51 protein-coding genes (2 of these 51 cut by a window edge) are annotated in these 57,671 nt (G+C 59.9%); 15 read left to right on the top strand and 36 right to left on the bottom strand.

The genetic code is table 11. The features are described 5' to 3' along the window. Nucleotides 1-1,065, top strand: the 3' portion of a protein-coding gene (gene lpdA, locus CAF73_RS06285) for a dihydrolipoyl dehydrogenase (RefSeq protein ID WP_085702260.1). Its footprint begins 336 nt before the window's first position; the window shows 1,065 of its 1,401 coding nt (coding positions 337-1,401); its start codon lies beyond the left edge, outside the window; its stop codon occupies nucleotides 1,063-1,065. Between the two features lie 37 nt (nucleotides 1,066-1,102). Here lpdA and CAF73_RS06280 read toward each other — a convergent pair whose 3' ends face one another. Continuing rightward, complete coding sequence (locus tag CAF73_RS06280; RefSeq protein WP_007954205.1) at nucleotides 1,103-1,576, bottom strand: Lrp/AsnC family transcriptional regulator; 474 nt, start codon at nucleotides 1,574-1,576, stop codon at nucleotides 1,103-1,105. A gap of 144 nt (nucleotides 1,577-1,720) precedes the next feature. Between CAF73_RS06280 and CAF73_RS06275 the strand changes: the two genes are divergently transcribed. Further along, nucleotides 1,721-2,350, top strand: coding sequence for a LysE family translocator (locus tag CAF73_RS06275; protein WP_085696670.1), 630 nt, complete (start codon nucleotides 1,721-1,723; stop codon nucleotides 2,348-2,350). On the opposite strand, the gene CAF73_RS06270 is transcribed toward CAF73_RS06275, so the two are convergent. The 7 genes from CAF73_RS06270 to CAF73_RS06240 are packed head-to-tail and all read right to left on the bottom strand — an operon-like array spanning nucleotide 2,347 to nucleotide 11,412. Next, nucleotides 2,347-4,485, bottom strand: coding sequence for a hypothetical protein (locus tag CAF73_RS06270; protein WP_085702259.1), 2,139 nt, complete (start codon nucleotides 4,483-4,485; stop codon nucleotides 2,347-2,349). The genes CAF73_RS06275 and CAF73_RS06270 overlap by 4 nt on opposite strands. Beyond that, nucleotides 4,472-5,662 (bottom strand): DUF3142 domain-containing protein, encoded by a 1,191-nt coding sequence (locus tag CAF73_RS06265; protein WP_085702258.1) that lies wholly within the window; start codon nucleotides 5,660-5,662, stop codon nucleotides 4,472-4,474. The genes CAF73_RS06270 and CAF73_RS06265 overlap by 14 nt, the downstream gene beginning before the upstream one ends. A gap of 48 nt (nucleotides 5,663-5,710) precedes the next feature. Continuing rightward, on the bottom strand, nucleotides 5,711-6,529 hold the full coding sequence (locus CAF73_RS06260; RefSeq protein ID WP_085696665.1) for a class I SAM-dependent methyltransferase: 819 nt from the start codon (nucleotides 6,527-6,529) through the stop codon (nucleotides 5,711-5,713). After that, nucleotides 6,523-7,677, bottom strand: coding sequence for an acyltransferase (locus CAF73_RS06255; protein WP_085696663.1), 1,155 nt, complete (start codon nucleotides 7,675-7,677; stop codon nucleotides 6,523-6,525). Before CAF73_RS06255 ends, CAF73_RS06260 begins: the two co-directional genes overlap by 7 nt. Next, the gene (locus CAF73_RS06250) at nucleotides 7,674-8,570 is read right to left on the bottom strand and encodes a bifunctional 2-polyprenyl-6-hydroxyphenol methylase/3-demethylubiquinol 3-O-methyltransferase UbiG (protein WP_085702257.1); all 897 of its coding nucleotides are present in this window, start codon (nucleotides 8,568-8,570) and stop codon (nucleotides 7,674-7,676) included. The genes CAF73_RS06255 and CAF73_RS06250 overlap by 4 nt, the downstream gene beginning before the upstream one ends. Beyond that, nucleotides 8,567-9,871 (bottom strand): glycosyltransferase, encoded by a 1,305-nt coding sequence (locus CAF73_RS06245; RefSeq protein WP_085702256.1) that lies wholly within the window; start codon nucleotides 9,869-9,871, stop codon nucleotides 8,567-8,569. Before CAF73_RS06245 ends, CAF73_RS06250 begins: the two co-directional genes overlap by 4 nt. Further along, on the bottom strand, nucleotides 9,865-11,412 hold the full coding sequence (locus tag CAF73_RS06240) for a glycosyltransferase (protein WP_234206175.1): 1,548 nt from the start codon (nucleotides 11,410-11,412) through the stop codon (nucleotides 9,865-9,867). Before CAF73_RS06240 ends, CAF73_RS06245 begins: the two co-directional genes overlap by 7 nt. A 426-nt stretch (nucleotides 11,413-11,838) precedes the next feature. Here CAF73_RS06240 and CAF73_RS06235 point away from each other — a divergent pair, with 426 nt between their 5' ends. From CAF73_RS06235 to CAF73_RS06200, 8 genes are read left to right on the top strand one after another with little or no spacing between them, the layout of a single operon-like run. Next, nucleotides 11,839-12,753, top strand: a complete 915-nt coding sequence (locus tag CAF73_RS06235) for a GDP-mannose 4,6-dehydratase (protein ID WP_085696656.1) — start codon at nucleotides 11,839-11,841, stop codon at nucleotides 12,751-12,753. Continuing rightward, a complete protein-coding gene (gene gmd / locus CAF73_RS06230; RefSeq protein WP_007954189.1) occupies nucleotides 12,750-13,721 on the top strand; it encodes a GDP-mannose 4,6-dehydratase in 972 nt (323 codons plus the stop codon). Before CAF73_RS06235 ends, gmd begins: the two co-directional genes overlap by 4 nt. Nucleotides 13,722-13,724: 3 nt before the next feature. Next, a complete protein-coding gene (locus tag CAF73_RS06225; RefSeq protein WP_085702254.1) occupies nucleotides 13,725-15,167 on the top strand; it encodes a mannose-1-phosphate guanylyltransferase/mannose-6-phosphate isomerase in 1,443 nt (480 codons plus the stop codon). Beyond that, complete coding sequence (locus CAF73_RS06220) at nucleotides 15,168-15,965, top strand: ABC transporter permease (RefSeq protein WP_011336675.1); 798 nt, start codon at nucleotides 15,168-15,170, stop codon at nucleotides 15,963-15,965. Continuing rightward, a complete protein-coding gene (locus CAF73_RS06215) occupies nucleotides 15,965-17,215 on the top strand; it encodes an ABC transporter ATP-binding protein (protein ID WP_085702253.1) in 1,251 nt (416 codons plus the stop codon). Before CAF73_RS06220 ends, CAF73_RS06215 begins: the two co-directional genes overlap by 1 nt. Beyond that, nucleotides 17,212-18,579, top strand: coding sequence for a glycosyltransferase family 1 protein (locus CAF73_RS06210; RefSeq protein WP_085702252.1), 1,368 nt, complete (start codon nucleotides 17,212-17,214; stop codon nucleotides 18,577-18,579). Before CAF73_RS06215 ends, CAF73_RS06210 begins: the two co-directional genes overlap by 4 nt. Then, entirely contained in the window at nucleotides 18,563-19,693 is a 1,131-nt protein-coding gene (locus CAF73_RS06205) for a glycosyltransferase family 1 protein (protein ID WP_085696648.1), read from the top strand. The genes CAF73_RS06210 and CAF73_RS06205 overlap by 17 nt, the downstream gene beginning before the upstream one ends. Beyond that, on the top strand, nucleotides 19,694-20,824 hold the full coding sequence (locus CAF73_RS06200; RefSeq protein WP_085702251.1) for a glycosyltransferase family 4 protein: 1,131 nt from the start codon (nucleotides 19,694-19,696) through the stop codon (nucleotides 20,822-20,824). It abuts the gene before it with no gap. A 4-nt stretch (nucleotides 20,825-20,828) separates the two neighbouring features. Here the strand turns inward: CAF73_RS06200 and CAF73_RS06195 are convergent, their stop codons facing one another. The 24 genes from CAF73_RS06195 to rpmH all read right to left on the bottom strand — a co-directional run bounded on the left by CAF73_RS06195 (nucleotide 20,829) and on the right by rpmH (nucleotide 44,850). After that, a complete protein-coding gene (locus CAF73_RS06195; RefSeq protein ID WP_085702250.1) occupies nucleotides 20,829-22,859 on the bottom strand; it encodes a pyridoxamine 5'-phosphate oxidase family protein in 2,031 nt (676 codons plus the stop codon). A gap of 45 nt (nucleotides 22,860-22,904) precedes the next feature. Next, nucleotides 22,905-23,531 (bottom strand): glutathione S-transferase family protein, encoded by a 627-nt coding sequence (locus tag CAF73_RS06190; protein ID WP_085696644.1) that lies wholly within the window; start codon nucleotides 23,529-23,531, stop codon nucleotides 22,905-22,907. 104 nt (nucleotides 23,532-23,635) lie between these two features. Then, nucleotides 23,636-24,562, bottom strand: a complete 927-nt coding sequence (locus CAF73_RS06185; protein ID WP_085702249.1) for a LysR family transcriptional regulator — start codon at nucleotides 24,560-24,562, stop codon at nucleotides 23,636-23,638. Between the two features lie 72 nt (nucleotides 24,563-24,634). Next, nucleotides 24,635-26,467: a glutamine--fructose-6-phosphate transaminase (isomerizing) gene (gene glmS / locus CAF73_RS06180; protein WP_085702248.1), complete on the bottom strand. Its 1,833-nt coding sequence runs from the start codon at nucleotides 26,465-26,467 to the stop codon at nucleotides 24,635-24,637. A 2-nt stretch (nucleotides 26,468-26,469) separates the two neighbouring features. Next, nucleotides 26,470-27,246 carry a DeoR/GlpR family DNA-binding transcription regulator gene (locus CAF73_RS06175; protein WP_085696639.1) on the bottom strand — a complete coding sequence of 259 codons (777 nt, stop codon included), beginning with the start codon at nucleotides 27,244-27,246 and terminating at the stop codon, nucleotides 26,470-26,472. Between the two features lie 129 nt (nucleotides 27,247-27,375). Next, entirely contained in the window at nucleotides 27,376-28,743 is a 1,368-nt protein-coding gene (glmU, locus tag CAF73_RS06170; protein WP_085702247.1) for a bifunctional UDP-N-acetylglucosamine diphosphorylase/glucosamine-1-phosphate N-acetyltransferase GlmU, read from the bottom strand. A gap of 118 nt (nucleotides 28,744-28,861) precedes the next feature. After that, nucleotides 28,862-29,287 carry a F0F1 ATP synthase subunit epsilon gene (locus tag CAF73_RS06165; RefSeq protein ID WP_007954164.1) on the bottom strand — a complete coding sequence of 142 codons (426 nt, stop codon included), beginning with the start codon at nucleotides 29,285-29,287 and terminating at the stop codon, nucleotides 28,862-28,864. 45 nt (nucleotides 29,288-29,332) lie between these two features. Continuing rightward, on the bottom strand, nucleotides 29,333-30,709 hold the full coding sequence (gene atpD / locus CAF73_RS06160; RefSeq protein WP_065260117.1) for a F0F1 ATP synthase subunit beta: 1,377 nt from the start codon (nucleotides 30,707-30,709) through the stop codon (nucleotides 29,333-29,335). 27 nt (nucleotides 30,710-30,736) lie between these two features. Continuing rightward, nucleotides 30,737-31,597: a F0F1 ATP synthase subunit gamma gene (atpG, locus tag CAF73_RS06155; RefSeq protein WP_040071850.1), complete on the bottom strand. Its 861-nt coding sequence runs from the start codon at nucleotides 31,595-31,597 to the stop codon at nucleotides 30,737-30,739. Between the two features lie 50 nt (nucleotides 31,598-31,647). After that, entirely contained in the window at nucleotides 31,648-33,192 is a 1,545-nt protein-coding gene (gene atpA, locus CAF73_RS06150) for a F0F1 ATP synthase subunit alpha (RefSeq protein WP_085696635.1), read from the bottom strand. 21 nt (nucleotides 33,193-33,213) lie between these two features. After that, nucleotides 33,214-33,750: a F0F1 ATP synthase subunit delta gene (locus CAF73_RS06145; RefSeq protein ID WP_085702246.1), complete on the bottom strand. Its 537-nt coding sequence runs from the start codon at nucleotides 33,748-33,750 to the stop codon at nucleotides 33,214-33,216. A 12-nt stretch (nucleotides 33,751-33,762) separates the two neighbouring features. After that, the gene (locus CAF73_RS06140; RefSeq protein ID WP_007954149.1) at nucleotides 33,763-34,233 is read right to left on the bottom strand and encodes a F0F1 ATP synthase subunit B; all 471 of its coding nucleotides are present in this window, start codon (nucleotides 34,231-34,233) and stop codon (nucleotides 33,763-33,765) included. Between the two features lie 58 nt (nucleotides 34,234-34,291). After that, the gene (gene atpE, locus CAF73_RS06135) at nucleotides 34,292-34,549 is read right to left on the bottom strand and encodes a F0F1 ATP synthase subunit C (protein ID WP_003097235.1); all 258 of its coding nucleotides are present in this window, start codon (nucleotides 34,547-34,549) and stop codon (nucleotides 34,292-34,294) included. Between the two features lie 134 nt (nucleotides 34,550-34,683). After that, entirely contained in the window at nucleotides 34,684-35,553 is an 870-nt protein-coding gene (atpB, locus tag CAF73_RS06130; protein ID WP_085696631.1) for a F0F1 ATP synthase subunit A, read from the bottom strand. A gap of 16 nt (nucleotides 35,554-35,569) precedes the next feature. Beyond that, a complete protein-coding gene (locus CAF73_RS06125) occupies nucleotides 35,570-35,977 on the bottom strand; it encodes a F0F1 ATP synthase subunit I (RefSeq protein WP_003229783.1) in 408 nt (135 codons plus the stop codon). A 148-nt stretch (nucleotides 35,978-36,125) separates the two neighbouring features. Beyond that, nucleotides 36,126-36,998 carry a ParB/RepB/Spo0J family partition protein gene (locus tag CAF73_RS06120; RefSeq protein WP_085686130.1) on the bottom strand — a complete coding sequence of 291 codons (873 nt, stop codon included), beginning with the start codon at nucleotides 36,996-36,998 and terminating at the stop codon, nucleotides 36,126-36,128. A 9-nt stretch (nucleotides 36,999-37,007) separates the two neighbouring features. Then, nucleotides 37,008-37,805 carry a ParA family protein gene (locus CAF73_RS06115; RefSeq protein WP_039764974.1) on the bottom strand — a complete coding sequence of 266 codons (798 nt, stop codon included), beginning with the start codon at nucleotides 37,803-37,805 and terminating at the stop codon, nucleotides 37,008-37,010. Between the two features lie 18 nt (nucleotides 37,806-37,823). Continuing rightward, nucleotides 37,824-38,474 (bottom strand): 16S rRNA (guanine(527)-N(7))-methyltransferase RsmG, encoded by a 651-nt coding sequence (gene rsmG, locus CAF73_RS06110; protein WP_085702245.1) that lies wholly within the window; start codon nucleotides 38,472-38,474, stop codon nucleotides 37,824-37,826. Next, nucleotides 38,471-40,369 (bottom strand): tRNA uridine-5-carboxymethylaminomethyl(34) synthesis enzyme MnmG, encoded by a 1,899-nt coding sequence (gene mnmG, locus CAF73_RS06105; protein WP_085702244.1) that lies wholly within the window; start codon nucleotides 40,367-40,369, stop codon nucleotides 38,471-38,473. The genes rsmG and mnmG overlap by 4 nt, the downstream gene beginning before the upstream one ends. A 553-nt stretch (nucleotides 40,370-40,922) precedes the next feature. Then, nucleotides 40,923-42,293 carry a tRNA uridine-5-carboxymethylaminomethyl(34) synthesis GTPase MnmE gene (gene mnmE, locus CAF73_RS06095; RefSeq protein ID WP_085702242.1) on the bottom strand — a complete coding sequence of 457 codons (1,371 nt, stop codon included), beginning with the start codon at nucleotides 42,291-42,293 and terminating at the stop codon, nucleotides 40,923-40,925. Between the two features lie 81 nt (nucleotides 42,294-42,374). Beyond that, complete coding sequence (yidC, locus tag CAF73_RS06090; protein WP_007954136.1) at nucleotides 42,375-44,057, bottom strand: membrane protein insertase YidC; 1,683 nt, start codon at nucleotides 44,055-44,057, stop codon at nucleotides 42,375-42,377. Between the two features lie 2 nt (nucleotides 44,058-44,059). Next, nucleotides 44,060-44,305 carry a membrane protein insertion efficiency factor YidD gene (yidD, locus tag CAF73_RS06085; RefSeq protein WP_010465488.1) on the bottom strand — a complete coding sequence of 82 codons (246 nt, stop codon included), beginning with the start codon at nucleotides 44,303-44,305 and terminating at the stop codon, nucleotides 44,060-44,062. Continuing rightward, nucleotides 44,298-44,699, bottom strand: coding sequence for a ribonuclease P protein component (rnpA, locus tag CAF73_RS06080; protein WP_011336726.1), 402 nt, complete (start codon nucleotides 44,697-44,699; stop codon nucleotides 44,298-44,300). The genes yidD and rnpA overlap by 8 nt, the downstream gene beginning before the upstream one ends. Before the next feature lie 16 nt (nucleotides 44,700-44,715). Further along, nucleotides 44,716-44,850, bottom strand: coding sequence for a 50S ribosomal protein L34 (gene rpmH / locus CAF73_RS06075; protein WP_003213577.1), 135 nt, complete (start codon nucleotides 44,848-44,850; stop codon nucleotides 44,716-44,718). Between the two features lie 567 nt (nucleotides 44,851-45,417). Between rpmH and dnaA the strand changes: the two genes are divergently transcribed. Genes dnaA through gyrB form a run of 4 tightly spaced genes read left to right on the top strand, consistent with a single transcriptional unit; the run spans nucleotide 45,418 to nucleotide 51,625 of the window. Beyond that, nucleotides 45,418-46,941, top strand: coding sequence for a chromosomal replication initiator protein DnaA (gene dnaA, locus CAF73_RS06070; protein ID WP_085696623.1), 1,524 nt, complete (start codon nucleotides 45,418-45,420; stop codon nucleotides 46,939-46,941). Between the two features lie 39 nt (nucleotides 46,942-46,980). Next, complete coding sequence (gene dnaN, locus CAF73_RS06065) at nucleotides 46,981-48,084, top strand: DNA polymerase III subunit beta (protein ID WP_007954131.1); 1,104 nt, start codon at nucleotides 46,981-46,983, stop codon at nucleotides 48,082-48,084. A gap of 14 nt (nucleotides 48,085-48,098) precedes the next feature. Beyond that, on the top strand, nucleotides 48,099-49,202 hold the full coding sequence (recF, locus tag CAF73_RS06060) for a DNA replication/repair protein RecF (RefSeq protein ID WP_003220208.1): 1,104 nt from the start codon (nucleotides 48,099-48,101) through the stop codon (nucleotides 49,200-49,202). Nucleotides 49,203-49,207: 5 nt separating this feature from the next. Beyond that, the gene (gene gyrB, locus CAF73_RS06055; protein ID WP_085686140.1) at nucleotides 49,208-51,625 is read left to right on the top strand and encodes a DNA topoisomerase (ATP-hydrolyzing) subunit B; all 2,418 of its coding nucleotides are present in this window, start codon (nucleotides 49,208-49,210) and stop codon (nucleotides 51,623-51,625) included. Nucleotides 51,626-51,696: 71 nt separating this feature from the next. Here gyrB and CAF73_RS06050 read toward each other — a convergent pair whose 3' ends face one another. Continuing rightward, the gene (locus CAF73_RS06050) at nucleotides 51,697-52,416 is read right to left on the bottom strand and encodes a response regulator transcription factor (RefSeq protein WP_085696622.1); all 720 of its coding nucleotides are present in this window, start codon (nucleotides 52,414-52,416) and stop codon (nucleotides 51,697-51,699) included. A gap of 166 nt (nucleotides 52,417-52,582) precedes the next feature. On the opposite strand from CAF73_RS06050, the gene CAF73_RS06045 reads away from it, so the two are divergent. Next, nucleotides 52,583-54,124 (top strand): HAMP domain-containing sensor histidine kinase, encoded by a 1,542-nt coding sequence (locus CAF73_RS06045; RefSeq protein ID WP_085696620.1) that lies wholly within the window; start codon nucleotides 52,583-52,585, stop codon nucleotides 54,122-54,124. A gap of 157 nt (nucleotides 54,125-54,281) precedes the next feature. On the opposite strand, the gene CAF73_RS06040 is transcribed toward CAF73_RS06045, so the two are convergent. The 3 genes from CAF73_RS06040 to glyS all read right to left on the bottom strand — a co-directional run. Beyond that, nucleotides 54,282-55,061 carry a 1-acyl-sn-glycerol-3-phosphate acyltransferase gene (locus CAF73_RS06040; protein ID WP_085696942.1) on the bottom strand — a complete coding sequence of 260 codons (780 nt, stop codon included), beginning with the start codon at nucleotides 55,059-55,061 and terminating at the stop codon, nucleotides 54,282-54,284. A gap of 82 nt (nucleotides 55,062-55,143) precedes the next feature. Next, nucleotides 55,144-55,683 (bottom strand): D-glycero-beta-D-manno-heptose 1,7-bisphosphate 7-phosphatase, encoded by a 540-nt coding sequence (gene gmhB, locus CAF73_RS06035; protein ID WP_164872121.1) that lies wholly within the window; start codon nucleotides 55,681-55,683, stop codon nucleotides 55,144-55,146. A 4-nt stretch (nucleotides 55,684-55,687) separates the two neighbouring features. Continuing rightward, nucleotides 55,688-57,671, bottom strand: the 3' portion of a protein-coding gene (gene glyS, locus CAF73_RS06030) for a glycine--tRNA ligase subunit beta (protein WP_085696617.1). The gene runs 71 nt beyond the window's last position; 1,984 of the gene's 2,055 nt are visible here — the last part of the coding sequence; the start codon falls outside the window, past its right edge — the gene reads right to left on this strand; it ends in the stop codon at nucleotides 55,688-55,690.

Below are 57,671 nucleotides of genomic sequence, written 5' to 3'. Positions count from 1 at the left end.
GGCTGGGGCCATATCGACGGCCCCGGAAAAGTCAGCGTGACCGGCGATCAGGGCAGCCGGATCGAGCTCACCGCCAAGGACATCGTCATCGCCACCGGCTCCGAGCCCACTCCCCTGCCCGGTGTGGAGATCGACAATAAGCGCATCCTCGACTCAACCGGCGCGCTGTCCCTGAATGAAGTACCCAAACATCTGGTAGTGATCGGCGCGGGCGTGATCGGCCTCGAACTTGGCTCGGTCTGGCGCCGGCTCGGCGCGCAGGTAACCGTGGTGGAATACTTGGACCGCATCTGCCCCGGCGTCGACGGCGAAGCCGGCAAAACCCTGCAACGCTCGCTGAGCAAACAGGGCATCAGCTTCAAGCTGAGCTCGAAAGTGACCAGCGCCACCTCCTCGGCCACTGGCGTACAGCTCAGTGTCGAACCCGCCGCTGGCGGCAGCGCGGAAATCCTCGAAGCCGATTACGTGCTGGTGGCCATTGGTCGGCGTCCGTACACCCAGGGCCTGGGCCTGGAAAATGTCGGCCTGAGCACCGACAAACGCGGCATGCTCGCCAATAAACAGCATCGCACCGAAGCACCCGGCGTGTGGGTGATTGGCGACGTGACGTCCGGGCCGATGCTCGCGCACAAGGCCGAAGACGAAGCCATGGCCTGCATCGAGCAGATCGTCGGCAAGGCCGGCGAGGTCAATTACGACCTGATCCCCAACGTGATCTACACCCGCCCGGAACTGGCCAGCGTCGGCAAGACCGAAGAGCAGCTGAAGGCCGAAGGCCGGGCGTACAAGGTCGGCAAATTCCCGTTCACCGCCAACAGCCGGGCGAAGATCAATCACGAGACCGAGGGCTTTGCCAAGGTCATCGCCGATGAGCGCACCGACGAAGTCCTCGGCGTGCATCTGGTCGGGCCGAGCGTCAGTGAAATGATCGGTGAGTTCTGCGTGGCCATGGAATTCAGCGCCTCGGCCGAAGACATCGCGCTGACCTGTCACCCGCATCCAACCCGCTCCGAAGCGTTGCGTCAGGCGGCAATGAATGTCGAGGGGATGGCGACGCAGATGTAAGCACTGTGCGAATACTTCCCGCGCAATGCGGGAAGTATCAGGACGGCAGATGCCCCAGCGGTAACGCGCCGGGCGTCTTCACTGTGTGGATCGCAAAATTGCTGCGGATATCGCTCACCCCCGGCAGCTTCAACAGACATCCGGTGAGGAAGCGGTCATAAGCGCGCAGGTCCGGCACCACCACTTGCAGCAGAAAGTCTGATTCTCCGGACACCAGGAACGCCGAAATCACCTCCGGCAACGCCGTCACCGCCCGGTGGAACGCCTCAGCCTGTTCATCGTTGTGGCGCTCGACCTTGACCCCGACAAACACCGTCAGCCCCAACCCCACTTCATCACGATCCAGATTGGCCTGATAACCGCGAATGACTCCGGCCTCTTCGAGCATGCGCACCCGGCGCAGGCACGGCGATGCCGACAGACCGATTTCATCAGCCAACTGCACATTGCTAAGGCGCCCGTCCCGTTGCAGCGCGGCGAGAATCTTGCGGTCGAAGGCATCCAGTTTCATGGTTGGCAGATCCTGATGGTTTAGGCGGTGAAAGTGTGCAGATTATGCCAATTCATCCGCCCTTAGAAGCTGATTACGCAACCACCTGCCCTGCCCTTCGGCCCTAGACTGAGGCGACCGAATCGACAACGAGAGGGGTGCGACATGGCGAGTCTCTGGCTGTTTTTCCTGGCGTTGGGGGTGGTCTATCTGCTGCCCGGCCCGGACATGATCCTGCTGTTGCAGACCGGCGCCCGCCAGGGACGCGGCGCAGCGCTGGCCACAGCGATGGGCCTGGCGATTGCCCGAGGTTGCCACGTCGCGTTGGCGGCGTTGGGTTTGGCGGCGCTGTTCAAGGCGGCGCCGTGGACGTTCGATGCCGTGCGGATCGCCGGGGCGGCGTACTTGCTGTGGATCGGCGTTCAATGTCTGCGCACCACGCTGTTGCCGGATCTGAACGCCGACACCGTAACGGACAGTCATGCGCAGTGGTACGCAGCCATCCGTCGCGGCCTGCTGACCAATCTGCTCAACCCGAAAGCGTTGCTGTTCTGTTCGGTGCTGCTGCCGCAATTTATCGTGGCGAATGGCGCACCGGTGCTGACGCAGTTTGCGCTGCTCGGCGCGATCCTGGTGGGCGCAGGTCTGCTGTTCGACAGCGCCTACGCCCTGACCGGCGCCGCGCTGGGCCGCTGGCTGAAACACAGCCCGACAGCCCAGCGAGTGCAACAGTGGCTGTTCGGCAGCCTGTTGATCGGCTTCGCCGTTCGCCTGACGTTTGTCCAGCAGGCTTAAGGTTTGCGGGCCTTGCGTTGGCGGCGAGCAATCAGCAACAACGCCACGGCAGTGAAGGCCACAATCGCGCCGATCTGGACCGGCCACTTGTACGGCCGCAGTGTCGAACGCACCGAATCGGTCACCTGAGTGACGTAGCGTTTGTCGGCGTTTTCGAAGTCCGGATAAGGACATTGATGGCCGAAATCCACGGCCCACGGTACGTACGGCCCTTCGTCGACATAACGTTTGTACAAGGCGCTCTGCTCTTCCAGGCTGCTGTTCCAGCCCGCCGCCGAGCACAATACGGCGGCGAATGCCTGACTGGTGTGCGGCAGATTATCCGCCGCACGACTGGCCAGCGCCGTCGCGACGAACCGATAGTGATAACGCTCATCCGGCTGCGCCTCACTGGCTTTCTGACGTTGCACTTCGGCTTCGCTCACCAGCGGCCCGACTTTGAGCCCGGCATTTTCCAGGCTGTAGTTGCCGCCGAAGGTCGCGTAATCCGGGGCCATTTCGTAGCCCAGAATGTCCATGCCCCACTCACGGGCCGTCCACGCGGCATTGAACAGCGCGCTGGCACGCTTGGTCGGCCACCATGCCGAATCCGCCTTCAGGCGTTGCTCACCATAGAGCCGGGCCTTGTTCTGCAGATCGGCGCTGTCGAAATAGCCGACCGCCTCTTCATAACGCCCCTCACGCAGCAACCGCCGCCCCAGCAGATTGCGCAGGCTTGCGGCCACCGGCAGCGGCACGTAATTGTCGCGATCCTGCTGGCTCAGCGCGGGCGGTGCCGGAACATTGGTATCGACGTAGTTTTTCAGTTCTTCGACCGTCAGCACCCGCTCGGCCACGGTCGCGGCGTCGAACCAGTAAATATTCCGGCTGCGATACAACTGGTCAAAAGCCTGCAGATACTCGCCACGTTGCAGCGCGAGAATCGCGCTTTCACCCTCGACCCGGCACTTGGGCTGCACGCTTTCGAGATTCCAGTCGGCGGTGCGCCGCTCACCCCAGGATTCGTCCTGCGGGAACGCTTGCGCGGCTTTTGCGTAGGCCGCAGCTGCTGCGTTCCTGTCGCCGTCGCGCACCGCCAGTTTTGCCCGCAACCACCACGCCAGGCCACTGTCGCCAGCGTGTTCGAGGAACGCCTTGGCGCTGGCGTAATCGCCCTGTTGGTAATTCATCGCCGCCAATCGATCAGCGTTGTCGAGGCTGCCGCGCGTGCTCGCTTGCAGGGCCTTGACCAGCTTCTTCTCGTTCGGCGGCTCATCGCCAAACGACCAGCCCATCCGGCTGATGAGCGAGGCGGTCACCAGTTGCTGCACCGCTTCGCCGCGCAGCAATTTCGCCAGCCGGTCTTCGGGCTCCTCGGCCAGCTCGTTCATCAATTGTTTGAGCGAGGTGTAACCGACGTTCGAGCCGTGCAGGTTCTGCGCGGCATAGAGCTTGATGGCATTGTTCCAGTCACCTGCCGTGCGCAGCGCTCGCGCCTCTTCGCCGAGGCTGGCCACGCCGAGTTCCAGCGGATCGCTGAAACCGTCGATGCTCAATTGCCGGGTCTGGCGGAAGGCTTCGATGGCGTTCTCCAAAGCTAGTAGCGCATCCCCGGCTTCGCTGCTCATGGCAAAGAATGCCCGGCCCAGTGAATAAGCCGCCCAAGTGCTGCGCAACGCGCGCTGATCGGCCGGCAGCGCCAGCAACTGACGGAAATACTCGACAGCCAGTTGATGGTCACCGGCGCCGAACGCCACGGCGCCCGCCACATATAGACGCAGTTCCGCCGGCAGGCTCGCGCCCTGCATGTCGACCTGACGCGCATCGGTCAGGCTGCGCAGTCGTTTGACCAGTGCCTGCTGTTCAGGTGTCAGACCGATCTGCTCGGCCTTGTTGCGCACCTCGGCGGGTTCTGGCGCCTCGGCGTAGATGTCATCCGGATTATGGGTGGCGGCGGTGACGTTCTTCAGCCCGGCAATGGTTTTGCCGAGACGACTGATCTCGAACCTGAAGTTGCCCTCCGGCAGTTCCGCCAGCGATTGCCCGCGATCGTCGAGCAGACGCATCGGGAAATCAGGGCCGCAGGCCAGGGCCGATCCCAGCGGCAGGCTGAGACTCAGACAAAGCAGATGGCGGGGCCAGTTACGGGTCAACATGCGAACCTCCTTGATCAATATTTGCGCAGCGTGCCCAACCGATCGCCCGCTGCCCGCCCGCCGGCAATCGGCCGTCGCGCAGGCGGGTGAAGGTAAGCAGATCCGCCGTCTGTTGCAACGTGTAACCGGCGAGCGCATCAGCCCCTTCACAGCCCCGGGCCTTGATGGTGATGCGGGCGGGCCAGGCGCTGTCGAGGTTACCGACGTTACGCAAGGTGATGTCATTCACATCGTTCTGTTCGGTGAACACCAAGCCGAGCTGGCTGTTCAATGCATCGCCTCGGGCGACCGCACGCAGCGTGCTCAGACTCCAGGCTCTGCGGTCGTTGGCCAACGGCAGGCGAAACCAGATCAGACCGGCCAGATGCGCCGGGCGATCCTCGCGTAATACTTTGGCCAACCGGCCCAACTGTTGTGGATCGGCCAGCAATTCGCGTCGCTGGCCGCCACGTTCGAGCGGCACTTCACTTTCCACCACGGTGCTATCGGTATTCGCCAGCAACGCCACGCCGTAGGCCGGCAGCGCCAGATAAAACGGCTTGTTGGTCACCCGCGCCCAGGCCTTGGCCCAGCGCTGCGCCTGCTCGGGATCGAACAGACCGTGACGCGGATCGCTGACGGCGTGCACCTGCAACACGCTGCTGTCGACGGTCGCCAACAGCGCCGGCAATTGCGGGCTGTCGAGCCAGGCGGGCAATGCGGTGATGCTCAGGGGCAGGCTGGCCGGCAATGCGCCGCGCAAGTGGGTGAGGAATTCGATGTAAGCGGGCAGTCGGGCACTGCCGGCGTCATGGTCGATCTCGACGCCGCTCAGGTTCAGCCCCTGCCCTTGCCAGTCGGCAAGTACTTGAAGGATTTGCGCAGTGACCGCTTGCGGGTCGAGCGCCTTGAGCTGGCCGTCGAGACGAATTACTGCGATCAACGGCCGGGCATCGCGTTTCAGCAGTGCGGTATCGATTCGTGCCCGACTCCATCCCGCATTCGGGAAAGCCTGCAGCGCCAATACCCGCAACGTCGAAAAGTCACTGCGACTGTCGTTCAGGGCAGGTTCATGGGCCGGCGTCCATTGCCGTTGCCAGACATAAAGCTGCTGATCGAGCGGCGCTGCGTCCTGCCGTTCACAAGCACACAGCAACAACACAGCCACCACGGCTGAACACCCGATGATAAAGCGCATACCTTGCAGATCCCTGAGACATCAGGCTGCAAGGTTACACAAAAGCGCTCAGGGCTTGCGGGCGATGATGACCTGACTCTTGGCCACCACCGCATCCAGCGCCTGCTTGATCTGCGCGCCGCGCGGCGAGTCCAGCACCGCTTGCCAGGTCTCGGCCCAGTGATTGAGCAGCGGATGATCCGGATTGCTGAATTCGACCTTGGCTTCCCAGAACAGCAACATCCACATCGACCAGTAAAAGCCGTACTGGCTGTGACTGATGATCTCGAGCCCCGCCTCGCTGACCATCGCCTTGAACTGTTCCTCACTGATGATGCGAATGTGGTTGGGCTTCTGGAAATACTCCGGTGCGGCGATGTCCTTTTGCAGGTCCTCGGAGCTGGGGTGCGGCACGCTGAGCAAATACAGCGCGCCCGACTGGCCGACCCGCACCAGTTCGGCAAGGAACTGCGCCGGGTCGTCGACGTGCTCGATGACTTCAGTGGACACCACGCGAGTGGCGGTGCCATCGGCGATCGGCAGCGGATTGCAATCGGTCACATGGCATTCGACGCCACGCGCCGGCGTATCGCTCAGGCGCTTACGGGTCGCTTCGACCTTGGCGCCGTCGATGTCGGCAATGATGATCTTCGCCCCGCGCATGCCGCAGAAATGCACGTTGCCACCGTCTCCGCAGCCAACGTCCAGCAAGGTGTCGTCGGCGGTCACCGGAAAGTCTTTGAACAGCTCACCGGTTTCCTGATTGAACCAGCCGCTGAGCATCGCATCGTGCAGGCCGAGCATATATGGGTCTACCTTGTCGGCGACCGGTGCGACAGCTTGTACGGGGGCCGGAGCCGCCGTGAGTTTTTTCAAAAGGCTCAGCATGAGGTGGCTCCAGAGGACGAGACGACGGTTCGCGAAGTGCCGAGGCGTTTCACCAGCGTGGCGCCTCGATTGCGCATGGGCATTTCGATAAAGCGGTAGTTGAGTTCGCTGAGCAGAACGATCAGGCCACCGGCGATCAGCAGCGTCACGATCGGATGCCCTGCCGGGCTCGGCAGACCGGCGCTCTGCAAACGGAAGGTCATTTCCCGCACCAGTTGATAGGCCGGGATGTGGATCAGGTAAATGCCGTAGGAGCGGCTGCCGATCCATGCCATCAGCCGTTGCAGGCCACCGGCCGGCAACAGGTAATTGCGATCGTACGAGGCGATCCACACCAGCACGGCGCTGAGCACGGCGATAGACCCGATGCGGTAGCCGGCAAAGGTGAAACGGTCGGTAGCCATGAAGCTCAGCAGCGCTCCGAGACCGATCAGCGCGGACAATCCGGCCCACGGCCGACGCAGGAATACGGGCTCCCAACGGCGGTAACCCGGCTGCACGCTCCCTATCGCCAACAGCACACCCAGCGCCAGCGCGTCGGTACGGATCACCATCAGCAGTGGCGTACGCACGGTGAACAATTGCACCGCTACAAGTGCCAGCAATGCCCACACCAGATGCTTGCGGCACAGCAGGATCAATAGCGGAAACAACAGGTAGAACTGCTCCTCCAGCGCCAGACTCCAGTAGACGAAACTGCTGCCGTATTCGTAATGAAAGAACGCATCGGCAAAGCGGAAGTTGGCGTACTGAAGCACGCCTGCCAGGGTGGCCTGAACGTTGGCCGACCATGTGCCGAATGCCCCCGAACGGTTGAGAAACACACACGCCAGCAGCATCAGCGCCAGCCACAGCCAGGCCGACGGCAAGAGGCGAAAGACCCGGCGCAGCCAGAAATTGCGCGTCTGCTCCCAGTATTCCTGGCGATTGCTGCAACCGCGCAGCGCCGGGATCAGGCTGCGGGCGATAACAAACCCGGAGATGGCAAAAAACAGGTCGACGCCCCACCACGGTTGCGCTACGGCATGGATCCTTTCAAGCAGCGGTACCGGGTCGGTGAACAGGCTGCCCTGCAAGTGATGAAACAACACGCCGAGTACCGCGACAGCTCGCAAGACTTCGATGTCCATGATCCGTTTGCCGCTCATGACACACGTCCTGTATCAATCGGTTTGCGGGCGATGATCACCTGACTCTTGGGCATGAACCGGTCGAGCATCTGTTTGATCGCCAATCCATCGGGCTGCGCCAGCAAGTCCTGCCAGGTCCTGGCCCAACTCTCCATCAACGGTGGATACGGTGCCTGGATCCGGTCGCGCACGGCACCGTCGAGGTCACGTCCGGCAGCCCGTTCGCTGGCCCAGAAAAAGATCATACCCATCACCCAGAAAAAACCCGTGGCCTGACGATGCTCGATCACCAGACCGGCATCCTCCACCAGGGCCGCGAAGCGCTCCGGGGTGAAGATCTGCACATGATTGGGTGACTGGTAATAACCCGCCGGAGCGATGCCTTGCTGCAAATGCTCGCCTACCGGTGCCGGCACACTGAGCAGATACAACGCGCCGGGACGGCCCATGCGCACCAGTTCGGCCATGAACGGCTCGGGCTGGTCGATGTGCTCCAGCACTTCCATGCACACGACCTTGCTCGCACAGCCGTCGCTCAACGGCAGTGGCAGACTGTTGCTGACCAGACCGAGGCTGGCCTTGCGGCTCTGCGCTTCGACTTGCCGGGCGAGGTCGCGCACCTTGTCGTGCTCGCTGTCGGTGAAGATCACCGAGGCGCCTTGGCGCACGGCGAACAATGTCGCCACGCCCTCGCCACAACCCACATCGAGCAAAGTGTCGCCGGCATCGATGACAAAGCCCTTGAGCAGCTCGCCACTGTCGCCGTGAAACCAGCCGTCGAGCATGGCATCGCGCAGGCCGACGTCTCGCGGCGAAACACTGGCGGCCAGCGGTTCAGGCGCAGCAACCAGCGAAGAGTCCGGCACCGATCGCGCAACCGGACGCAAACGCCTCAGCAATGCGCGGATCATGTGCCTGTGGCTTCCGTTGCAGCGACAGCGCGAGATTCCTGCACTTGAGCAAGGAAATCACGCAAACGCTGCTCGGCCACCGCCTGACTGCAGAACGCCTGGAGACTGGAAACGGCCTGCGCCGACATTTGCGCATAACGCCCGGGATCGTTCTTCGCCACCTCATAGCTGTTGCGATAGGCCACACAGACCGACGCCCAGTTGGTCATGTAGCGCAATGTGCGGAACGCCTTGCGCGGATCGTGCGGCCAAGCGGTGAGTTCATCGGTGGACTCGACCAGAAACGCGTTGTCGGTGCTCAGGTAATCGATCATTGCCGTGGTGCGCGGCGCCACCGCTGGTTTGCCGCAGGACATGAATTCCATCAGCGGCAGGCACTGGCCCTCGCCGTAGGAAGTGTTCACCACGTATCGGGTGGCCTGCACCAGACGCTCGTAGTCCGCGTCCGCGAGGTAGCCATAAATCAGCACGATGCGGCAGCGGTAGGACTGGTTTTTGTACAGGTGATGAAGAATGTCGCCGAGCGCCTCTTCGGCATCGTGATGCGTGAGCTTGAGCACCAGCGTCGCGTCTTCGATGTCGCGGAACGTCACGCAGAATGCACTGAGCATGTCTTCCCAGTTCTTGCGTCCGTCACCGGGATTGAACACCGATGTGTAGACGACACCGTCCAGCAGCAGCTCCTGCTCGCGCACCGGCGCCTGGAAATCGATGCCCTCGCCACGGCGCAAGTGTTTCGGGCCGAACGCGTCGAGATTGAGCTGACGACTGTCGGCGACCAAACCCTTGATCGTCAGTCGAACCGGTCCTGTCGAGGGCTGCCCCTGAGGCTGCGTGCCGCGGGCCGCGAAGCGATCCCACACCGGCGCCGGCACCGCGACAATCGGGTAATCGGCACCCATGGCTTCGCGCACCGCATTGACCGTGTAGCTGGAATGAGTGATCGCCGCACCACAGGCCTGGAGCACCATGCGCCAGTCATTGCGCGGCTCGTTGTCGAAGGGTTCGTTGGGAATGGTGCTGAATTCCCAGGCGAATACCGGCAGCGTCGGGCATGCCAGATGAGTCGGCGTGCGGTGCGGCGGCGAGAACGACAGAAACACGCACGGCTCGCCACGGGACAGGCATTCCAGATACAGCGCATCGACTTCGCGCACCGGGTCGACGACTTCCACCACACGCCCAAGGCGTTCGAGCACCGGTCGGTATTCCTTGAGCACGAAGTAATAGCTGTACTCCGACCGCCCCAGGTTCTGCGCGATGGTGTGCTGGTTGGTTTCCGAGTGAATGATGATCAGCATGAGGCGTTATCCGTCACGGGGGCGGCATCGGCAGCCAGCGGCACGAGACCGAAAAAGTCCGCCATGCGCCGTTGCACCGGAGCGAACGCGCAGTAGTCGTGCATGCGTTCGACAGCAGCGGCGGACATGCGCGCGTAATCCTGCGGCTGCGACTTGGCCATCCGGTAACTGTTCTCATAGGCGCGTTTGAGCGAAGCCCAGTCGGGCCGATAGCGCAGGGTGCGGTAGATGATTCGGGTGTCCTGGGGCCAGATCGTCAGCTCTTCGCTGGACTGCACGACGAAGGCCACCGTGTCGTCGATGTAGTCTTCCATCGCCGTATGGTCCGGGGCGATCACCGGTTTGCCGCTGGACATGAACTCCATCAGCGGCAGGCACAAGCCCTCACAACGTGAGGCGTTGACGTAAAAACTGGCAGCCCGGTAAAGCCGCGCGTATTGCTCGTCGTCCAGATAACCGTGCATCACCAGCACCCGGCAGGCGAACGGTGTCAATTGCGCGAGCAAGGTCATCAGTTCGCTGTAGTAGGACGCCAGATCGTTCTGGGTAATCTTCAGCACCAGGGTCGCGTCAGGCGTTTCGCGAAAGGCCCAGCAGAACGCGGTGATCAGATGGTGCCAGTTCTTGCGGCCGTCTTTGGGGTTGAACACAGTGACATAGACCACGCCTTCCACCGCAGCCTCGACTACCGAAGAGGTATCCGGCAAATCCAGCGGAGGTGGCTCGGCCACAGCCACCGCATGCGGCGCGGCGATGGCCGGGAAACGTTTTTCAAGCCAGGCGTGTGCGCTGTCCGACAGCAGATCCTGCACACCTTCCCAGTACCAGTTGTGCAGGTATTTCACCCGTTCTTCACCCGCGTCCAGCATCCACAGGCGCAGATAATGACGGGCAATGACCAGGCGCCGTTTGACCGTCAGCGGTGGCGGGCGCAGAGCCTCGATTTCAGCCAGTTGCTCGGCAGTCAGCGGTTTTGGCAGCAAGTCATCGGCAGACAGTCCCAGCGTGCGGCTGTCGAAAATGCAGCCCTTGATTGCCAGGGTCGCGCCGGTATTGATCGGCGCACTGGCAGGCTGCTCACGAATGGCGGCGAAGTTTTCCCACAAGGGTGTCGGCAGCACGAGTACCGGAAAGTCTTCGCCCATGGCGCGGCGGATCGCGCGGGCGGTATGGCTCGACAGCGTAATCACCCGTCCCTGTCGTGCGAGCATCTGCGTCCAGTCGTGACGCGGATCGTCATCCCACGACTCATCAGGGATTGAATCGAACTCCCATGCGATCACGCAGATCGTCGGACATTCAAGGTCGGTCGGCGTATTTTGTGGAGGCGTGAAGGACAGGAAAACGCTGCTTTCCCCGGCGCCGAGCAGTGTTCGATAGAGTGGATCGACCTCGGTGCGGCTGGACACCACATGCACCCGCCCCAGGCTTTCCAGCACCGGGCGATAGGCCTTGAGCACAAAGTAGTAGCTGTATTCGGGACGCCCGAGACTCTGGCTGATGGAGCGGTCGTTGACATCCGAGTAGAGAATGAAATTCATGGCATCCCACGGTGAAACCACCATCCCGGCCGCTTCACGCTATGACGGCCAGGCGTCGGATCGAACCGGTATCAGCGGTGTTCGTCCTGCGTCATCGGGCACGTCTCTGTTCTTGTTTTAATGTTCGGTTTTACCCTGTCGCACGATCCTTGCGAAATGCCGCAGGAGATCGCGCCGAGGGGCATTCTAAACACATCCCCCAAGGATTCGGGAACCGCCCGGCGAGAAAAACCCGACTACTCTGACGAGAACTGACCAGTCACGATTTGCCCGGTTGAAATTGCTGCGCAATTGGCACAGATTGGCAACCAAACAAATACAACAACGACTTCACCCGTCTTCTGACATGGTTTTTCTCTTGGTCTGACAGACATCCCCTTAAAGCCTGTGGGAAGAGGTGAAAGTTAAAGACCGAGGGGTCGCTGTTTGAAAAAGAGTCTGTTCATCACGGGCCTCAGCGGGTTCGTAGGACAACACATCCAGTCACGTCTGCATGGGGAAGACGCGTCGTGGCAACTGCTGCCTGCCACCTCTGCCTATGACCTGACAAAACCGGACAGCCTCATCGATCTGTGGCCGCAGCTGCCCGATGCGGTCATTCACCTGGCTGGCCAGACCTTTGTCCCCGAAGCTTTCCGCGACCCGGCACGTACGATCGACATCAACCTGCTCGGCACCCTGAACCTGTTGCAGGCACTCAAGACCCGTGGCTTCAAGGGCACGTTCCTGTATGTCAGCTCGGGCGACGTCTACGGCCAGGTTGAAGAAGCCGCACTGCCGATCACCGAACAACAACCGCCCTGCCCGCGCAATCCTTATGCCGTGAGCAAGCTGTCGGCCGAATTCCTCAGCCTGCAATGGGGACTGAGCGAAGGCTGGCCGGTGCTGGTGGCGCGTCCGTTCAACCACATCGGCACCGGGCAGAAGGACAGCTTCGTCATCGCCAGCGCCGCGCGGCAGATCAATCGCATCAAGCAAGGGCTGCAGGCACCGCAGCTGGAAGTCGGTGACATCGATGTCACCCGCGACTTCCTTGATGTCGGCGACGTGGTCTCGGCCTATTTCGCGCTGCTGGAAAAAGGCACGCCGGGGCAGGTCTACAACATTTGCTCCGGACATGAGCAAAGCATCCGCAGCCTCATCGAACAGCTGGGCGATCTGGCCGAGGTCGAGTTGCAACTGGTTCAGGATCCGGCACGCATGCGCCGCGCCGATCAGCGTCGCGTCTGCGGCAGCCATCAACGGCTGGCCCGGACCACAGGATGGACGCCGCAAATCACTACACAACAATCCCTGCGGGCGATCCTGTCCGACTGGGAGACGCGAGTACGACAAGAATGACAAAAAGTGCATTGATCACAGGGATCACCGGCCAGGACGGCGCCTATCTGGCCAGACTGCTGCTCGACAAGGGCTACAAGGTTCACGGCCTGGTGGCACGGCGCAGCAGCGACTCACGCTGGCGCCTGCGCGAGATGGGCGTTGAAGCCGATATCGTTTACCTGGACGGCGACATGGCCGACGCCTGCTCGGTGCAGCGTGCGGTGATCAAATCGGCACCGGACGAGGTGTACAACCTGGCGGCCCAGAGCTTCGTCGCTGCCTCCTGGGATCAACCGGTGACCACCGGCATCGTCGATGGCCTGGGCGTGACTCACCTGCTCGAAGCGATCCGTCAGTTCAGTCCGCACACGCGTTTTTATCAGGCATCCACCAGCGAGATGTTTGGCCTGATCCAGGCCGAGCAGCAGGACGAAAACACCCCGTTCTACCCGCGCAGCCCTTACGGCGTGGCCAAACTCTACGGCCACTGGATCACCGTCAACTACCGCGAAAGTTTCAATCTGCACGCCAGCAGCGGCATCCTGTTCAACCATGAATCGCCACTGCGCGGCATCGAATTCGTGACCCGCAAGGTCACCGACGCGGCCGCCCGCATCAAGCAGGGCAAACAGCAGGAGCTGGCCCTGGGCAACATCGACGCCAAGCGCGACTGGGGCTTCGCCGGTGACTACGTCGAGGCCATGTGGCTGATGCTGCAACAGGACAAGCCTGACGATTTCGTGGTCGCCACCGGCGTCACCACCACCGTGCGCGAGATGTGCCGCATCGCTTTCGATCACGTCGGCCTCAACTACCGCGACTACGTGAAGATCGACCCGGCGTTCTTCCGCCCGGCCGAAGTCGAAGTGCTGCTCGGCAACCCGGCCAAGGCCCAGCGCGTGCTCGGCTGGAAACCCAAGACCGACCTCGACACCCTGATCCGCATGATGATGGATGCGGACATGAAACGCGTCGCCAAGGAGTAGGCCATGCTGATCCCCGTGATTCTGTCCGGCGGTGCCGGCACCCGTTTGTGGCCGGTGTCCCGCGAGGGCCATCCCAAGCCATTCATGACCCTGCCCGACGGCCAGTCGCTGCTGGGCAAGACCTACCGCCGCGCCGCCGCGCTGCTGGACGGCTGGGGCGACATCGTCACGGTGACCAATCGCGAGTACTACTTCCAGAGCAAGGATCACTATCAGGCCGCGCGCCTTTCACGCCATCGCGGGCACTTCCTGCTTGAACCCACCGGGCGCAACACTGCACCGGCCATCGCGGCGGCGGCACTGTCGCTGCAAGCCTTGCACGGTGATGCAGCGATCATGGTGGTGATGCCCGCCGACCATTTGATCGTCAACGAAGACGCACTCAAAAGCGCAGTCGAGCACGCGGTCAATCTGGCGAAAGACGGTTATCTGGTGACCTTCGGTGTGGTGCCGACCGCCCCGGAAACCGGCTTCGGCTACATCGAGACCGGCGCCCCGCTGGATGCAAAAGGCGCAGCCAAGGTCCAGCGTTTCGTGGAAAAGCCCGACCTGCAAACCGCCACCCATTACCTGGAAAGCGGCAACTTCCTGTGGAACTCGGGAATGTTCTGCTTCACCACCGCCACCCTGATCGCAGAGCTGGAGCTGCACGCCCCCGAGCTGCTGGAACAGACGCGCGCCTGCATGGCCGCCAGCGAACCGCTGGAAACCACGGGTTACCTGCAACAGGAACTGTCGCCGCAACTGTTCGCCGAGATCACCGACATATCCATCGACTACGCGTTAATGGAACGCTCCGAGAAAGTCGTGGTGGTGCCCGCCGGTTTCGACTGGAGCGATATCGGTTCGTGGGGCGCAGTCGCCGCGCTGGTGCCGGCCGACGCCGATAACAATCGCGCCAGCGGCGAGGCGATCTTCATCGACAGCCGCAACAACTTCGTTCAAAGCGAAGGCCGGCTGGTGGCCGCAGTAGGTGTTGAAGACCTGATCGTCATCGACACCGCCGACGCCGTGCTGGTGGCCCACGCCGACCGTGCGCAGGATGTGCGGCGGGTGGCCAAACAGCTCAAGGACAAATCTCACGAAGCCTATCGTCTGCATCGCACGGTCAGCCGTCCGTGGGGCACCTACACCGTGCTTGAGGAAGGCCCGCGCTTCAAGATCAAGCGCATCGTGGTCAAACCCGGCGGCAAGCTGTCGTTGCAGATGCACCATCACCGCAATGAACACTGGGTGGTGGTCGAAGGCATGGCCAAGGTCACCAACAACGGCAGCGGCACGACCCTGGTGGCAAAGAACGAATCAACGTTTATCGCCGCCGGTCACAAGCATCGCCTGGAGAACCCCGGCGTCATCGACCTGGTGATCATCGAAGTGCAAAGTGGCGAATACCTGGGAGAGGACGACATCGTCCGCTTCGAAGACCAATACGGCAGGACGGTGTGAATGCTGCTTTCCCTGTACCGCTCGCTGCATGACTACCGGGGTTTCATCCTCGGTAGCGTCAAGCGGGAGTTTCAAGCGCGGTATCGCAATTCGCTGTTCGGCGCGCTGTGGACGGTACTCAACCCGCTGTCGATGATCATCGTGTACACGGTGATCTTTTCCCACATCATGCGCGCCCGTCTGCCCGGCGTGGACGACGGCATGGCCTACAGCGTCTACCTGTGCGCCGGGCTGCTGACCTGGGGCCTGTTCTCGGAAATCACCCTGCGCAGCCAGAACATGTTTCTGGAGAACGCCAACCTGCTGAAGAAAATCAGCTTCCCGCGCCTGTGCCTGCCGGTGATCGTGCTGCTCAATGCCGGGATCAACTTCGCGATCATCATCGGCCTGTTCCTCGGCTTTCTGTTGATCACCGGACGCTGGCCGGGCATGGCCCTGTTGGCACTGGTGCCGCTGCTGGCGCTGCAAGTGCTGTTCTGCGCCGGGCTGGGCATGATCCTCGGCGTGCTCAACGTGTTCTTTCGCGATGTCGGACAGCTATTCGCCATCTGCCTGCAATTCTGGTTCTGGCTGACCCCGATCGTGTACCCGCTGAGCATCCTGCCCGAGTGGGTGCAACGCCTGTTGCAGCTCAATCCGCTGACCAATCTGATCGGCAGTTATCAGAACCTGTTTCTCTACGGTCAGTGGCCGGTGTGGAGTTCGCTGCTGCCGATCTTCGTGATCGGCCTGCTGTTGTGTGCGGTCGGCCTGCGCCTGTTTCGCCGGCGGGTCGGCGAAATGGTGGATGAACTCTGATGGGGCACATACGCGTTACCGGCCTGGGCAAGGCCTACAAGCAGTACCCCACTCGCTGGAGTCGCCTGGCCGAATGGCTGATACCGTTTTCGCCAATGCGCCATCGCCAGCACTGGGTGCTGCAAGACGTGAATTTCGAGATCGCCCCCGGCGAAGCGGTGGGCATTGTCGGGGTCAACGGCGCCGGCAAAAGCACCCTGCTGAAAATGATCACCGGCACCACTCAGCCGACCTGCGGCCAGATCCAACTCGAGGGCCGGGTCGCCGCGCTGCTGGAACTGGGCATGGGCTTTCATCCGGACTTCACCGGCCGACAGAACGCAATCATGGCCGGGCAACTGCTGGGCATGCAGGTCGAAGACATCGAAGCACTGATGCCGGACATCGAACGCTTCGCGGAAATCGGCGAGGCCATCGATCACCCGGTGCGCACTTACTCCAGCGGCATGCAGATGCGTCTGGCCTTCAGCGTCGCCACCGCGCGCCGCCCGGACATTCTGATCGTCGACGAAGCACTGTCGGTGGGCGACGCCTACTTTCAGCACAAAAGCTTCGACCGCATCCGCAGCTTCCGCAAGGCCGGCACCACGCTGTTGATCGTGTCCCACGACCGTTCGGCGATCCAGTCGATCTGCGACTCGGCGATCCTGCTCGAGGGCGGCCACATGGTCATGCACGACAAGCCCGAAGCGGTGATGGATTACTACAATGCCCTGCTCGCCGAGCGCGAAGGCCAGACCGTGCGCCAGGAACTGCTCGACGGCGGCCAGGTACGCACCGTGTCCGGCACCGGCGAGGCCGGGATCCTCAGCGTGCGTCTGCTCGATGAACGCGAACGCTCTATCGACGCCGCCGAAGTCGGTCAGCCGGTGACACTGGAAGTCGAGGTGGAGATTCGTCAGGACATCGAACGGCTGGTGCTCGGCTTCCTGATCAAGGATCGCCTGGGCCAGGCCATGTACGGCATCAATACCCACCGCCAGAACCAGGCGCTGGAAGACCTGCGGGCGGGTGAGCGCATCACCTATCGCTTCGCCTTCGTCATGGGCCTGGGCAAGGGCAACTATTCAGTCGCCCTGAGCCTGTCGCGACTGGACTCGCACCTGGACCGCAACTTCGAATGGCGCGACTACGGTCTGGTATTTCACGTAATCAACAACCGCAAGGAAGATTTCGTCGGCTGTTCCTGGCTGGGCGCCCACACGTCGATCACCCGCCATGCGGACAACCTCGCGGAGCGTGCGCCATGACCCGCCTGCTGGTCGAATGCACCCACGTCTTCAAACACCCGAAGGTCAATTCGGGGATTCAGCGGGTGGTGCGCAACGTCATCAAACAGCTGCCGCCGAGTGCCGAAGGCGTCGAATGCGTGCCGGTGGTTCTGCTCAAGGGCCAGTTATACCGTGTGAAGCGTCTGGCGCCGCTGGATTCGCCGCTGTTCAATGCCATCGTCACGTTTGGCGAACGCCTGGAACGGCTGGCTCATCGTTTCTGGCAGCTGCATCAACGGCTGGACACCCGTTGCCGCACAAAACTGGCACGACGCGTGTTGTACGTCGGCTATCGCCTGACCTCGTTCGGTGCATTCGGGCTACCGCTGCGGCTGGTCGAGCAGGTCAATCGCTATCAAATGCCTCAACGCTGTGAACCACTGCAACACCAGCCAGGCGATCAACTGGTGCTGCTGGATTCGTCATGGCATTCGGACTTTTTCCTGCATGCCGAGCGCCTCAAACAGGAAGGCCTGGGCCTCGTTGCGGTGATCTACGACCTGATTCCGCTGTCCCATCCGCAGTTCTACGACACGCGGCTGGTCGAGGTGTACAGCGAGTGGTTCGACTGGATCGCCGGCAACGCCGACGGCTTCATGGCGATTTCCGCCACGGTGCGCGATCAGGTGCGGGCAGAACTGCAACGTCGCCTGGGATCGGCGCAAGTCGGCAAACGCTGGTTCGACTACTTTCACCTCGGTTCGGAGCTGGATCTGCAGAGCGTCGAAGCCGGCGTCGAACCACGTTTGCAACAGCTGTTCGCCACACCGGAGCCAGTGTTTCTGATGGTCAGCACCATCGAGCCGCGCAAGAACCACGACTATCTGCTGGATGCCTTCGACCATGCCTGGGCGAACGGCTCGAAAGCTCGCTTGTGCATTGCCGGGCGCATTGGCTGGAAGTGCGACGCGCTGCTTGCGCGGATCCGCAATCATCCCGAACTGAACCGGCGTCTGTTCATGTTCAACGACTTGAGCGACACCAGCCTTGAACACGCTTACGCCCATGCCAGCGCACTGGTGTTTCCGTCGTTCATCGAAGGTTTCGGCCTGCCGCTGGTGGAAGCGATGCAGCGCGGGCTGCCGGCGATGGGTAGTGACATACCGGTGTTCCGCGAGATCGGCGGTGAATTCATGGCGTATTTCGATCTGCAATCGCCGCACAGCCTCGCCGATCTGGTGCAGACCTTTGAACGCAGCGGTCGATTCCCCGCGGCCCGCGATGTGAGCGACTGGCAATGGATCGGCTGGCGCGAAGCCAGCGCGCAACTGGCCGAGCGTACCGCGCGCCATGTGCTGGAGGCACCTGAGGTGTCAGCGAGGCAACATGCGCATAGCCCTTAACGCCCGGATTCTCCAGGCACCGCGCACCGGCATCGGCCATTACGTGGCCGAGCTGGTGAATGCCTTGCACGCGGAAACCGATATCGAAGTGGCGCTGTTCCATGGCTGGGGCTGGAGCTCGCAACTGCCGGAAGCGGCGATGCCCGGTTATTCGCGCCTGACGCCGCTGCTGCGGCAGATCCCAGGCGCCTATCAGGCGCGCCGCTGGCTGGAGCAGAAGCGCTTCGATCAGGGCCCTGCGCAACCGGTCGATCTGTATCACGAACCAAGCCTGTGGCCGCTGGCCTTCGACGGCCCGACCGTGATCACCCTGCACGATCTCACGCACCTGCATTTTCCCGAGACCCAGCCGCCGGCACGGCTGCGGGAAATCGAACGGCGGCTCGCCGACGGCGTACGCCAGGCGCGGATCATTCTGACTGACTCACAAGCCATCGCTGACGAGGCCCGGGATTATTTCGGACTGCCTGCCGAGCGCTTCGTGGTCGCACCGCTGGGTGTTGCCGAGCGCTTCCATCCGCGCGAGCCGCACGACATCGATGCGGTGCTCAAGGCCCATGCGGTCGAGTACCGGGAGTATTTCCTGTGTGTCGGGACTCTGGAGCCGCGCAAGAACCTTAACCTGGCCCTGCGCGCCCACGGGCGGCTGCCGGAACGGGTGCGCCAGCGTTTCCCGCTGTTGATCGTCGGCATGGCCGGCTGGCAGCGCGATCAGTTCAGTGAAGAATTGAATCAGGCGCTGGCTTGCGGGCACGTGTGCCTGCTCGGCTATTTGCCCGATGAGCAAGTCGCGCAATTGCTGGCCGGCGCCCGGGCGCTGGTTTTTCCGTCGCTGTATGAGGGGTTCGGCCTGCCGGTGCTGGAAGCGATGGCCAGCGGCACGCCGGTGGTGCTCACCCGCTCTTCGGCCATGCCGGAAGTGGCGGGCGATGCCGGCAACTATATTGAAGCTGACGATGCAGACGGCTTGCGTGATGCGATGAGCCGACTGATCGATGATCAAGCGCACTGGCAGGCATGCCGGGAAGCCGGATTGCAGCAGGCACGGCTTTTTTCCTGGAAGCGTTGCGCGCAGGCCACGGCCGGCGCCTACCACCAGGCCATGGGAGGTTGAATGCGGGTTCTCCATTTTTTCAAGACATACCTGCCTGACTCGGTCGGCGGTATCGAACAAGTCATCTTTCAACTCTGCGAAAGTGGCGCCCAGCACGGCATCGAAGGCCAGGTACTGACGCTCAGCGCCAATCCCGAGCCAGCCGTGGTACGCCTTGGCCAGCACGAAGTGCATCGGGCCAGACTGGACGTGCAGTTCGCCTCCACCGGGTTTTCCTGGAGCGTGTTCAAGCGGTTTCGCGAACTGGCCGCCGAAGCCGACGTGATCAACTACCACTTCCCGTGGCCGTTCATGGATCTGGTGCACTTCGCCAGCGGCGTGAACAAACCGACGGTGGTGACGTACCACTCGGACATCATTCGCCAGAAGCACCTGCTCAAACTTTATCGCCCCCTGATGAACCGCTTTCTCGCCAGCGCCGACCGGATTGTCGCGGCTTCGCCGAACTACCTGCACACCAGCGATGTGTTGCAGCAGTTTCGGGACAAGACCCGCGTCATCCCGTATGGATTGAACAAGGCAGGTTATCCACAGCCCGACGTCGAGCGCATGAACCGCTGGCGTCAGCAGCTTGGGGATAAGTTTTTCCTGTTCGTCGGGGTAATGCGCTATTACAAGGGCCTGCACATCCTGCTCGACGCCTTGAAAGACGTGGACTATCCGGTGGTGATCGTCGGCGCCGGCCCGCTGGAGCAGGAACTGCACGCCCAGGCCGCCGCGCTGGGCCTGCGCAACATTCATTTCCTCGGCCGTCTGAGCGATGAAGACAAGGTCGCCCTGCTGCAACTGAGCTACGCCATCGTATTCCCGTCGCACCTGCGCTCGGAAGCGTTCGGCATTTCGCTGCTCGAAGGCGCGATGTACGGCAAACCGATGATCTCCAGCGAGATCGGCACCGGCACCAGCTATATCAATATCCACAACGAAACCGGACTGGTGGTGCCACCGAGTCATCCACAGGCGTTTCGTGAAGCGATGCGCACCCTGTGGGAAAACCCGGCCCGCGCCGCCGAAATGGGCCTCAAGGCTGAGGCCCGTTATCGGCAGTTATTCACAGCCGATGAGATGGGCCGCAAGTGGACCGAGTTGTATCAGGAGCTGCTGGAAGAAAAGGCATTGTCCTTCGCCTGATCCGTTACAGATCCAGCACCAGCGGCTGGGCACTTTGTGCCGGTACCGCGCAGCAAATCAGCACCTGCCCCTCCTCCGGCACGTCCGCCGGAGGCTGTGGATAATTCACCGCGCCGCTGATCAGCCGTGTCTTGCAGGTGCCGCACGAACCACCGCGGCAACTGAATTCCGGACGCAGACCGCGGCTTTCCGCCAGCTCCAGCAAACTGCCGCCGTCAGGCTGCCAGCGTGCCTCCTTGGCCGAACGCTCGAACACCACCGGCACCGACGTGGTCGCGGCGGGCAATTGCTCGATCACGATCGCATCCGGATCGGCTTGGCGCTTGAGGGTCGAAGGGCCGAAGGTTTCGGCGTGGATCTGCCGGTCCCGCACATCCAGTTCACGCAAAGTATCGTAGATCCCCTGGGTAAAACCGCCGGGACCACAGAGCACAAAGTCGACCTGATCAAAGTCCTCGTCGGTCAGCAGATTGCGCAATAGATCGCCATCGATACGGCCACGAATATCGAAATCCTCGCCTTGCACCAGATCGTCCTCTGGCTGGCTGAGCACTCGCAACACCTTCACGGCGTCACCGGCGTCTTCCAGCAAGCGATCCAGCTCCGCGCGAAACGGCTGGTCGGCGAGGCTGCGGGAACTCTGAACAAACAGGGTCGGACGAATCCGCCGAGTCCGCAGGCCCTGATACACCACCTCACGCAGCATCGACAGCAACGGCGTGATGCCGACTCCGGCGGCGAGCAACACCAATGGACGGCGTTCCAACGCCGCTACGGTGAAATGTCCTTGAGGCAGGCGCGCCTCCAGTACATCGCCCACGCGAATCTGCTCGTGCAGGTGCGTCGACACACGACCTTCACGTTTGACGCTGATCCGAAAGAAATCGTCTGACGGCGCGCCCGACAGGCTGTAGGTGCGGATGTGCACCTCGCCATCGAGGTTGAACCGCAGCGGCAGGTGTTGCCCTGCCAGAAACACCGGCAGACCCGCGCCGTCGTCCGGCTCCAGATAGATCGAGCGGATGTGGCGGCTTTCCATTTCGATCCTGGACACCCGCAATGGCCGCCAGCTGTCACCCAATGCCTTGGCCTGCAACCGTGCATCGGCCTGGGCCCAGTTACCGGTCAGCAGACTGGTTGGCGACATACCCTCGAAGCGCCAGCGCAGAGCCAGGGCCGCCGGACGTCGAACCAGTTTCTCCACTTCAAATGTCCACAACCGCTCGGCGCCCTGGAAGGCTTCGATCTGCGGCCCTTCGAGAATCACCTCGGTACGACCGCTGAGCTGCAACACATCGCCTGTGGAAAAGTCGATAAACAGCAAACCGGCCAAGGGATTCAGCAGCAGATTGCCGAGGGTGTTGAAGTGCAGATTGCCGGCAAAATCCGGGATCGTCAGGCGATTGCCTTCGATCCGCACAAAACCCGGCTGGCCGCCACGGTGAGAAACATCCACCGAACGCTCACCGTCGACATCAACGTAACTGGCGACAAAGAACGTGTCGGCGCTTTCAATCAGCGCAATGGCGGCGTCATCGAGGCTGTCACGGTGTTCGGCCTTGCGAGTCTGCGGATCCGTCAGTGGCACCCGCTGAAACTGGCGCAATTGGATGTACTGCGGACAGTTGCCGAACGACTGATCTACCGTCAGCGCAAAACCGTCCGCCCCCAGGCTGCCAATATGGCCATTGAGCCGATTGCGCCGGCGGGTGTGCAGCTCGATGCCGAGCAATCCGATCGCGGCGCCGGCCTGCAACTGCGCCGGATCATCGGCAGCCGGCAGACTGGCGAACTGCAGTTGCGTCGGCTCGGGAGAGTGAGCAAAACCCGGCTCCCCCTCCAGCACACTGGCCCAGGGGCGACCTTCGGCATCCACCGCGCCGTACAGCATGAAGGGCAATTGCTGATAGAACTGGCGGTGCTGATCCGGCATCCAGGTGCGAATCACCTTACGACCGAATTCCTCCATGCGTTCGGCAACGCCGACATGGGCCTGCAATTGTTGCTCGCCAGCGTGCCACGGTGAACGTTCCATCTCGGCCTCTCCCCTGCACCCTCGGCGCAGTGTGGATGATCAATGTCAGGCGGTGGTTTGCAGGCCGGCGACAGTGCGCGGCATGCCGACAAAACCGGGCAGCGCTTCGATGCGCGAGAGCCAGGCGCGAACGTTAGCGTAGTCGTCCAGCGACACATTGCCTTCCGGCGCATGGGCGATGTAACTGTAGGCCGAGACATCGGCAATGGTCGGCTCGCTACCCACCAGGTACGGGGTTTTGCCCAGTTCCTGATCCATCACCTTGAGAAAGTTATGCGCACGGGTGATCACTTCCTCGGCGTTGAACTTCGCTCCGAATACCGTGATCAGGCGGGCGGCGGCGGGACCGAAAGCAATTGGCCCGGCAGCTGCGGACAACCAGCGCTGTACGTGCGCGGCGCCGACCGGATCGCTTGGCAGCCAGCGACCATTACCGTATTTCTGTGCCAGGTAGACGAGGATCGCGTTGGAGTCGGCCAGCACCACGCCGTTGTCATCAATGGCCGGTACTTGCCCGAAGCTGTTGATCGCCAGGTAGCCGGGCTGTTTGTGCTCGCCTTTGGCCAGATCGACAAAGATCAGCTCTGTCGGCAATTGCAGCAGGGACAACATCAGCTCGACGCGATGGGCGTGGCCGGAACGCGGGAAGTTGTAGAGTTTGATCGCTTGCATGGTCGACTCCGTTGAATGATGGCGCCGTTCAGGGTGGACGGCGGCCGTGGGAGCCATCTTCCACCTATCGTGAAAACAACAGAATCACCAGCAAACGCAATCCATTATTTCTCTGGATGAAATAAAGCGGCATTTTTCAAGGCGGGATGCTCACGCAATGCGTTCACCATGAAGTCGACAAAACTGCGCACCCTCGCCGGCGCCTTGCGCCCGCCCTGATACACCACATGGATCGGCAGCGCAGGCAATTCAAACTCGGCGAGGACGATTTCCAGTTCGCTGGAAGCCACCTTGCTGGCCACCTGATAAGACAGCACCCGGGTCAGCCCCAGGCCCAGCGACGCTGCCGTGATCGCAGCCTGATTGGCGGTGACCACCAGACGCGGCTCCGGTCTTACGCCAATGAGTTCACCGTTTTCCATGAATGGCCAGCTGCGCTGCTGGCCGATGGCCGACGTCGCCACCACCGGCGCCCCTGCCAGGGCCTGTGGATGGGTCGGCCGGCCATGGACCGCAAAGTACTCCGGCGAGCCACAAATCACCCGCCGCACCTCACCGACCCGGATCGCATGCTGATTGCTGTCCGGTAGCTCGCCGATACGTATCGCGACGTCGACACCCTCCTCGACCATGCTCACCACCCGGTCGAGCAACAGGGCGTTGATGGCAACGTCCGGGTATTGCGTCAGATAACGCGCCATCACCGGTGTGACAAACAACTCGCCGAACAAAACGGGCGCCGTCACCGTCAACTGCCCACGGGGCTGGGTATGACTGCCGGCAGCGGAATCCTCCGCTTCCTGCACCTCGGCGAGAATTCTCCGACAGTCTTCCAGGTAACGCAGACCCGCTTCGCTCAGATGCACGCTGCGGGTGGTACGAATCAGCAACTGCGTACCGATCCGCTGCTCCAGCGCCGCCACCGCCCGGGTCACGCTGGCTGCCGACAGACCCAAGCGCCGCGCAGCAGCAGAAAAACCCTGCTCCTGGGCGACGATGGCGAAAACCTGCATTTCCTGGAAGCGATCCATGGTGTCCTCGATCCGGATAAAAAAATCGCAGCCGAAGCTGCGATTTTATTGGGGTGATCCACTGTGGATAACTTATTCCACCGTCACCGACTTCGCCAGGTTACGCGGCTGATCCACGTCAGTTCCCTTGAGTACCGCGACGTAGTACGACAGCAGTTGCAGCGGAATGGTATAGAGGATCGGCGACAGAATGTCGTGGATGTGCGGCATCTGCACCACATGTGTGCCTTCGCCGTTGGTCATCCCGGCCTTCTCGTCGGCGAACACGATCAGTTCGCCGCCGCGGGCGCGGACTTCCTGCAGGTTGGATTTGAGTTTCTCCAGCAGCTCGTTGTTAGGCGCGACGGTCACCACCGGCATGTCGTTATCCACAAGCGCCAGCGGACCGTGCTTCAATTCGCCGGCCGGGTAGGCTTCGGCGTGAATGTAAGAGATTTCCTTGAGCTTCAAGGCCCCTTCCATCGCGACCGGGAATTGCGCGCCACGGCCCAGGAACAGCGTGTGGTTCTTCTCGGCAAACAACTCTGCGATCTTTTCCACCGTGCTGTCCATCGCCAGCGCTTCGCCCAGACGGGTTGGCAGACGACGCAGTTCTTCGACCAGCGAGGCTTCAACGCCTTTGCCCAATGTGCCGCGCACTTGGCCCAGAGACAGGGTCAGCAACAGCAGACCAACCAGTTGCGTGGTGAACGCCTTGGTCGAGGCCACACCGATTTCGCGACCGGCCTGGGTCAGCAGAGTCAGGTCGGACTCGCGCACCAGCGAGCTGATGCCGACGTTGCAGATCGCCAGGCTTCCCAGGAAACCCAGTTCCTTGGCGTTGCGCAGGGCGGCCAGGGTGTCGGCGGTTTCGCCGGACTGGGAGATGGTGACGAACAGAGTGTCGGGCTGCACCACCACCTTGCGGTAGCGGAACTCGCTGGCGACCTCGACCTGGCAAGGAATGCCGGCCAGCTCTTCGAGCCAGTAACGGGCAACCATCCCGGCGTGATAACTGGTGCCGCACGCCACGATCTGCACGTTGCGCACTTTGGCGAACAGTTCAGCGGCTTGTGGGCCAAACGCCTGAACGAGCACCTGATCCGAACTCAATCGACCTTCCAGGGTGCGCTGCACCACGGATGGCTGCTCGTGGATTTCCTTGAGCATGTAGTGACGGAACTCGCCTTTGTCGGCGGCTTCGGCGCCATCGGTGTACTGGACGGTCTGGCGCTCGACGGCTTTACCGGTCACGTCCCAGATCTGCACCTTGTCACGCTGGATCTCGGCGATATCGCCCTCTTCCAGGTACATGAAACGGTCGGTGACCTGACGCAGGGCCAGTTGGTCGGAAGCGAGGAAGTTCTCGCCCAGACCCAGACCGATGACCAATGGGCTGCCGCTGCGGGCAGCAACCAGTCGATCCGGCTGCTGCGCGTAAATGACCGCCAGACCGTAAGCGCCATGCAGCTCCTTGACCGCAGCCTTGAGGGCGTCGGTCAGGTCCGGCAGCGTCTTGAGTTTCTCAGTCAGCAGGTGGGCGATGACTTCAGTGTCGGTATCGGAACTGAACACATAGCCTTGCGCCTTGAGTTGTTCACGCAGCGCCTCATGGTTTTCGATGATGCCGTTGTGCACGACAGCGATGTCACCGGAGAAATGCGGGTGGGCATTGCGTTCGCTCGGTGCACCGTGGGTCGCCCAGCGGGTGTGGGCAATACCGAGACGGCCGACCAGCGGATGTTCGGCCAGAGCGGCGTCGAGTTCGCTGACCTTGCCCACACGACGGGTGCGCTCGAGGGTTGCGTCATTGGTAAAGACAGCCACGCCTGCGCTGTCATAGCCCCGGTACTCCAGACGCTTGAGGCCTTCGACCAGAATGGCGGTGATATTACGTTCAGCAACGGCGCCGACAATTCCACACATGCTTATTTCTCCTGACTGACAGTCGCGCAAATCAAGTTGATACCGCGAGCCTGAATCTGATCCCGTGCGTCTGAAGGCAGGCGATCATCGGTAATTAGGGTATGGACGCTGCTCCATGGCAGCTCCAGGTTGGGAATCTTGCGGCCGATCTTGTCGGCCTCGACCATCACGATCACTTCCCGCGCCACTTCCGCCATCACCCGGCTGAGGCCGAGCAATTCATTGAACGTGGTGGTACCGCGCACCAGGTCGATGCCATCGGCACCGATAAACAACTGGTCGAAGTCGTAAGAGCGTAGTACCTGCTCCGCGACCTGGCCCTGAAAGGACTCCGAGTGCGGATCCCAGGTGCCGCCGGTCATCAACAGCACAGGCTCGTGTTCGAGTTCGCTCAGGGCGTTGGCCACATGCAGGGAGTTGGTCATCACCACAAGACCCGGCTGCTGGCCGAGTTCGGGAATCATCGCGGCGGTGGTGCTGCCGCTGTCGATGATGATGCGCGCATGCTCGCGGATGCGTGTAACCGCAGCCCGGGCGATCGCCTGTTTGTATTTGGAAACACTGAGGCTGGCGTCCGCCACCAGCTCGTGCGGCATGGTGATGGCTCCACCGTAGCGACGCAGCAGCAGGCCATGACTTTCCAGCGCGGCAAGATCCTTGCGAATCGTAACTTCCGAAGTTTCGAAGCGCTTCGCGAGTTCGTCGACACTCACTTCGCCCTGTTCATTGAGCAAGGCAAGAATGTTGTGACGGCGCTGAGGTGTATTGCGTTTCGACATGGCTGATTAAGTTTCGATTCGAAAGATAACGGAAGCAATCAAAACCTATCAGTTGCAAGTCGTCAAGCCGACGCCCATAAAAAAAGACCGCCGGCGGCGGTCTTTTCAGATTCAAGCGTTGTGGATAACTCAGTTCTTTTTGATTTTCTCAGGCCGCTTCCAGCCATCGATATTTCTCTGCCGCGCCCGGCCAACCGCCAATTGCGCGTTATCCACATTCTGGGTGATGGTCGAACCGGCCGCAGTGGTTGCACCGGCGGAGATATCCACAGGCGCCACCAGCGAGTTGTTGGAACCGATGAACACATCCTCACCCAACACGGTTTTCCACTTGTTGGCACCGTCGTAGTTGCAGGTGATGGTGCCGGCGCCGATGTTGGTGCGCGCACCAATCTCGGCGTCGCCCAGATAAGTCAGGTGCCCGGCCTTGGCGCCTTCACCCATGCGGGCGTTTTTCAGCTCGACGAAGTTACCCACATGGGCGCGGGCCTCCAGCACGGTGCCCGGTCGCAGACGGGCAAACGGGCCGGCATCGCTGCCTTCGCCCAACACCGCGCCTTCGATATGGCTGTTGGCCTTGACCACCACGCCCTTACGCAGAGTGCTGTCCTTGATCACGCAGTTCGGGCCGATGACCACGTCATCCTCGATGACGACCTTGCCTTCGAGAATCACGTTGATGTCGATCAGCACGTCGCGACCCACGGTCACTTCGCCACGCACATCAAACCGGGCCGGATCACGCAGAGTGACACCCTGGGCCATCAGACGGCGACCGGCGCGCAACTGATAGTGACGCTCCAGTTCGGAGAGTTGTTTGCGATCATTGGCGCCCTGCACTTCCATCGGGTCGTGCGGTTGTTCAGTGGCGACGGTCAGGCCATCGCTGACTGCCATCTCGATCACATCGGTCAGGTAGTACTCGCCCTGAGCGTTGTTGTTCGACAGGCGACTCATCCAGTCCGCCAGACGATTTGCCGGCACAGCGAGAATGCCGGTATTGCCTTCGGTAATCGCCCGCTGTGCTTCGCTGGCGTCCTTGTGCTCAACGATCGCGGTAACCTTGCCGTCGGCGTCGCGCACGATGCGGCCATAACCGGTCGGGTCATCCAGTTCGACGGTGAGCAAACCCATCTGCCCGGGCACAACGTGCTTGAGCAGGCGTTGCAGGGTTTCGACTTCGATCAACGGCACATCACCGTAGAGAATCAGTACGGTATCGGCAGTGATGAACGGAACAGCCTGAGCCGTGGCGTGTCCAGTGCCCAGTTGCTTGTCCTGCAGCACGAAATTCAGGTCATCGGCGGCCAGACGTTCGCGTACCACGTCGGCGCCGTGGCCAATCACCACATGAATCCGTTGTGGATCAAGTTGACGAGCGCTGTGGATAACATGCCCAAGCATGGAGTCGCCGGCAATCGGGTGCAGCACTTTTGGCAGCGCGGAACGCATGCGAGTGCCTTGGCCGGCCGCGAGGATAACGATTTCAAGAGACATGACTGGCTACCAATCCTGGGTGGTCAGCAACTGCGACCGGGGTTTTGAAAGTCGAAAAAGAAAAAAGGGTAGCCGAGGCTACCCTTTTTTATCAATCGCACAACAAGTGGCTGACGGATTAACCGCCAAACTTCTTGCGGATCTGCTGGACGGTGCGCAGCTGAGCTGCAGCCTCGGCCAGACGTGCGGATGCAGCTCCGTAGTCGAAATCTGCGCTCTTCTCATGCAGAGCAGCTTCGGCAGCCTTGAGAGCTGCTTGAGCCTGAGCTTCATCCAGGTCGGCGGCACGTTGCACGGTATCGGCAAGCACCTTGACCATGTTCGGCTGAACCTCGAGGAAACCACCGGAGATGTAGAACACCTCGGCTTCCCCGCCTTGCTTGATCAGGCGGATCGGACCTGGCTTCAGATTAGTGATCAGCGGCGCGTGGCCCAGAGCGATACCAAGATCACCCAGAGCACCGTGCGCAATCACCATCTCGACCAGGCCGGAAAAGATTTCTCCTTCCGCGCTGACGATGTCGCAATGGACTGTCATAGCCATCTGATTGCCTCAACCTAAATTAGCGCCCGTTGCCGGGCGCCTGGATTACAGTTTCTTGGCTTTCTCGATCGCTTCTTCGATGCCGCCGACCATGTAGAACGCTTGTTCTGGCAGGTGGTCGTAGTCACCGTTGAGGATGCCTTTGAAGCCAGCAATGGTGTCTTTCAGGGAAACGTATTTACCCGAAGCACCGGTGAAGACTTCAGCCACGAAGAACGGCTGCGACAAGAAGCGCTGGATCTTACGAGCACGGGCTACCAACTGCTTGTCGGTTTCCGACAGCTCGTCCATACCCAGGATCGCGATGATGTCCTTCAGCTCTTTGTAACGCTGCAGCACGTACTGAACGCCACGAGCGGTCTCGTAGTGCTCGTTGCCGATCACGTTCGGGTCCAGCTGACGCGAAGTCGAGTCCAGTGGGTCTACCGCCGGGTAGATACCCAGGGAAGCGATGTCACGGGACAGAACGACGGTGGCGTCCAGGTGAGCAAACGTGGTTGCTGGCGACGGGTCGGTCAGGTCGTCCGCAGGTACGTATACGGCCTGGATCGAAGTAATCGAACCTTGCTTGGTCGAAGTGATGCGCTCTTGCAGCACGCCCATCTCTTCAGCCAGGGTCGGCTGGTAACCTACTGCCGAAGGCATACGGCCCAGCAGTGCGGATACTTCGGTACCGGCCAGGGTGTAACGGTAGATGTTGTCGACGAACAGCAGAACGTCGTTACCTTCGTCACGGAACTTCTCGGCCATGGTCAGACCGGTCAGCGCAACACGCAGACGGTTTCCCGGTGGCTCGTTCATCTGACCGTAGACCAGGGCAACCTTGTCGAGAACGTTGGAGTCCTTCATCTCGTGGTAGAAGTCGTTACCCTCACGAGTACGCTCACCCACACCGGCGAACACGGAATAACCGCTGTGCTCGATGGCGATGTTGCGGATCAGTTCCATCATGTTTACGGTCTTGCCTACACCGGCACCACCGAACAGACCGACTTTACCGCCCTTGGCGAACGGGCAGACCAGGTCGATAACCTTGATACCGGTTTCGAGCAGGTCGTTGCCACCTGCCTGTTCAGCGAAGGAAGGAGCGGCGCGGTGGATACCCCAGCGCTCTTCTTCGCCGATCGGGCCGGCTTCGTCGATCGGGTTGCCCAGTACGTCCATGATCCGGCCCAGGGTCGCTTTACCGACCGGTACGGAGATGGCTGCGCCAGTGTTGTTGACGTCCAGACCGCGCTTCAAGCCTTCGGTGGAGCCCATCGCAATGGTACGAACCACGCCGTCGCCCAGCTGCTGCTGAACTTCCAGAGTGGTTTCGGCGCCTTGAACCTTCAAGGCGTCGTAGATGCTCGGTACGCTGTCGCGTGGAAATTCCACGTCGATAACGGCGCCGATGATTTGAACGATACGTCCGCTACTCATAGCTGGATCCTCTGAATATTTGAACCGTTAAACCGCGGCAGCGCCGCCGACGATTTCCGAGATCTCTTGGGTGATCGCAGCCTGACGCGCCTTGTTGTAGATCAGCTGCAAATCGCTGATCAAATCACCGGCGTTGTCGGTAGCGTTCTTCATCGCGATCATCCGCGCAGCCTGTTCAGCCGCGTTGTTCTCGACCACCGCCTGGTACACCTGCGACTCCACGTAACGCACCATCAAGCCGTCAAGCAGCTCTTTGGCGTCTGGTTCGTAGAGATAGTCCCAGTGGTGCTTGAGTTCTTGATCCGGGGTCGCCACCAGTGGAATCAACTGCTCCACGGTAGGCTGTTGCGTCATGGTGTTGATGAACTTGTTGGATACCACGGACAGGCGGTCGATACGGCCGTCCAGATAAGCATCCAGCATCACCTTGACGCTGCCGATCAGATCATTGATCGACGGCTCTTCACCCAGGTGGCTGATAGCTGCAACGACGTTACCGCCGAAGTTGCGGAAAAAGGCCGCACCCTTGCTACCAACGACACACAGATCGATCTCGACGCCGTTTTCGCGGTTTACCGCCATGTCCTTGACCAGGGCCTTGAACAGGTTGGTGTTCAAGCCGCCGCACAGACCACGGTCACTGCTCACCACGACATAGCCGACGCGCTTGACGGCGCGGTCGATCATGAACGGATGGCGGTATTCCGGGTTGGCGTTGGCCAGATGCCCAATTACCTGGCGGATACGCTCCGCATAAGGACGGCTAGCAGCCATGCGCATTTGTGCCTTGCGCATTTTGCTGACCGCCACTTTTTCCATGGCGCTGGTAATTTTTTGCGTGCTTTTGATGCTCGCAATCTTACTGCGAATCTCTTTTGCGCCTGCCATGTAACACCTATCAGGTTAGCAAGCGGGAGCCTTGCGGCTCCCGCTGCGGCTTACCAGGTTTGGGTGGCCTTGAACTTCTCGATACCAGCCTTCAGGCCAGCGTCGATTTCGTCATTGAAGTCACCTTTAACGTTGATCTTGGCCATCAAATCGGCGTGATCGCGGTTGAAGTAAGCAATCAGCGCTTGCTCGAAGCTGCCGACTTTGGCGATTTCAATGTCAGTCAGGAACCCACGCTCAGCGGCATACAGCGACAGCGACATGTCGGCGATCGACATTGGCGCGTATTGCTTCTGCTTCATCAGCTCGGTAACGCGCTGACCATGCTCAAGTTGCTTGCGGGTCGCTTCGTCCAGGTCAGAAGCGAACTGGGCGAATGCCGCCAGTTCACGGTACTGAGCCAGAGCGGTACGGATACCACCGGACAGCTTCTTGATGATCTTGGTCTGAGCGGCACCACCCACACGGGATACCGAAACACCGGCGTTCACTGCAGGACGGATGCCCGAGTTGAACATGGCCGATTCCAGGAAGATCTGACCGTCGGTGATGGAAATCACGTTGGTCGGAACGAACGCGGAAACGTCGCCAGCCTGGGTTTCGATGATCGGCAGTGCGGTCAGGGAACCGGTTTTGCCGGTGACTGCGCCGTTGGTGAACTTCTCTACGTACTCTTCCGAAACGCGGGATGCGCGCTCCAGCAGACGGGAGTGGAGATAGAACACGTCGCCTGGGTAGGCTTCACGTCCTGGTGGACGGCGCAGCAGCAGGGAAATCTGGCGGTAAGCCACTGCTTGCTTGGACAGATCGTCATAAACGATCAGCGCGTCTTCACCGCGGTCGCGGAAGAATTCACCCATGGTGCAACCGGAGTACGGAGCCAGGAATTGCAGTGCTGCAGATTCCGAAGCGCTCGCTGCAACGATGATGGTGTTGGCCAGTGCACCGTTTTCTTCCAGCTTGCGAACCACGTTGGCGATGGTCGATTGCTTCTGACCGATTGCCACGTAGACGCAGAAAATGCCGCTGTCTTTCTGGTTGATGATCGCGTCGATCGCCAGAGCGGTTTTACCGATCTGACGGTCACCGATGATCAGCTCACGCTGGCCACGGCCGACAGGGATCATGGCATCGACAGCCTTGTAGCCAGTCTGTACAGGCTGGTCTACCGACTTACGCCAGATCACGCCCGGAGCAACTTTCTCGACCGCGTCGGTCTCGGTGTTGCCCAGTGGACCTTTGCCGTCAACAGGGTTACCCAGTGCGTCGACAACGCGACCCAGCAGTTCCTTACCAACCGGAACTTCGAGGATGCGGCCGGTGCACTTGGCGCTCATGCCTTCAGCCAGAGTCGTGTATGCGCCCAGTACAACGGCACCTACGGAGTCTTGCTCCAGGTTGAGGGCCATACCGTAGACGCCGCCCGGAAACTCGATCATCTCGCCGTACATGACGTCGGCCAGACCGTGAATCCGCACGATACCGTCAGATACGCTGACGACAGTGCCTTCGTTACGGGCTTGGGAGGTCACATCGAGCTTTTCGATGCGGCCCTTGATAATTTCACTTATTTCGGAAGGATTGAGTTGCTGCATTGCTCTGCTGCCCCTTCAAACTCAAGATTTCAATGCTTCGGCAAGTTTCGCGATTTTGCCGCGAATCGAGCCATCGATAACCAGGTCGCCGGCGCGGATGACGACACCCCCTATAAGGGAAGCATCCTCCGCAACTTGCAGGCGCACTACCCGGCTGAGTCGTGCACTGAGAACCTTGGCGAGTTTGTCTTGCTGTTCTTGGTTCAATGCAAAAGCACTGGTCACTTCAACGTCTACCGATTTCTCTTGTTCGGCCTTGTACAGGTCGAAAAGAGCGGCAATCTCCGGCAGAAGCAGGAGACGGTCGTTTTCGGCAACGACATTGATGAAGTTCTGTGCCTTGGCATCAAACTTGTCGCCGCACACGTCAATGAACGTGGCGGCCTTTTCTGCGCTCGTCAGTCGCGGGGCCTTGAGCACGCGCTGCATGGTGTCGTCTTGCGACACCGCTGCTGCCAGGCCGAGCATGGCTGACCAATTGGCCAGTTGCTGGTGGGCCTGAGCGTGCTCGAAGGCCGCCTTAGCGTAAGGTCGGGCCAACGTGGTCAGTTCTGCCATGATCGCCCTCGCTTAGATTTCAGCAGCCAGTTGGTTAACCAGCTCTGCGTGCGCGTTTTGATCGATTGTGGCACCCAGGATCTTCTCGGCGCCGCCGACAGCCAGCAAGCCCACTTGGGCGCGCAGCTTGTCTTTGACACTGTTCAGTTCCTGTTCGATCTCGGCTTGAGCCTGAACCTTCACACGGTCAGCATCGACGCGGGCCTTTTCAACGGCCTCTTCGACAATCTGGTTACCGCGTTTCTTGGCTTGCTCGATGATTTCAGCTGCCTGAGCTTTCGCTTCGCGCAGTTGCTGACCCGCTTTTTCTTGGGCCAACTCCAGGTCGCGAGCTGCACGGCTGGCAGCGTCCAGACCATCAGCGATCTTCTTTTGACGTTCGTGCAGAGCTGCGATGACCGGAGGCCATACGAACTTCATGCAGAACAGTACAAAAATCAGGAACGCAACGGACTGGCCAATCAGGGTCGCATTAATGTTCACGCCAACACCTCGCAGTTACGTTGTCCATCACACCAAATCACTCGGAAAATCCGAATGATTAGCCAGCGATCTGACCAACGAACGGGTTCGCAAAGGTGAAGAACAGAGCGATACCAACACCGATCATGGTTACGGCGTCGAGCAGACCGGCAACGATGAACATTTTAACTTGCAGCATTGGAACCATTTCTGGCTGACGCGCTGCGCCTTCCAGGAACTTGCCGCCCAGCAGGCCGAAACCAATTGCGGTACCCAGTGCGCCCAGGCCGATCAACAGTGCAACAGCGATAGCGGTTAGACCAACTACAGTTTCCATCTTTCCTCCCGACTTTTACGTCGTATGGTTTAGGTTTTTTAGATTAAAGCGGTAAAACAAATCGTTTCATGGTGCCCCGTGAGGAGCCCCTTCCCGTTTGACCGGGAAGGACATCAGACTAGTCGAGACTGGTCTTAATGGTTTTCTTCGTGCGCCATCGACAGGTAGACGATGGTCAGCATCATGAAGATGAACGCCTGCAGGGTGATGATCAGGATGTGGAACACAGCCCACGCCCACTGCAGGACAACGCCCAGGCCGCTCAGCCAGAGCAGGCCGCTGCCGAACATCACAGCGATCAGGATGAACACCAGCTCGCCGGCATACATGTTGCCGAACAGACGCAGAGCGAGAGAGATCGGTTTGGCGATCAGGGTCACGAACTCCAGCAGGAAGTTCACCGGAATCAGCAGGGCCTGAACGAAGATGTTCTTGCTGCCGAACGGATGCAGGGTCAGCTCGCCGATGAAGCCGCCGAGGCCCTTGACCTTGATGCTGTAGAAAATGATCAGTGCGAAAACCGAGAACGCCATGCCCAGGGTCGCGTTCGGGTCAGTAGTCGACACGGCGCGGAACGGGATGTGGTGGTCGCCGGAGATCAGGACGGCCAGCTGAGGAATCCAGTCGACCGGTACCAGGTCGACGGCGTTCATCAGGAACACCCAGACGAAGATGGTCAGTGCCAGCGGTGCGATCACCGGGCTACGGCCATGGAAGCTGTCTTTCACGCTGCCATCGACGAATTCGACCAGGACTTCAACGAAGTTCTGCAGTGCACCCGGCTGACCGGAAGTCGCCTTCTTGGCCGCCATGCGGAAAAGAATGACGAAGATCAGACCCAGCGCGACCGACCAGCCGAGGGTATCGACGTGGAAAGCCCAGAAGCCCATTTCCTTGGCTTCTGCTGCGGTGTGGGCAAAGCCCCAGCCGCCGTTGGGTAGCTGACCGAAGGTCAGGTTCTGCAAGTGGTGCTGGATATAGCCCGAAGCGGTTGTTTCTGCCATGGTTGCCTCAAACGCCCTAAGGTCTCGAAAGTCTTGTTCTCATCAGCAGGGGAGCGAACCAGCTGACCGACTGAGTCAGCACGAACGCGCCGAATACAGCAATCGGCGCCAGTGGCTTCACACCTGCAAACACCAGTGCAAACAGCACTGCCGTCAAAATCAGTTTGCCTGCCTCGCCGGCATAGAAAGACCGGACGATGGACTGGGCTGCTCGGGCGCCGGAAAACCGAAATGCCTTGTGAGCGAAATAAACATTGGGCAGCAAGGCTATCAGGCCTCCGCAAAGTCCCGAGTATCCGGCAACGACTCCGTGCCATTGCCAGAGCGCCAAAGCGGCAATGAGCAAAATGACAAATTGAGCCATCAACACCGGAAAAACCGCCAGGCGATGGAACGGCAGGCGGTTTGGCTTGCGGGTTTCCATCACTATTGCTCTCCAATGGTCGGCTGCCAAAATTCAATAACTTGGCATAATTTGTGCCGACAAAATGCGCGCAGAGTATAGGGGCGGTTCTGCCCCTATTCAACTGTCAGGTAGTGATTTCCGACTGCGCGCTACAAGGGGAATTGTTTCAGCGGATGTGTGCGAGCACACCTTGAAGCTCATCGAGGGAGTTGTAACCAATCACCAACTGGCCTTTGCCCTTCTTGCCGTGGCGGATCTGCACCGCAGAGCCCAGCCGCTCGGCCAGACGCTGTTCAAGCCGGGCGATATCCGGGTCGGGTTTGGCAGGCTCGACCGGCTCCGGTTTGCCGCTCAGCCACTGACGAACCAGTGCCTCAGTTTGGCGCACAGTGAGGCCGCGTGCGACAACATGTCGCGCCCCTTCCACCTGCTGATTGTCCGGCAGACCGAGCAATGCACGGGCATGACCCATTTCCAGGTCGCCATGGGACAGCATGGTCTTGATGACTTCCGGCAGCGCAATCAGGCGCAACAGGTTGGCTACCGTGACGCGGGACTTACCCACAGCCTCGGCGACCTGTTGCTGAGTGAGCTGGAATTCCTGCTGCAAGCGCTGCAGGGCCACCGCTTCCTCGATCGGATTCAGGTCTTCGCGCTGGATGTTCTCGATCAGCGCGATGGCGATCGCGGTTTCATCCGGCACGTCGCGAACCATCGCAGGAATGGTTTCCTGCCCGGCTTGCTGACTTGCGCGCCAGCGACGTTCGCCGGCGATGATCTCGAAACGACCACCGCCAATCGGGCGAACCACGATCGGCTGCATCACGCCCTGGGCCTTGATCGACTGCGCCAGCTCTTCCAGCGCCTGCGGATCCATGTCCCGGCGTGGCTGATACTTGCCGCGCTGCAGCAGGTCCAACGGCAGGTGCTGCAACTCACGGCTGTCCGCCTGCGCTGCCTGTTCTTCCAGCGCGCTGACAGTCGGACCGCTCAGCAGTGCATCCAGTCCTCGTCCGAGACCTCGTTTCTTGACGGCCATGGGAATTCCTTAAGTTGGCTGGGCAGCGGCGGTGCGTGAATTTTTGCGCTGACGGCGAACCATCTCGCCCGCCAGGGCCAGATAGGCCAGCGCGCCACGCGATTGCTTGTCGTACGCCAGCGCCGGCATGCCGTAGCTCGGGGCTTCGGCGAGACGGATGTTGCGCGGGATCACCGTGTCGTAAAGCTGATCGCCGAAGTGTTCCTTGAGCTGGGCCGATACATCGTTCATCAGGCTCAGGCGCGGGTCATACATGGTCCGCAGCAGGCCTTCGACTTTCAGGTTCGGGTTCAGCAGTTCGGCGATGCGTTTGATGTTATCCACAAGGTCGCTCAGACCTTCGAGCGCAAAATACTCGCACTGCATGGGGATAATGACCCCGTCGGCGGCAACCAGTGCGTTCAGCGTGAGCATCGACAGCGACGGCGGGCAGTCGATCAGAATGTAATCGTAGTTTTCACGGATCGGCGCCAACGCGCTGCGCAGACGGCTTTCCTTCATCTGCATTTCCAGCAGCACCACCTCGGCCGCCGTCAGGTCGCGGTTGGCCGGTAGCAGTTGATAACCGCCGTGTTCCGAATAGTGCATGGCCTGGGCCAGATCGCATTCACCGATCAGCAGGTCGTAGACCGAATTTTCCAGGCCATGTTTATCCACACCGCTGCCCATGGTGGCGTTGCCCTGTGGATCGAGATCGATCAACAGCACCCGGCGCTTGGTCGCGACCAGGGATGCTGCGAGGTTGATGCAGGTGGTGGTCTTGCCCACACCACCCTTCTGGTTCGCTATCGCGAATACCTTAGCCATTCTTGCTTGTGTTCCCAATCATGCCGTGCGGCGCAGTATCAGCAGATGGCGTTGGCCTTGGCAACCGGGTACGGCCAGGGCGTGTTCGCTATCGAGTTTGAAGTCTGCCGGCAATGCTACCAGCTCATCGGCCGGATGGACGCCCTTCATTGCCAGCCAGCGCGTATCGGCGTCGCCGAGGTGGCGAGTCCAGTTGGTGAAGTTCTCCATGCTGCTGAATGCCCGGGAAATAATCCCGTTGAATGGCTGTGCAGGCTGGAACGCTTCGACGCGACTGTGGATAACTTGCAGGTTATCCAGTTTCAGTTTGAGTTCGAGTTTGACCTGGGTCAGAAAACGGGTTTTCTTGCCGTTGCTGTCCAGGCACGTCACTTGCGAGTCCGGATACAGGATCGCCAGAGGGATCCCCGGCATGCCGCCGCCGCTGCCGACATCCAGCCAGCGACCGTTTTCGATGAACGACATCACGCTGAGGCTATCGAGCAAGTGACGGGACACCATTTCGTCCGGGTCGCGAACGGCGGTCAGGTTGTAGGCCTGGTTCCATTTGATCAACAGGGCCAGATAACCCAGCAGCAATTCGTGCTGGGTTTCAGTGAGATTGACACCGAGCTCGCGGGCTCCTGTGGATAACTCTTCGGCGTGTTGCGAAGTGACCTTAGAACTCAAGCGCTTTGCTCCAACTGACGGCCCGCGCCGCGTTTTTTCAAATGAATCATCAACAGCGAAATTGCTGCCGGGGTCACACCCGGGATCCGCGAAGCCTGGCCCAGCGTCTCGGGACGCGTGGCGCCCAACTTGCTCTGGATCTCCTTGGAAAGACCGGAAATGTTGGTGTAATCGATATCCACAGGCAGTTTCGTGTCTTCACTGGCGCGCAGACGGGCGATTTCGTCCTGTTGGCGATCGATGTAACCGGCGTACTTGGTCTTGATCTCGACCTGTTCGGCGACCTGTGGATCTTCAGCGCCCTGCCCGGTCACTTCGACCAGACCAGCGTAGTCGATTTCCGGACGGCTCAAGAGATTGAGCAGGTTGTATTCGTGAGTCAGCGGAGTGCCGAATTTTTCTGCAATTGCATCGCCCTGCTGGGTGCCCGGGCGAACCCAAGTGCTTTTCAGACGCTGCTCTTCCAGCTCGATGTTTTCGCGCTTCTTGCAGAAAGCCGCCCAGCGCGCGTCATCGACCAGACCCAGTTCGCGACCTTTTTCGGTCAGACGCAAGTCCGCGTTGTCCTCACGCAGGATGAGGCGGTACTCGGCACGGGAAGTGAACATGCGGTACGGCTCTTGAGTACCGAGGGTGATCAGGTCGTCGACCAATACCCCGATGTACGCTTCATCGCGACGCGGACACCAGGCTTCTTTGCCTTTCGCACGCAGCGCGGCGTTGGCTCCTGCGAGCAAACCCTGGGCGCCGGCTTCTTCGTAACCGGTGGTGCCGTTGATCTGGCCAGCGAAAAACAGACCGCCGATGACTTTGGTTTCCAGGCTGTACTTCAGGTCGCGCGGATCGAAGTAGTCGTACTCGATCGCATAACCCGGACGCACGATGTGCGCGTTTTCCATGCCGCGAATCGATTGCACGATCTGCAATTGCACGTCGAACGGCAGGCTTGTGGATATCCCGTTCGGATACAGCTCATGGGTGGTCAGGCCTTCCGGCTCGATGAAAACCTGATGGCTTTCCTTGTCGGCGAAGCGATGAATCTTGTCTTCGATCGACGGGCAATAACGCGGGCCAATGCCTTCGATCTCGCCGGCAGCGGAATACATCGGCGAACGGTCGAGGTTCGCGGCAATGATTTCGTGGGTACGGGCGTTGGTGTGAGTAATCCAGCAACTGACCTGCCGTGGATGTTGTTCTTTGTTGCCCATGAACGACATCACCGGAATCGGCGTATCACCTGGCTGCTCGGTCATCACCGAGAAATCCACAGACTTGCCGTCGATACGCGGTGGCGTGCCGGTTTTCAGGCGTCCAACGCGCAGCGGCAATTCACGCAGGCGATGCGCAAGGGCGATCGACGGGGGATCACCGGCACGACCGCCGGAAAAATTCTGCAAACCGATGTGGATAAGTCCGCCGAGGAACGTGCCGGTGGTCAACACCACGGAATCGGCGAAGAAACGCAGACCCATTTGCGTGACAACACCGCGTACTTGTTCCTGCTCGACGATCAGGTCGTCAGCGGCTTGTTGAAATATCCACAGGTTCGGCTGGTTTTCCAGAATTTCGCGGACAGCGGCCTTGTAAAGAATACGGTCGGCTTGCGCACGGGTTGCACGTACGGCCGGGCCTTTGCGGCTGTTCAACACGCGAAACTGGATACCGCCCAGATCGGTGGCCATGGCCATCGCGCCGCCGAGGGCGTCGATTTCCTTGACCAGATGGCTTTTGCCAATGCCTCCGATGGCCGGGTTGCAACTCATGGCACCGAGGGTTTCCACGTTGTGCGTCAGCAGAAGGGTTTTTGCACCCATGCGTGCTGAGGCCAGTGCTGCCTCGGTACCGGCATGACCGCCGCCGATGACGATCACTTCAAAACGGGAAGGGAAATCCACCACGCACCTCGTGCCTGCTTAAGTAGGTAATTCAGGAATAGTTTGAGATCAGGTTTCTGGACCTGGTCGGCAAGTATAGGGACTTCGCCCTTCCTAAAGAACCCTTTGCACAAAATTTAACCAGCTGTGGAGAACTCGCGGTTAAAAGAATAAAAAAGAGAGAAATTTATAAAACCTTTGTTTTAAAGCTTATTCTTACTGCCCATGATTTCTGTGGATAGATTTCTACAGGCCTTTATTTTCAATGTGTACAGAGATTCAAAACCCTGTGGCCATGTCGCCATGAGGCCCTTGGATAACCGGTTTAAGCCTGTGGATTAATGCGGTGGTTATCCACAGAGGCAGTTATGTTCACTTTTCAGGCCCTGTTATCAACTGCCCTCAGCGGCGGTTATTCACAGGGCTTAATTCACAGAAATCTGATGAATGAAGGGATCGCGGACGCAGAAAATCCGCCCAGGATCAGAAAACCTGTCCGGCACTGGGGGAAGGAAATACGAGGAAGAGGGAACAGACAGGTCGCGTATGGACCTGTCTGTGGACAGCGGATGGATTATTTACCGATGCAGAAGCTGGAAAAGATCCGTCCCAGCAGATCATCGGAGCTGAAGGCGCCGGTGATTTCCCCAAGGGACTGCTGGGCCTGACGCAGGTCTTCGGCCAACAACTCACCCGCTCCCGCCAACGTCAGTTGGGCACGTCCATGTTCCAGGGCATCACTGGCGTGACGCAGGGCTTCCAGGTGCCGGCGGCGTGCGCTGAAGCTGCTTTCCGACGTCTGTTCGTAGCCCATGCAGGCCTTGAGGTGATCACGTAGCAGATCCAGCCCTTCACCGGCGGATTTTGCGCTCAGACTGATCGTTACATGGCCGTCGTCGCTGACTTCCAGAGCAATGGGTTCACCGGTGAGATCAGCCTTGTTGCGAATCAGCGTGACCTTCGCCGGATCCGGCCGGGTTTCAAGGAATTCCGGCCACAGCGCAAACGGATCGGCGGCCTCGGGCGCCATGGCATCGACAACCAGCAGCACTCGATCAGCTTCGCCGATGGCTTTCAATGCTCGTTCAACGCCGATCTTTTCCACATGATCATCGGTGTCGCGCAGACCGGCGGTGTCCACTACGTGCAGCGGCATGCCGTCGATGTGGATATGTTCGCGCAGGATATCCCGAGTCGTGCCGGCGATCTCCGTCACGATGGCGGCTTCTCGTCCGGCCAATGCATTCAGCAGACTGGATTTGCCGGCATTCGGACGACCGGCAATCACCACGGTCATGCCGTCACGTAGCAATGCGCCCTGCCCGGCTTCGCGCAATACGGTGGATAACTCGTTACGAACCTTGTCGAGCATGCTCAGGACATGGCCATCGGCGAGGAAGTCGATTTCTTCTTCCGGGAAGTCGATCGCGGCTTCGACATAAATCCGCAAACCGATCAGCTGTTCGGTGAGGTTATGCACACGTTGGGAAAATGCACCCTGCAACGAACGCAGAGCGTTTCGTGCGGCCTGTGCAGAACTGGCTTCGATCAGGTCGGCAATGGCCTCGGCCTGGGCCAGGTCGAGTTTGTCATTGAGGAATGCTCTTTCGCTGAACTCACCGGGCCGCGCCAGACGGCAACCCAGTTCCAGACAACGCTTGAGCAACATGTCGAGGACGATCGGGCCACCGTGTCCCTGCAGTTCCAGTACGTCTTCGCCAGTGAACGAGTTCGGCCCCGGGAAATATAACGCCAGACCTTCATCCAGCACCTGCTGATCTTCACTGAAGAACGGGCCGTAGTGGGCAAACCGTGGTTTCAGTTCACGGCCGCTGATGGCTTTGGCTGCAACGCTGGCCAGCGGCCCGGAAATTCGAACGATGCCCACGCCGCCACGGCCCTGGGCGGTAGCGACGGCTGCGATGGTTTCACGAGGTGCGCTCATAAACCGGTATCCAGACAAAAATGGCAGATAGCAAAACGCCCCACTAGGGGGCGTTTTGAGTGGTGTTATACACAGAGTAAGTTACGCCTCGGCTTTTTTCGTCGCCGCTTCGATCTTACGCGTGATGTACCACTGTTGGGCAATCGACAGGCAGTTGTTCACAACCCAGTACAGCACCAGACCTGCCGGGAACCACAGGAAGAAGAAGGTGAAGATGATTGGCATCATTTTCATCACCTTGGCCTGCATCGGATCCGGAGGTGTAGGGTTCAGACGCTGCTGGATGAACATGGTCGCGCCCATGATGATCGGCAGGATGAAGAACGGATCCTTGATCGACAGGTCAGTAATCCACAGCATGAACGGCGCCTGGCGCATTTCCACGCTTTCCAGCAGAACCCAGTACAGAGAAAGGAAAACCGGCATCTGCACCAGGATCGGCAAGCAGCCGCCCAGCGGATTGATCTTCTCTTTCTTGTACAGCTCCATCATGGCTTGCGACATTTTCTGCCGGTCATCGCCATGTTGCTCTTTCAGTGCAGCCAGTTTCGGAGCCACGGCGCGCATGCGGGCCATCGACTTGTAGCTGGCGGCCGACAGAGGGAAGAAAATCCCTTTGATCAGCATGGTCAGGAAGATGATCGACCAGCCCCAGTTGCCGACGATGCTGTGGATATGTTGCAGGAGCCAGAAGATTGGCTGGGCAATGAACCACAGAATGCCGTAGTCGACGGTCAGTTCCAGACCTGGGGACAACTCTTTCAGCACAGCCTGGCTTTTCGGACCGGCGTACAGAACAGCGCTGGTTTCGACTTTCGCACCCGGTGCAGCGGTCAGCGAAGGACCGGTGTAACCGATGATGTAATTGCCTTTGCTGTCTTTACGGGTCTGGACGATGTTGTTTTCGCCCTTCGGAGCAACCCATGCCGTCACGAAGTAGTGTTGCAGCCAGGCTACCCAGCCACCGGTGACGGTTTCCTTGAGCTGACCTTTGTCCATGTCCTTCATGGACACTTTCTTGTACGGCTCGGAACTTGTCCACAGGGCAGCGCCCAGGTAAGTCGCGGTACCGGTAGCAGTAGTCGACGAAGGATCGGCACTTGCATCGCGTTTCAGCTGGGCAAACATCGAACCGGACCAAGGCTGAGCGCTCTGGTTGTCGATCAGATAAGTCACGGTCACGTCATACAGGCCACGTTTCAGAGTGAAACGCTTGATGTAATTGACGCCGTCCTTGCTGAACTTCAGGTCAACGACCAGTTGGTCCTGACCGTCAGCCAGTTGATAAGTCTTCTTCTCCGAGGAGTAGATCGGACGACCGGCCGGATTTGCATCCGGACCGTTGGTGCCGATCAGACCGCTCTGTGCCAGATAAGTACGTTCGCCGCCGTTGTCGAACAGCTGGAACGGTACGTCCGGACGATCCTGACGGCGTGGATACAGCGGCAAGGTCAGCTGGGCAACATCGCCACCTTGTGGATCGATCGCGAGATCGAGCACGTCGGTCTTGATCTGGATCAGATCCTTGCTGACGGCGACCGGCGTTTCGGCAGGTGCGCTGGTATCACTTGCGGCGCGCGGAATATCGTCACTGGCGGCAGCATTATTGCCAGTGGCGGTGTCCGGCAAACCGGATGTAGTCGTACTGGAAGCAACATTCTGAGTCGGCAGGGCAGCCTGGCCATAGTCCTGGTTCCATTTAAGGACCATGACGTAGGACACGATTGCCAGGGCGACGATCAGGATCGTGCGTTTGATATCCATGATTACTCGGCCATCGAAGAAGAACGGGAGGTAGGGATAGGTGGAACCGGGTCATAACCACCGGGATTCCACGGATGACAGCGACCTAAACGACGAAAGGTCAGCCAGCCACCGCGCAGAAGGCCATGATTTTCGATGGCTTCATACGCGTAGCAGGAACAGCTGGGGTAGAAACGACAGTGACTGGCCATCAAGGGACTAATGGCGTAGCGATAAAACTGGATCGGAACGAGTGCCAGTTTACGCATCGGGACTGTCTACCCCTACAGTTTCGGTTTTGACTGCTGGTACCGGCTTGTTGCGTGCCAGCCGCTTCCAGAGTTTGCCGAAATGCTGAATCAATTCGGGGTTTTCTACGTCACCCAAACCTTTGCGCGCGACGATAACGATGTCCCAGCCGACCAGTGAATCCTGGTGCAGGCGAAACGATTCGCGCATCAGACGTTTGAGGCGATTGCGCTCGACGGAGAGTTTTACACTCTTTTTCCCGATAACCAGCCCGAGACGGGGGTGATCGAGATCGTTGTTGCGCGCAAGGAGCAGGAGATTTTTCCCCGGAACCTTGCCGGTAGGGGAGTCAAAGACCGCCTTGAAGTGCCGGGGAGTAAGCAGACGCTTTTCCCGACTGAAGTCCTGACTCACCTCCAGTGCCGGATTATCAAACTGCCAGACGTGCGCGGCCTTTGGCGCGACGACGCGACAGTACGGCACGACCGTTCTTGGTAGCCATGCGAGCACGGAAACCGTGGGTACGAGCGCGTTTGATAGTGCTTGGTTGGAAAGTACGTTTCATGTCGTGTTACCTGGTTCGTCCACAACGGGCCGGAATGGCCCCCGTTTTAAGAGACCGGGGATTCTAGAGAAAGCAAGTCCATAGGTCAATTTCCAACCAACGTTTCCTTATAAATAGATCTTCGGAGCGTGGGGGACCTGATTAACCGTTTGCCAGAGATAAAAATAAAGAAGGGAATTATTTAAAGCTTTTCTGTAAAGCTTGTAAAAGCTAGGCACGTCCTCGTCTGTGGATAACTGGCTCAAGGCCTTGTTTCAAGCGATGTACAGAGAATGACAACTACAGTGGAAAACCGTGTTAAGCCTGTGCTGCACTGTCGGATAACCTGTGTGTGGAAAGGGCGGTTATCCACAGCCCGGTTATCCACCGACTTTCGCCCCCAGTTGTCCAGTGTGCTCAGATAGGGTTATCCACAAAGCTTATGCACACACCGTTGGTCGCCTTTTTCTCGTTTAACGCATTGATAAATCATGTGCACCGGGCAACCTGCATGTGGATAAGTGGACGACTGGCCGCTACAATGGCCGCTTGTTTTTGCCTCACCGGCTTTCAACTTAGGGGATATCCGTGTCAGTGGAACTTTGGCAGCAGTGCGTGGAGCTTTTGCGCGAAGAGCTGCCTGCCCAACAATTCAACACCTGGATCCGTCCACTACAGGTCGAAGCCGAAGGCGACGAGTTGCGCGTCTATGCACCGAATCGTTTTGTTCTGGACTGGGTCAACGAGAAGTACCTGGGGCGCGTCCTTGAACTGCTGGATGAGCATGGCAATGGTCTGGCACCGTCGCTTTCCTTATTAATAGGCAGCAAACGCAGTTCGGCCCCGCGTGCCGCCCCGAATGCGCCATTGGCTGCTGCTCAAGTGGCCCAGGCTCAGGCCAATGCAGTACCGGCCAGCGCACCAGCGCCAGCGCCGACACCTGCACCGACCAAGCGTTCGCCTCAGAAAACCGAAGAGATCAGTGAAGAGCCGTCCCGCGACAGCTTTGATCCGATGGCCGGCGCCGCTTCGCAACAGGCACCGGTTCGCGCCGAACAGCGCACCGTGCAGGTCGAAGGCGCGCTCAAGCACACCAGCTACCTGAACCGCACCTTCACCTTCGAAAACTTCGTCGAAGGTAAGTCCAACCAGCTCGCCCGTGCGGCGGCCTGGCAAGTGGCAGACAATCCCAAGCACGGCTACAACCCGCTGTTCCTTTATGGCGGTGTAGGTCTGGGTAAGACGCACTTGATGCACGCGGTGGGCAACCATCTATTAAAGAAGAACCCGAATGCCAAGGTCGTGTACCTGCATTCCGAGCGTTTCGTGGCCGACATGGTCAAGGCGCTGCAATTGAACGCAATCAACGAGTTCAAGCGTTTCTACCGTTCGGTGGACGCCCTGCTGATCGACGACATTCAGTTCTTCGCCCGCAAGGAACGTTCCCAGGAAGAGTTTTTCCACACCTTCAACGCCCTGCTTGAAGGTGGCCAGCAGGTCATCCTTACCAGTGACCGCTACCCGAAAGAAATCGAAGGCCTTGAAGAACGCCTCAAATCCCGCTTCGGCTGGGGCCTGACGGTTGCCGTCGAGCCACCGGAACTGGAAACCCGCGTCGCGATTTTGATGAAGAAGGCCGACCAGGCCAAAGTCGAGTTGCCTCATGACGCGGCGTTCTTCATTGCCCAGCGTATTCGCTCCAACGTCCGCGAGCTGGAAGGTGCGCTGAAACGCGTGATCGCCCACTCGCACTTCATGGGCCGCGACATCACCATCGAGTTGATTCGCGAATCCCTGAAAGACCTGTTGGCGCTGCAGGACAAACTGGTCTCTGTGGATAACATTCAGCGTACCGTCGCCGAGTACTACAAGATCAAGATCTCCGACTTGCTGTCCAAACGCCGTTCGCGTTCGGTCGCTCGTCCGCGTCAGGTGGCCATGGCCCTGTCCAAGGAACTGACCAACCACAGCCTGCCGGAAATCGGCGATGTGTTTGGCGGCCGCGACCACACGACGGTGTTGCACGCCTGCCGCAAGATCAACGAACTTAAGGAATCCGACGCGGACATCCGCGAGGACTACAAGAACCTGCTGCGTACACTGACCACTTGATGAACACCAGCGCAGCTTATTAAGGCAAGGGACTAGACCATGCATTTCACCATTCAACGCGAAGCCCTGTTGAAACCCCTGCAACTGGTCGCAGGCGTCGTCGAGCGCCGACAGACCTTGCCGGTACTGTCCAACGTGCTGCTGGTTGTCGATGGCCAGCAACTGTCGCTGACCGGTACCGACCTGGAAGTCGAGCTGGTCGGTCGCGTGCAACTTGAGGAGCCGGCTGAAACAGGTTCCATCACCGTGCCGGCGCGCAAGCTGATGGACATCTGCAAGAGCCTGCCGAACGATGCGCTGATCGATATCAAGGTCGACGAGCAGAAGCTGGTGGTGAAAGCCGGCCGTAGCCGATTCACCCTGTCGACCCTGCCGGCCAATGACTTCCCGACTGTAGAAGAAGGCCCGGGTTCGCTGACCACCAGCCTGGAACAGAGCAAGCTGCGTCGCCTGATCGAACGCACCAGTTTCGCGATGGCCCAGCAGGACGTGCGTTACTACCTCAACGGCATGTTGCTGGAAGTCTCGACCGGTGTGATCCGTGCCGTCGCTACCGACGGTCACCGTCTGGCCATGTGTTCGATGCAGGCCGACATCGGTCAGCAGGAACGCCACCAGGTAATCGTGCCGCGTAAAGGTATTCTCGAACTGGCGCGTCTGCTCACCGAGCCGGACGGCAACGTCAGCATCGTCCTGGGTCAGCATCACATCCGCGCTACCACCGGCGAGTTCACCTTTACCTCGAAACTGGTCGACGGCAAGTTCCCGGATTACGAGCGCGTTCTGCCGAAGGGCGGCGACAAGCTGGTGCTGGGCGATCGTCAGGCGTTGCGTGAAGCTTTCAGCCGTACCGCGATTCTGTCCAACGAGAAATACCGTGGTATCCGTCTGCAACTGGCCAGCGGTCAGTTGAAGATCCAGGCTAACAACCCGGAGCAGGAAGAAGCGGAAGAAGAAGTAGGTGTGGAATACAACGGCGGCTCCCTGGAAATCGGCTTCAACGTCAGCTATCTGCTCGACGTGCTGGGCGTGATGACCACCGAGCAGGTTCGTCTGATCCTGTCCGACTCCAACAGCAGTGCGCTGGTGCAAGAGTCCGACAACGACGATTCGGCTTACGTTGTCATGCCGATGCGTCTGTAATCAGCTGACTCTGGATGTCGCTAAGTCGCGTCTCGGTCACCGCGGTGCGCAATCTGCACCCGGTGACCTTCTCCCCCTCCCCCCGAATCAACATTCTTTACGGTGCCAACGGCAGCGGCAAAACCAGTGTTCTGGAAGCCATTCACCTGCTGGGGCTTGCCCGTTCGTTTCGTAGCACGCGGCTGTTGCCGGTCATCCAGTACGAGCAGCTTGCCTGCACCGTTTTCGGACAGGTCGAACTCGCCGAGGGTGGCCACAGCGCATTGGGGATATCTCGCGATCGTCAGGGCGAGTTCCAGATCCGCATCGACGGTCAGAATGCCCGCAGCGCTGCGCAACTGGCGGAAATCTTGCCGCTGCAGTTGATCAATCCCGACAGCTTTCGCCTGCTGGAAGGCGCGCCGAAGATTCGCCGACAGTTCCTCGACTGGGGCGTGTTCCACGTCGAGCCGCGGTTCATGGCCACCTGGCAGCGTTTGCAGAAGGCCTTGCGCCAGAGAAACTCCTGGCTGCGGCATGGTACACTTGACGCCGTTTCGCAAGCGGTTTGGGACAGGGAACTGTGCCAGGCCAGCGCTGAAATCGATGAATACCGCCGCGCTTACATCAAAGCCTTGAAACCAGTCTTTGAACAAACCTTGAGCGAACTGGTTGAGCTCGAAGGTTTGACGCTCAGCTATTACCGAGGCTGGGACAAGGACCGGGAACTGAGCGCTGTACTCGCCGGATCCGTGCAACGGGACCAGCAAATGGGTCATACCCAGGCTGGGCCACAACGGGCTGACTTGCGTCTTAGATTGGGCGCTCACAACGCTGCGGACATCTTGTCCCGGGGTCAGCAAAAGTTGGTGGTCTGTGCGTTGCGGATTGCCCAGGGGCATTTGGTGAGCCAGGCCCGACGCGGCCAGTGTATTTATCTGGTGGATGACTTGCCGTCCGAGCTGGATGAGAGTCACCGTCGCGCGCTGTGCCGCTTGCTGGAAGACTTACGCTGCCAGGTTTTTATTACCTGTGTAGATCACGAATTATTGAGGGAAGGCTGGCAGACGGAAACGCCAGTCGCTCTGTTCCACGTGGAACAGGGCCGTATCACCCAGACCCACGACCATCGGGAGTGAAGGCATTGAGCGAAGAAAATACGTACGACTCATCGAGCATTAAAGTGCTGAAAGGCCTGGATGCCGTGCGCAAACGTCCCGGTATGTACATTGGTGACACCGACGATGGCAGCGGTCTGCACCACATGGTGTTCGAGGTGGTCGACAATTCGATCGACGAAGCCCTCGCCGGCCACTGCGACGACATCAGCATCATCATCCACCCGGATGAGTCCATCACCGTCAAAGACAACGGTCGTGGCATCCCGGTAGACGTGCATAAAGAGGAAGGCGTTTCCGCCGCCGAGGTCATCATGACCGTCCTCCACGCCGGTGGTAAGTTCGACGACAACTCCTACAAGGTATCCGGCGGTCTGCACGGTGTAGGTGTTTCGGTAGTGAACGCGCTGTCCGAAGAGCTGGTCCTGACCGTTCGCCGCAGCGGCAAAATCTGGGAACAGACCTACGTCCATGGCGTACCTCAGGCGCCGATGGCGATCGTTGGTGACAGCGAAACCACCGGTACCCAGATTCACTTCAAGGCTTCCAAGGAAACCTTCAAGAACATTCACTTCAGCTGGGACATCCTGGCCAAGCGCATTCGTGAACTGTCCTTCCTCAACTCCGGTGTCGGTATCGTCCTGAAGGACGAGCGCAGCGGCAAGGAAGAGCTGTTCAAGTACGAAGGTGGCCTGCGTGCGTTCGTTGAATACCTGAACACCAACAAGACTGCGGTCAACCAGGTGTTCCACTTCAACATCCAGCGTGAAGACGGCATCGGCGTGGAAATCGCCCTGCAGTGGAACGACAGCTTCAACGAGAACCTGTTGTGTTTCACCAACAACATTCCGCAGCGCGACGGCGGCACCCACCTGGTGGGCTTCCGTTCCGCACTGACGCGTAACCTGAACAACTACATCGAGCAGGAAGGTCTGGCGAAGAAGCACAAAGTCGCCACCACCGGTGACGATGCACGTGAAGGCCTGACTGCGATCATTTCGGTGAAGGTGCCGGATCCGAAGTTCAGCTCCCAGACCAAAGACAAGCTGGTTTCTTCCGAAGTGAAGACCGCGGTCGAACAGGAAATGGGCAAGTACTTCTCCGATTTCCTGCTGGAAAACCCGAACGAAGCCAAACTGGTTGTCGGCAAGATGATCGACGCAGCCCGTGCCCGTGAAGCGGCGCGCAAGGCCCGTGAGATGACCCGTCGCAAAGGCGCGCTGGACATCGCCGGTCTGCCGGGCAAGCTCGCTGACTGCCAGGAAAAAGACCCGGCGCTGTCCGAACTGTACCTCGTGGAAGGTGACTCCGCGGGCGGCTCTGCCAAGCAGGGACGTAACCGCAAGACCCAGGCCATCCTGCCGCTGAAGGGCAAGATCCTCAACGTCGAGAAAGCCCGTTTCGACAAGATGATCTCGTCCCAGGAAGTGGGCACCCTGATTACCGCGCTGGGCTGCGGTATCGGTCGCGAAGAGTACAACATCGACAAGCTGCGCTATCACAACATCATCATCATGACCGATGCTGACGTCGACGGTTCGCACATCCGTACCCTGCTGCTGACGTTCTTCTTCCGCCAGTTGCCTGAGCTGATCGAGCGCGGCTACATCTACATCGCCCAGCCGCCGCTGTACAAGGTCAAGAAAGGCAAGCAAGAGCAATACATCAAAGACGACGACGCCATGGAAGAGTACATGACGCAGTCGGCCCTGGAAGATGCGAGCCTGCACCTGAACGAAGACGCCCCGGGCATTTCCGGTGAAGCGCTGGAACGTCTGGTGAATGACTTCCGCATGGTGATGAAGACCCTCAAGCGTCTGTCGCGCCTGTACCCGCAGGAACTGACCGAGCACTTCATCTACCTGCCGGCCGTCAGTCTGGAAATGCTCGGCGACCACGCCAAGATGCAAGATTGGCTGGCCCAATACGAAGTCCGTCTGCGCACCGTCGAGAAGTCGGGTCTGGTCTACAAGGCCAGCCTGCGTGAAGACCGCGAGCGTGGCGTATGGCTGCCAGAGGTCGAGCTGATCTCCCACGGCCTGTCGAACTACGTCACCTTCAACCGCGACTTCTTCGGCAGCAACGACTACAAGACCGTCGTCACCCTCGGCGCTCAATTGAGCACCCTGCTCGACGAAGGCGCCTACATCCAGCGTGGCGAACGCAAGAAAGCGGTCACCGAGTTCAAGGAAGCCCTGGACTGGCTGATGGCCGAAAGCACCAAGCGCCACACTATCCAGCGATACAAAGGTCTGGGTGAAATGAACCCGGATCAGCTGTGGGAAACCACCATGGACCCAAGCGTGCGCCGCATGCTGAAAGTCACCATCGAAGACGCCATTGGCGCAGACCAGATCTTCAACACCCTGATGGGTGATGCGGTCGAACCTCGCCGTGACTTCATCGAGAGCAACGCTCTGGCGGTGTCCAACCTGGACTTCTGATCCCGGTCGTCGTCAAAAAAAGGCCAACGCATTGCGTTGGCCTTTTTATTGGCAGATCAAACTACGCAGTCTTACTCAGACACCGCCGCCACACTCTCCAACCGATACCCATACCCATAAATCGTCAGCAGCTGCCAACCCCGATCCGCCGTCAGTCCGAGTTTGTTGCGTAGGCGATAAATATGGGTGTCCAGTGGTCGCGACGTGGACATCTCTTCGTGGGGCCAGAATCTCTCGTACAGGTAATCCCGCGACAGCGGCCGCCCCAGGTTGCTGAACAGGCAGTGGGCGAGACGATATTCGCGTTCGGTCATGACGATCGGTTTCCCGTCGCGGGTAACGGTCAGTTCGGCGTCGTCGAACACCAGATCGTTAAAACGCAGGACTTCGGCGGGTGCGCTACGTTGCAGGCTATGCCGACGCAATACCGCTGCCACGCGGGCCTTCAATTCATTGGGTCGAAACGGTTTGCTCACGTAATCGTCGGCTCCCGCATTCAACGCCTGGACGATATCGCTCTCGCCGTCGCGGCTGGTGAGCATTATGGCGGCCGGCGGGGCTTCCATGTGTTCGCGGGTCCAGCGCAGCAGTGCCAGGCCGGTGAGGTCGGGCAATTGCCAGTCGAGGATCAACAGGTCGAAGGTTTCCCGGCGCAACTGGCGCAGGAGGTCTTCACCGCTTTCGAAGCTGTGAAGTGACCACGGCTGTCCTCCAGCCTCGGCGATTTGTTGCAGGGTCTGCTCGACCCGGCGCAGTTCGGCGGGTTCATCGTCCAGTATCGCAACGCGCATACGCGGTGGTTCCTTGTCGCTCGGGCAATGGGTGCCGACCGGATCGGCTCTCTCCATGCAGTGAAAGTAAGCGGCACGCCGTGGGGTGAGCCGCTATGATTCTTCGGGTCTACGTCCTCAGACCGGCCGTCTATGAATCCATTCAACCCGCCCTGCCCTGTTTCCCATGAATAACCAGCGCCGACACGAAAGTCGCGTACCCAGCCAGGTTCAGCGTTTGTTCCGGCAACTGGTGCGCGAGTGGGTGTGGATAAGTCTAGTGCTGTTGCCGCTGACTGCACTGCTTTCCTGGCGTGCGCAGATCAATTTGCATGACTCGGCGCCGTTGCTGGGCGCAGGACTTTCGGTAGCCATGGTCGCGTGCGTACTTGGGTTGCTGCTGTGGCGCCCGCGTCTGGCGCTCTGGCTCACATTGGGCGGGATGGCCTGCGTGCTGTTGACCAGTGCAGGCCTGGCTGAGATGCGGCGTTGGTGGTCACCGACGCCGGCGGTGCTGGGTATGTTGTTCGGTTATCTGATCTGGAACTGGCGACGCCTGAGCGTGGTGCTGACCTACTTCGGTTGGGAGCTTGCGCGGCTGGACAGTGAACCGAAAGTCTTCCCCGAACGGCGTCGGGCGCAGTTTCCCGGCGCCGACCGCTTGCAGGGGCAGATCATGGCGCTTGAGCAAGCCATGAGCCGCACCCGCGATACCCGCCGGTTCATTGCCGACGGGCTGGAATATCTCCCGGTCGCGACCCTGATCAGCGATCCACGGGGGCAAGTCTTGTTGGGCAACCGCAAGGCACGGAGCCTGTTCGATCACAATCTGGTGGGCGAGGATGTGCTCGATCAACTGGCGAGCCTGGGCTATCCGGAGTTGTCCACCGATCAGCGCCCGCCGCTCTCCGAGCTGCCTCTGCTGGAGTTTCGTGATCACAAGGAACGCAGCCTGCGCCTGGAGCGTGCTGCGTTGTTGCCCGTCGATGGCGACCTGCCAATCGGCTGGCTCCTGAGTCTCACTGACCTGAGCGCCGAACGCGCCGCCGAGGAACAGCGCGGTGTATTGCTGCGCTTTCTGTCCCATGACCTGCGCGCGCCCCATTCGGCGATTCTCGCCCTGCTCGATGTACACCGGCATCAGGCAGGAACGGATTCGCCACTGCTCGAACAGATTGAGCGTCAGGTACGCCGGGCGCTGGAACTCACCGACGGCTTCGTTCTGCTGGCCCGGGCGGAATCCGAGGCGTACCGGTTTCAGCCGAGCTTGTTCGGAATGCTGGTCATGGACGTGCTGGATCAGGCACTGCCCATCGCCCAGCAAAAGCGCATCCAGCTGTTGAACGACATGGACGAACACTCCCAGGAGCGTTTGATCCTGGCCGATCAAGGCTTGTTGACCCGAGCACTGTTCAACCTGCTGGAAAACGCAATCAAGTACAGCCCGGCCGGATCCACGATCGTCATGCGTGTCAGCTGCCATGACGACTGGTTGCGTTGTGAACTGACCGATCAAGGCAAAGGCATCGCGGCAGAGGAACTGCCTGATCTGTTCAGCCAATACCGACGCTTTTCTTCTGCACAAGGCATCGACGGTGTGGGGTTGGGGCTGTCGATGGTCAAAGCCGTGGTGGATCACCATGGCGGTCGGATCGAGTGCCTGAGCGTGGTCGATCAAGGCACGACGTTCCGTGTGGAACTGCCACTGATCGCCGAAGAGCAGGCATAAAAAAACCGGCTATATCAGCCGGTTTCCTTACTTCCCAAAAAAACTTATGCACCTTTTACGGTGTTTTATCAGCTTCAGAAATATATAAATAAATCAGTCACTTAATCTGGTAATCAAGCACTTTGCGAACAAACCGTACACAGGTTATCCACAAATCTCAGACAGCGATCTGATCGTTCGCAGCCGGAGCTTCAGGGGCCGGAGGCAGCGAGCCCATTTCCCGTTGTGTCTTCTCGTTCCACGCCTGTACCCGGTCATTCAGATCGGCAATGGCGCGAGGGCCGTTGCCCTCGGCGTACATCGGCTCACCAATCACCACAGTGATCACGCCGGACTTTTTGCCCCAACCGATTTTCGGCCAGAACTTGCCGGCATTGTGCGCAATTGGCAGCACCGGAAGCGCCGCATTCACTGCCAATGCGCTGCCACTGCGGGAGAACTTGCCGATGGTGCCGTGGGGAACGCGAGTGCCTTCAGGGAAGATCAGCACCCAGACATTGTCCTTGAGCAACTCGTCACCCTTCGCCGCGACCTGCTTGAGGGCGGCTTTCGGGTTTTCCCGGTCAATTGCGATCGGCCGCAGCATGGCCATCGCCCAGCCGAAGAACGGCACGTACAGCAATTCGCGCTTGAGCACCTGGCTCAAGGGCGAGAAATAAGCGGAGAGAAAGAACGTCTCCCAGGTGCTCTGGTGGTTCGATTGAATCACGCAGGGCCGGTCAGGCACGTTTTCTGCGCCTTTGACTTCGTAGCGGATGTCGAGGAACACCTTGGTTAACCACAAGGCGCAACGGCACCAGTACACGTTGATGAAACGATAGCGCGCCTTGAACGGCAGAAAGGGCGCGATAAAAAAGCTCAGGCTGCACCACAGCAGAGCAGTGGTGCCCAGCAGCAGGTAAAAGAGGAAGATTCTGATGGCCTGCAGTATCGACATGGCGACGTTTACCATTACGGGCGATGCCCGACTGTTCAAGCGCACTCCCGATCAATCCCTGGTCAGGAACTTCAGAAGTACTCTAGTTGTGGATAAGTTCTGCGGCAATCGCCGCGAGATCGTCAAAAATCAGGGTGCCCACCGGCAAGGTCTTGGCCTGAGTCTTTTCGCCTTTCCCGGTCTTTACCAAAACGGGCTGTGAATCGACGGCTTTGGCGGCCTCCAGGTCACCAAGGCTGTCGCCGACAAACCAGACATTTGTCAGCGCGACGTTGTAATGCTGCGCGATGGTTTTCAACATCCCCGGTTTCGGCTTGCGGCAATCGCAACCTTCGTCCGGGCCATGCGGGCAATACACGATCAGCCCGACTTCACCGCCCTGCTCCGCCACCAGTTCGCGCAGACGCGCGTGCATGGCATCGAGGGTGGCGAGGTCGTAGTAGCCGCGAGCAATGCCCGACTGGTTGGTGGCGACCGCCACCGTCCAGCCGGCCTTGCTCAACTGCGCAATCGCTTCGATCGAGCCGGGCAGCGGAATCCACTCCTCCACCGACTTGATGTAAGCGTCGGAGTCGTAATTGATCACTCCGTCCCGATCGAGAATCAGCAGTTTCAACAGCAATCCCTCAACCCAGCAGCGAGATGTCGGCAACGCCCAGGAACAGACCACGCAGACGCGCCAGCAGCGCGTAACGGTTGGCCCGCACGTTGGCGTCTTCGGCATTGACCATCACCGCGTCGAAGAACGCGTCCACCGGCTCGCGCAGGGCGGCCAGGCGTGCCAGCGATTCGTTGTACTGACGCGCCGCGGCCATTGGCTGTACAGCCTGGTCCGCCTGCTGGATCGCCGAGTACAGCGAGAACTCGTTGGCATTGTCGAAGTACTTGGCCTGGACTTCGGTCGGCACCGAGCCTTCCACCTTGCTCAGCAGGTTCGACACACGCTTGTTCACCGCCGCCAGCGCTGCCGCTTCCGGCAGTTTGCGGAAGGCCTGGACCGCCTGCACACGCTGGTCGAAGTCCAGCGCCGAACCCGGCTTCAGGGCACGTACCGACAGGTAGGTGGCCACATCCACGCCTTCGTCTTCGTAACGCGCACGCAGACGGTCGAAGATGAATTCCAGCACTGCGTCGTTCAGGCCGGCAGCCTTGACCTTCGCGCCGAAGGAATTCACAGCGAACGCCACGGCATCGTTCAGATCTAGATCCAGTTGTTTTTCGATCAGGATCCGCAACACGCCCAGTGCCGCACGGCGCAGGGCATACGGGTCTTTGCTGCCGGTCGGCAGCATGCCGATGCCGAAGATGCCGACCAGAGTGTCGAGCTTGTCGGCGATGGCCACTGCTGCACCGGTCAGGGTGGCTGGCAACTCAGCGCCGGCACCGCGTGGCATGTACTGCTCGTTCAGGGCCAGAGCGACGTCTTCCGGCTCGCCGTCATTGAGGGCGTAGTAGTAACCGGCGACACCTTGCATCTCCGGGAACTCGCCGACCATTTCGGTCGCCAGGTCGCACTTGGACAGCAGACCTGCGCGGGCAGCCCACGAAGCGTTGCCGCCGATGCGTGCGGCGATGTACGCGGCCAGTTTCGACACGCGCTCGGCCTTGTCGTAGACGCTGCCAAGTTTTTCCTGGAACACCACGTTCTGCAGGCGATCGTTGAATGCTTCGAGCTTCTGCTTCTTGTCTTGCTTGAAGAAGAACTCGGCGTCGGTCAGGCGTGGGCGAACCACTTTCTCGTTACCGGCGATGATCTGCTGCGGGTCTTTGGATTCGATGTTGGCCACGGTAATGAAACGTGGCAGCAACTTGCCGTCGGCATCCAGCAGGCAGAAGTACTTCTGGTTGTCCTGCATGGTGGTGATCAGCGCTTCCTGCGGCACGTCGAGGAAACGTTCCTCGAACGAGCACACCAGCGGCACCGGCCACTCGACCAGCGCGGTCACTTCGTCGAGCAGCGCCGGCGGCACGATCGCGGTGCCTTCCTGGCGGGTCGCCAGTTCTTCGGTGCGTTTGCTGATGATTTCGCGACGCTCGTTGGCGTCGGCCAGCACGTAAGCGGCACGCAGGTCGGCCAGGTAGCTCGACGGCGAACCGATGCGCACACTTTGCGGGTGGTGGAAACGGTGGCCACGGGACTCACGGCCAGCCTTCTGCGCGAGGATCGTGCAGTCGATGACCTGGTCGCCGAGCAGCATCACCAGCCACTGGGTCGGACGCACGAACTCTTCCTTGCGCGCACCCCAGCGCATGCGTTTCGGGATCGGCAGGTCGTTCAGCGAGTCTTCGACGATGGTCGGCAGCAGGCTGGCGGTTGGTTTGCCGGCGATGTTCTGGCTGTAGCGCAATTTCGGACCGCTCTGGTCGATTTCGCTCAGCTCGACCCCACACTTCTTGGCAAAACCCAGTGCCGCTTGAGTCGGGTTGCCTTCAGCGTCGAATGCGGCCTGACGTGGCGGGCCGTCGAGGTTGATGCTGCGATCCGGCTGCTGGGTCGCCAGCGCAGTGATCAGCACGGCCAGACGACGCGGGGCGGCGTAGACGGTTTTGGTCTCGTAGTTCAGGCCAGCGGCCTGCAGGCCCTTGTCGATACCGGCCAGAAACGCTTCG

This window comes from Pseudomonas sp. B15(2017), assembly GCF_002113215.1.
Classification (GTDB): Bacteria; Pseudomonadota; Gammaproteobacteria; order Pseudomonadales; family Pseudomonadaceae; genus Aquipseudomonas.
This window is presented reverse-complemented; position numbering and strand designations above follow the sequence as displayed.

Excerpts from the sequence above, each read along its gene's own strand:
- CAF73_RS06125 (WP_003229783.1), bottom strand. The coding sequence starts at position 35,977 with ATGGAAACCCGCAAGCCAAACCGCCTGCCGTTCCATCGCCTGGCGGTT.
- CAF73_RS06120 (WP_085686130.1), bottom strand. The coding sequence starts at position 36,998 with ATGGCCGTCAAGAAACGAGGTCTCGGACGAGGACTGGATGCACTGCTG.
- CAF73_RS06050 (WP_085696622.1), bottom strand. The coding sequence starts at position 52,416 with ATGCGCGTTGCGATACTGGACGATGAACCCGCCGAACTGCGCCGGGTC.
- CAF73_RS06205 (WP_085696648.1), top strand. The coding sequence starts at position 18,563 with ATGCGCATAGCCCTTAACGCCCGGATTCTCCAGGCACCGCGCACCGGC.
- CAF73_RS06240 (WP_234206175.1), bottom strand. The coding sequence starts at position 11,412 with ATGAATTTCATTCTCTACTCGGATGTCAACGACCGCTCCATCAGCCAG.
- atpE (WP_003097235.1), bottom strand. The coding sequence starts at position 34,549 with ATGGAAACTGTAGTTGGTCTAACCGCTATCGCTGTTGCACTGTTGATC.
- CAF73_RS06225 (WP_085702254.1), top strand. The coding sequence starts at position 13,725 with ATGCTGATCCCCGTGATTCTGTCCGGCGGTGCCGGCACCCGTTTGTGG.
- CAF73_RS06265 (WP_085702258.1), bottom strand. The coding sequence starts at position 5,662 with ATGCGCTTTATCATCGGGTGTTCAGCCGTGGTGGCTGTGTTGTTGCTG.
- atpD (WP_065260117.1), bottom strand. The coding sequence starts at position 30,709 with ATGAGTAGCGGACGTATCGTTCAAATCATCGGCGCCGTTATCGACGTG.
- CAF73_RS06275 (WP_085696670.1), top strand. The coding sequence starts at position 1,721 with ATGGCGAGTCTCTGGCTGTTTTTCCTGGCGTTGGGGGTGGTCTATCTG.
- glmU (WP_085702247.1), bottom strand. The coding sequence starts at position 28,743 with ATGTCTCTTGAAATCGTTATCCTCGCGGCCGGCCAAGGCACTCGCATG.
- atpB (WP_085696631.1), bottom strand. The coding sequence starts at position 35,553 with ATGGCAGAAACAACCGCTTCGGGCTATATCCAGCACCACTTGCAGAAC.
- CAF73_RS06145 (WP_085702246.1), bottom strand. The coding sequence starts at position 33,750 with ATGGCAGAACTGACCACGTTGGCCCGACCTTACGCTAAGGCGGCCTTC.
- CAF73_RS06220 (WP_011336675.1), top strand. The coding sequence starts at position 15,168 with ATGCTGCTTTCCCTGTACCGCTCGCTGCATGACTACCGGGGTTTCATC.
- CAF73_RS06165 (WP_007954164.1), bottom strand. The coding sequence starts at position 29,287 with ATGGCTATGACAGTCCATTGCGACATCGTCAGCGCGGAAGGAGAAATC.
- atpA (WP_085696635.1), bottom strand. The coding sequence starts at position 33,192 with ATGCAGCAACTCAATCCTTCCGAAATAAGTGAAATTATCAAGGGCCGC.
- rpmH (WP_003213577.1), bottom strand. The coding sequence starts at position 44,850 with ATGAAACGTACTTTCCAACCAAGCACTATCAAACGCGCTCGTACCCAC.
- CAF73_RS06115 (WP_039764974.1), bottom strand. The coding sequence starts at position 37,805 with ATGGCTAAGGTATTCGCGATAGCGAACCAGAAGGGTGGTGTGGGCAAG.
- CAF73_RS06185 (WP_085702249.1), bottom strand. The coding sequence starts at position 24,562 with ATGGATCGCTTCCAGGAAATGCAGGTTTTCGCCATCGTCGCCCAGGAG.
- yidC (WP_007954136.1), bottom strand. The coding sequence starts at position 44,057 with ATGGATATCAAACGCACGATCCTGATCGTCGCCCTGGCAATCGTGTCC.
- CAF73_RS06255 (WP_085696663.1), bottom strand. The coding sequence starts at position 7,677 with ATGAGCGGCAAACGGATCATGGACATCGAAGTCTTGCGAGCTGTCGCG.
- dnaN (WP_007954131.1), top strand. The coding sequence starts at position 46,981 with ATGCATTTCACCATTCAACGCGAAGCCCTGTTGAAACCCCTGCAACTG.
- CAF73_RS06195 (WP_085702250.1), bottom strand. The coding sequence starts at position 22,859 with ATGGAACGTTCACCGTGGCACGCTGGCGAGCAACAATTGCAGGCCCAT.
- mnmE (WP_085702242.1), bottom strand. The coding sequence starts at position 42,293 with ATGAGCGCACCTCGTGAAACCATCGCAGCCGTCGCTACCGCCCAGGGC.
- CAF73_RS06045 (WP_085696620.1), top strand. The coding sequence starts at position 52,583 with ATGAATAACCAGCGCCGACACGAAAGTCGCGTACCCAGCCAGGTTCAG.
- CAF73_RS06190 (WP_085696644.1), bottom strand. The coding sequence starts at position 23,531 with ATGCAAGCGATCAAACTCTACAACTTCCCGCGTTCCGGCCACGCCCAT.
- recF (WP_003220208.1), top strand. The coding sequence starts at position 48,099 with ATGTCGCTAAGTCGCGTCTCGGTCACCGCGGTGCGCAATCTGCACCCG.
- CAF73_RS06280 (WP_007954205.1), bottom strand. The coding sequence starts at position 1,576 with ATGAAACTGGATGCCTTCGACCGCAAGATTCTCGCCGCGCTGCAACGG.
- CAF73_RS06245 (WP_085702256.1), bottom strand. The coding sequence starts at position 9,871 with ATGCTGATCATCATTCACTCGGAAACCAACCAGCACACCATCGCGCAG.
- gmd (WP_007954189.1), top strand. The coding sequence starts at position 12,750 with ATGACAAAAAGTGCATTGATCACAGGGATCACCGGCCAGGACGGCGCC.
- atpG (WP_040071850.1), bottom strand. The coding sequence starts at position 31,597 with ATGGCAGGCGCAAAAGAGATTCGCAGTAAGATTGCGAGCATCAAAAGC.
- CAF73_RS06040 (WP_085696942.1), bottom strand. The coding sequence starts at position 55,061 with ATGTCGATACTGCAGGCCATCAGAATCTTCCTCTTTTACCTGCTGCTG.
- CAF73_RS06250 (WP_085702257.1), bottom strand. The coding sequence starts at position 8,570 with ATGATCCGCGCATTGCTGAGGCGTTTGCGTCCGGTTGCGCGATCGGTG.
- yidD (WP_010465488.1), bottom strand. The coding sequence starts at position 44,305 with ATGCGTAAACTGGCACTCGTTCCGATCCAGTTTTATCGCTACGCCATT.
- CAF73_RS06215 (WP_085702253.1), top strand. The coding sequence starts at position 15,965 with ATGGGGCACATACGCGTTACCGGCCTGGGCAAGGCCTACAAGCAGTAC.
- CAF73_RS06200 (WP_085702251.1), top strand. The coding sequence starts at position 19,694 with ATGCGGGTTCTCCATTTTTTCAAGACATACCTGCCTGACTCGGTCGGC.
- CAF73_RS06210 (WP_085702252.1), top strand. The coding sequence starts at position 17,212 with ATGACCCGCCTGCTGGTCGAATGCACCCACGTCTTCAAACACCCGAAG.
- glmS (WP_085702248.1), bottom strand. The coding sequence starts at position 26,467 with ATGTGTGGAATTGTCGGCGCCGTTGCTGAACGTAATATCACCGCCATT.
- CAF73_RS06175 (WP_085696639.1), bottom strand. The coding sequence starts at position 27,246 with ATGTCGAAACGCAATACACCTCAGCGCCGTCACAACATTCTTGCCTTG.
- CAF73_RS06260 (WP_085696665.1), bottom strand. The coding sequence starts at position 6,529 with ATGCTGAGCCTTTTGAAAAAACTCACGGCGGCTCCGGCCCCCGTACAA.
- CAF73_RS06270 (WP_085702259.1), bottom strand. The coding sequence starts at position 4,485 with ATGTTGACCCGTAACTGGCCCCGCCATCTGCTTTGTCTGAGTCTCAGC.